General features: G+C 71.7%; 54 protein-coding genes (2 of these 54 running past the window's edge). 20 read left to right on the top strand and 34 right to left on the bottom strand.

Annotated features, from left to right (window positions below; all coding sequences use genetic code 11):
- Together H283_RS0114510 and H283_RS0114505 are read left to right on the top strand one after the other, a co-directional pair.
- Positions 1-696: the 3' portion of an MFS transporter gene (locus tag H283_RS0114510; RefSeq protein WP_020144251.1), read on the top strand. It extends 681 nt beyond the left edge of the window; the window shows 696 of its 1377 coding nt (coding positions 682-1377); its start codon lies off the left edge, out of view; its stop codon occupies positions 694-696.
- Between the two features lie 119 nt (positions 697-815).
- Entirely contained in the window at positions 816-1178 is a 363-nt protein-coding gene (locus H283_RS0114505) for an RNA polymerase-binding protein RbpA (RefSeq protein ID WP_028785601.1), read from the top strand.
- Between the two features lie 135 nt (positions 1179-1313).
- On the opposite strand, the gene H283_RS0114500 is transcribed toward H283_RS0114505, so the two are convergent.
- Genes H283_RS0114500 through H283_RS0114470 form a run of 7 tightly spaced genes read right to left on the bottom strand, consistent with a single transcriptional unit; the run spans position 1314 to position 8287 of the window.
- Positions 1314-1877, bottom strand: a complete 564-nt coding sequence (locus tag H283_RS0114500; protein ID WP_081633876.1) for an FxsA family protein — start codon at positions 1875-1877, stop codon at positions 1314-1316.
- The gene (locus tag H283_RS0114495; protein ID WP_020144248.1) at positions 1874-2665 is read right to left on the bottom strand and encodes a polyprenol monophosphomannose synthase; all 792 of its coding nucleotides are present in this window, start codon (positions 2663-2665) and stop codon (positions 1874-1876) included. The genes H283_RS0114500 and H283_RS0114495 overlap by 4 nt, the downstream gene beginning before the upstream one ends.
- The gene (gene lnt / locus H283_RS25255; RefSeq protein WP_156023200.1) at positions 2646-4232 is read right to left on the bottom strand and encodes an apolipoprotein N-acyltransferase; all 1587 of its coding nucleotides are present in this window, start codon (positions 4230-4232) and stop codon (positions 2646-2648) included. Before lnt ends, H283_RS0114495 begins: the two co-directional genes overlap by 20 nt.
- 56 nt (positions 4233-4288) lie before the next feature.
- The gene (locus tag H283_RS0114485; RefSeq protein ID WP_020144246.1) at positions 4289-4762 is read right to left on the bottom strand and encodes a hotdog domain-containing protein; all 474 of its coding nucleotides are present in this window, start codon (positions 4760-4762) and stop codon (positions 4289-4291) included.
- Positions 4759-5553 (bottom strand): OAM dimerization domain-containing protein, encoded by a 795-nt coding sequence (locus tag H283_RS0114480; protein WP_051103663.1) that lies wholly within the window; start codon positions 5551-5553, stop codon positions 4759-4761. The genes H283_RS0114485 and H283_RS0114480 overlap by 4 nt, the downstream gene beginning before the upstream one ends.
- Positions 5550-7163, bottom strand: coding sequence for a lysine 5,6-aminomutase subunit alpha (locus H283_RS0114475; RefSeq protein WP_020144244.1), 1614 nt, complete (start codon positions 7161-7163; stop codon positions 5550-5552). Before H283_RS0114475 ends, H283_RS0114480 begins: the two co-directional genes overlap by 4 nt.
- Complete coding sequence (locus tag H283_RS0114470; protein WP_231372288.1) at positions 7160-8287, bottom strand: L-erythro-3,5-diaminohexanoate dehydrogenase; 1128 nt, start codon at positions 8285-8287, stop codon at positions 7160-7162. The genes H283_RS0114475 and H283_RS0114470 overlap by 4 nt, the downstream gene beginning before the upstream one ends.
- Positions 8288-8423: 136 nt before the next feature.
- Between H283_RS0114470 and H283_RS0114465 the strand changes: the two genes are divergently transcribed.
- The 5 genes from H283_RS0114465 (at position 8424) to H283_RS25250 (ending at position 13203) form a co-directional block, all read left to right on the top strand.
- Positions 8424-9869, top strand: coding sequence for a KamA family radical SAM protein (locus H283_RS0114465; protein WP_020144242.1), 1446 nt, complete (start codon positions 8424-8426; stop codon positions 9867-9869).
- Between the two features lie 184 nt (positions 9870-10053).
- On the top strand, positions 10054-10791 hold the full coding sequence (locus tag H283_RS0114460; RefSeq protein ID WP_020144241.1) for a VOC family protein: 738 nt from the start codon (positions 10054-10056) through the stop codon (positions 10789-10791).
- Entirely contained in the window at positions 10788-11408 is a 621-nt protein-coding gene (locus H283_RS0114455; RefSeq protein WP_020144240.1) for a TetR/AcrR family transcriptional regulator, read from the top strand. Before H283_RS0114460 ends, H283_RS0114455 begins: the two co-directional genes overlap by 4 nt.
- Positions 11408-11905 carry a Cys-tRNA(Pro) deacylase gene (gene ybaK, locus H283_RS0114450; RefSeq protein ID WP_020144239.1) on the top strand — a complete coding sequence of 166 codons (498 nt, stop codon included), beginning with the start codon at positions 11408-11410 and terminating at the stop codon, positions 11903-11905. The genes H283_RS0114455 and ybaK overlap by 1 nt, the downstream gene beginning before the upstream one ends.
- Entirely contained in the window at positions 11902-13203 is a 1302-nt protein-coding gene (locus H283_RS25250) for a multidrug effflux MFS transporter (protein ID WP_020144238.1), read from the top strand. Before ybaK ends, H283_RS25250 begins: the two co-directional genes overlap by 4 nt.
- Before the next feature lie 54 nt (positions 13204-13257).
- Here the strand turns inward: H283_RS25250 and H283_RS0114440 are convergent, their stop codons facing one another.
- Complete coding sequence (locus tag H283_RS0114440; protein ID WP_020144237.1) at positions 13258-13716, bottom strand: Lrp/AsnC family transcriptional regulator; 459 nt, start codon at positions 13714-13716, stop codon at positions 13258-13260.
- 102 nt (positions 13717-13818) lie between these two features.
- Complete coding sequence (locus H283_RS0114435) at positions 13819-15660, bottom strand: hypothetical protein (protein ID WP_020144236.1); 1842 nt, start codon at positions 15658-15660, stop codon at positions 13819-13821.
- A 118-nt stretch (positions 15661-15778) separates the two neighbouring features.
- Here H283_RS0114435 and H283_RS0114430 point away from each other — a divergent pair, with 118 nt between their 5' ends.
- On the top strand, positions 15779-16720 hold the full coding sequence (locus H283_RS0114430; protein WP_043649471.1) for a 5'-3' exonuclease: 942 nt from the start codon (positions 15779-15781) through the stop codon (positions 16718-16720).
- A gap of 130 nt (positions 16721-16850) precedes the next feature.
- Positions 16851-17075: a hypothetical protein gene (locus H283_RS0114425; RefSeq protein WP_020144234.1), complete on the top strand. Its 225-nt coding sequence runs from the start codon at positions 16851-16853 to the stop codon at positions 17073-17075.
- A gap of 234 nt (positions 17076-17309) precedes the next feature.
- Here the strand turns inward: H283_RS0114425 and H283_RS0114420 are convergent, their stop codons facing one another.
- The 7 genes from H283_RS0114420 to H283_RS25240 form a co-directional block, all read right to left on the bottom strand.
- Positions 17310-17510 (bottom strand): cold-shock protein, encoded by a 201-nt coding sequence (locus tag H283_RS0114420; RefSeq protein ID WP_020144233.1) that lies wholly within the window; start codon positions 17508-17510, stop codon positions 17310-17312.
- A gap of 230 nt (positions 17511-17740) precedes the next feature.
- Complete coding sequence (locus H283_RS0114415) at positions 17741-20620, bottom strand: RNA helicase (protein ID WP_020144232.1); 2880 nt, start codon at positions 20618-20620, stop codon at positions 17741-17743.
- The gene (locus H283_RS0114410) at positions 20617-21522 is read right to left on the bottom strand and encodes a diacylglycerol kinase (protein WP_020144231.1); all 906 of its coding nucleotides are present in this window, start codon (positions 21520-21522) and stop codon (positions 20617-20619) included. The genes H283_RS0114415 and H283_RS0114410 overlap by 4 nt, the downstream gene beginning before the upstream one ends.
- Positions 21523-21531: 9 nt before the next feature.
- On the bottom strand, positions 21532-22338 hold the full coding sequence (gene tatC, locus H283_RS0114405) for a twin-arginine translocase subunit TatC (RefSeq protein WP_231372287.1): 807 nt from the start codon (positions 22336-22338) through the stop codon (positions 21532-21534).
- A gap of 39 nt (positions 22339-22377) precedes the next feature.
- Positions 22378-22743, bottom strand: coding sequence for a Sec-independent protein translocase subunit TatA (gene tatA / locus H283_RS26740; protein ID WP_020144229.1), 366 nt, complete (start codon positions 22741-22743; stop codon positions 22378-22380).
- Positions 22744-22948: 205 nt separating this feature from the next.
- Positions 22949-23941 carry a YafY family protein gene (locus H283_RS0114395; RefSeq protein ID WP_020144228.1) on the bottom strand — a complete coding sequence of 331 codons (993 nt, stop codon included), beginning with the start codon at positions 23939-23941 and terminating at the stop codon, positions 22949-22951.
- Positions 23938-24969, bottom strand: a complete 1032-nt coding sequence (locus H283_RS25240) for a YafY family protein (RefSeq protein WP_020144227.1) — start codon at positions 24967-24969, stop codon at positions 23938-23940. The genes H283_RS0114395 and H283_RS25240 overlap by 4 nt, the downstream gene beginning before the upstream one ends.
- A gap of 77 nt (positions 24970-25046) precedes the next feature.
- On the opposite strand from H283_RS25240, the gene H283_RS0114385 reads away from it, so the two are divergent.
- Positions 25047-26159, top strand: a complete 1113-nt coding sequence (locus tag H283_RS0114385; RefSeq protein WP_020144226.1) for a DUF3866 family protein — start codon at positions 25047-25049, stop codon at positions 26157-26159.
- Between the two features lie 88 nt (positions 26160-26247).
- Here H283_RS0114385 and H283_RS0114380 read toward each other — a convergent pair whose 3' ends face one another.
- The 3 genes from H283_RS0114380 to pafA all read right to left on the bottom strand — a co-directional run bounded on the left by H283_RS0114380 (position 26248) and on the right by pafA (position 29211).
- A complete protein-coding gene (locus H283_RS0114380; protein ID WP_020144225.1) occupies positions 26248-26634 on the bottom strand; it encodes an FKBP-type peptidyl-prolyl cis-trans isomerase in 387 nt (128 codons plus the stop codon).
- Between the two features lie 55 nt (positions 26635-26689).
- A complete protein-coding gene (locus tag H283_RS0114375; RefSeq protein ID WP_020144224.1) occupies positions 26690-27685 on the bottom strand; it encodes an FKBP-type peptidyl-prolyl cis-trans isomerase in 996 nt (331 codons plus the stop codon).
- A 134-nt stretch (positions 27686-27819) separates the two neighbouring features.
- Positions 27820-29211 carry a Pup--protein ligase gene (pafA, locus tag H283_RS0114370; protein ID WP_020144223.1) on the bottom strand — a complete coding sequence of 464 codons (1392 nt, stop codon included), beginning with the start codon at positions 29209-29211 and terminating at the stop codon, positions 27820-27822.
- Between the two features lie 295 nt (positions 29212-29506).
- On the opposite strand from pafA, the gene H283_RS0114365 reads away from it, so the two are divergent.
- Entirely contained in the window at positions 29507-30733 is a 1227-nt protein-coding gene (locus tag H283_RS0114365) for a hypothetical protein (RefSeq protein WP_020144222.1), read from the top strand.
- A gap of 111 nt (positions 30734-30844) precedes the next feature.
- Here the strand turns inward: H283_RS0114365 and prcA are convergent, their stop codons facing one another.
- From prcA to H283_RS0114340, 5 genes are all read right to left on the bottom strand, one after another.
- Complete coding sequence (prcA, locus tag H283_RS0114360; RefSeq protein ID WP_020144221.1) at positions 30845-31693, bottom strand: proteasome subunit alpha; 849 nt, start codon at positions 31691-31693, stop codon at positions 30845-30847.
- Positions 31690-32523: a proteasome subunit beta gene (prcB, locus tag H283_RS0114355; RefSeq protein ID WP_020144220.1), complete on the bottom strand. Its 834-nt coding sequence runs from the start codon at positions 32521-32523 to the stop codon at positions 31690-31692. Before prcB ends, prcA begins: the two co-directional genes overlap by 4 nt.
- Complete coding sequence (locus H283_RS0114350; protein ID WP_020144219.1) at positions 32520-32726, bottom strand: ubiquitin-like protein Pup; 207 nt, start codon at positions 32724-32726, stop codon at positions 32520-32522. The genes prcB and H283_RS0114350 overlap by 4 nt, the downstream gene beginning before the upstream one ends.
- 225 nt (positions 32727-32951) lie before the next feature.
- Positions 32952-34472, bottom strand: a complete 1521-nt coding sequence (gene dop / locus H283_RS0114345) for a depupylase/deamidase Dop (protein ID WP_020144218.1) — start codon at positions 34470-34472, stop codon at positions 32952-32954.
- A gap of 89 nt (positions 34473-34561) precedes the next feature.
- Positions 34562-37150, bottom strand: a complete 2589-nt coding sequence (locus H283_RS0114340; RefSeq protein ID WP_020144217.1) for a lysylphosphatidylglycerol synthase transmembrane domain-containing protein — start codon at positions 37148-37150, stop codon at positions 34562-34564.
- Between the two features lie 105 nt (positions 37151-37255).
- Here H283_RS0114340 and H283_RS25235 point away from each other — a divergent pair, with 105 nt between their 5' ends.
- Genes H283_RS25235 through H283_RS0114325 form a run of 3 tightly spaced genes read left to right on the top strand, consistent with a single transcriptional unit; the run spans position 37256 to position 39679 of the window.
- Positions 37256-38254: an alpha/beta hydrolase gene (locus H283_RS25235; RefSeq protein ID WP_020144216.1), complete on the top strand. Its 999-nt coding sequence runs from the start codon at positions 37256-37258 to the stop codon at positions 38252-38254.
- Positions 38255-38294: 40 nt separating this feature from the next.
- Entirely contained in the window at positions 38295-39284 is a 990-nt protein-coding gene (locus tag H283_RS0114330) for a ribose-phosphate pyrophosphokinase (protein WP_020144215.1), read from the top strand.
- Complete coding sequence (locus tag H283_RS0114325; protein WP_020144214.1) at positions 39281-39679, top strand: DUF3054 domain-containing protein; 399 nt, start codon at positions 39281-39283, stop codon at positions 39677-39679. The genes H283_RS0114330 and H283_RS0114325 overlap by 4 nt, the downstream gene beginning before the upstream one ends.
- Before the next feature lie 69 nt (positions 39680-39748).
- Here the strand turns inward: H283_RS0114325 and arc are convergent, their stop codons facing one another.
- The 4 genes from arc to H283_RS0114305 form a co-directional block, all read right to left on the bottom strand.
- Complete coding sequence (gene arc, locus H283_RS0114320; RefSeq protein ID WP_020144213.1) at positions 39749-41512, bottom strand: proteasome ATPase; 1764 nt, start codon at positions 41510-41512, stop codon at positions 39749-39751.
- A 56-nt stretch (positions 41513-41568) separates the two neighbouring features.
- Positions 41569-42729 (bottom strand): tRNA (adenine-N1)-methyltransferase, encoded by a 1161-nt coding sequence (locus H283_RS0114315; protein WP_020144212.1) that lies wholly within the window; start codon positions 42727-42729, stop codon positions 41569-41571.
- An 11-nt stretch (positions 42730-42740) separates the two neighbouring features.
- Positions 42741-43226: a single-stranded DNA-binding protein gene (locus tag H283_RS25230; RefSeq protein ID WP_081633875.1), complete on the bottom strand. Its 486-nt coding sequence runs from the start codon at positions 43224-43226 to the stop codon at positions 42741-42743.
- Between the two features lie 234 nt (positions 43227-43460).
- Complete coding sequence (locus H283_RS0114305; RefSeq protein WP_020144210.1) at positions 43461-44606, bottom strand: site-2 protease family protein; 1146 nt, start codon at positions 44604-44606, stop codon at positions 43461-43463.
- A gap of 105 nt (positions 44607-44711) precedes the next feature.
- Here H283_RS0114305 and H283_RS0114300 point away from each other — a divergent pair, with 105 nt between their 5' ends.
- Complete coding sequence (locus tag H283_RS0114300; RefSeq protein WP_043649466.1) at positions 44712-45551, top strand: PD-(D/E)XK nuclease family protein; 840 nt, start codon at positions 44712-44714, stop codon at positions 45549-45551.
- An 85-nt stretch (positions 45552-45636) separates the two neighbouring features.
- Here the strand turns inward: H283_RS0114300 and H283_RS0114295 are convergent, their stop codons facing one another.
- The gene (locus tag H283_RS0114295) at positions 45637-47019 is read right to left on the bottom strand and encodes an aspartate aminotransferase family protein (protein WP_020144208.1); all 1383 of its coding nucleotides are present in this window, start codon (positions 47017-47019) and stop codon (positions 45637-45639) included.
- Between the two features lie 16 nt (positions 47020-47035).
- On the bottom strand, positions 47036-48538 hold the full coding sequence (locus H283_RS0114290) for a CoA-acylating methylmalonate-semialdehyde dehydrogenase (RefSeq protein ID WP_020144207.1): 1503 nt from the start codon (positions 48536-48538) through the stop codon (positions 47036-47038).
- Between the two features lie 60 nt (positions 48539-48598).
- Between H283_RS0114290 and H283_RS0114285 the strand changes: the two genes are divergently transcribed.
- The 3 genes from H283_RS0114285 (at position 48599) to H283_RS0114275 (ending at position 51634) form a co-directional block, all read left to right on the top strand.
- Complete coding sequence (locus tag H283_RS0114285; RefSeq protein WP_020144206.1) at positions 48599-49951, top strand: PLP-dependent aminotransferase family protein; 1353 nt, start codon at positions 48599-48601, stop codon at positions 49949-49951.
- A gap of 130 nt (positions 49952-50081) precedes the next feature.
- Positions 50082-50405: a YciI family protein gene (locus tag H283_RS0114280; protein ID WP_020144205.1), complete on the top strand. Its 324-nt coding sequence runs from the start codon at positions 50082-50084 to the stop codon at positions 50403-50405.
- Positions 50402-51634: an RNA polymerase sigma factor gene (locus tag H283_RS0114275; protein ID WP_020144204.1), complete on the top strand. Its 1233-nt coding sequence runs from the start codon at positions 50402-50404 to the stop codon at positions 51632-51634. The genes H283_RS0114280 and H283_RS0114275 overlap by 4 nt, the downstream gene beginning before the upstream one ends.
- Here the strand turns inward: H283_RS0114275 and H283_RS0114270 are convergent.
- Together H283_RS0114270 and H283_RS0114265 are read right to left on the bottom strand one after the other, a co-directional pair.
- Positions 51631-52101, bottom strand: coding sequence for a YdeI/OmpD-associated family protein (locus H283_RS0114270; RefSeq protein WP_020144203.1), 471 nt, complete (start codon positions 52099-52101; stop codon positions 51631-51633). The two genes, H283_RS0114275 and H283_RS0114270, sit on opposite strands and share 4 nt — an antisense overlap.
- Before the next feature lie 4 nt (positions 52102-52105).
- Positions 52106-52483, bottom strand: coding sequence for a DUF5997 family protein (locus tag H283_RS0114265; RefSeq protein ID WP_020144202.1), 378 nt, complete (start codon positions 52481-52483; stop codon positions 52106-52108).
- Between the two features lie 167 nt (positions 52484-52650).
- Between H283_RS0114265 and H283_RS0114260 the strand changes: the two genes are divergently transcribed.
- Complete coding sequence (locus H283_RS0114260; RefSeq protein ID WP_020144201.1) at positions 52651-53454, top strand: LysR substrate-binding domain-containing protein; 804 nt, start codon at positions 52651-52653, stop codon at positions 53452-53454.
- A complete protein-coding gene (locus H283_RS25225; protein ID WP_020144200.1) occupies positions 53451-53753 on the top strand; it encodes a hypothetical protein in 303 nt (100 codons plus the stop codon). The genes H283_RS0114260 and H283_RS25225 overlap by 4 nt, the downstream gene beginning before the upstream one ends.
- Here H283_RS25225 and H283_RS0114250 read toward each other — a convergent pair.
- Together H283_RS0114250 and metH are read right to left on the bottom strand one after the other, a co-directional pair.
- Positions 53716-54423, bottom strand: a complete 708-nt coding sequence (locus tag H283_RS0114250; RefSeq protein WP_020144199.1) for an HAD family phosphatase — start codon at positions 54421-54423, stop codon at positions 53716-53718. The genes H283_RS25225 and H283_RS0114250 overlap by 38 nt on opposite strands.
- A 4-nt stretch (positions 54424-54427) precedes the next feature.
- Positions 54428-55705, bottom strand: the end of a protein-coding gene (gene metH, locus H283_RS0114245) for a methionine synthase (RefSeq protein WP_304412605.1). 2439 nt of this gene lie beyond the right edge of the window; only the last 1278 of its 3717 coding nucleotides appear in the window; its start codon lies off the right edge, out of view — the gene reads right to left on this strand; its stop codon occupies positions 54428-54430.

The following is a 55705-nucleotide window of genomic DNA, read 5'->3' as shown; positions in this document are numbered from 1 at the left end:
CGCCACCTGACCGGCACGGTCGAGACCCCCGTCGAGCGCTCGGCCGGCGTCGTGCGCGGCAGCATCGCCCAGCTGCGCAGCACGTTCCGCGACCTCGCGAACTACCCGCAGACGAAGCTGTTCCTCGTCGCCTACCTCTTCTTCAACGACGGCATCCAGACGGTCATCGGCAGCTCGAGCGTCTACGGGTCGAAGGAGCTCGGCTTCTCCGAGACGACCGTGCTCGGCGTGTTCCTCTTCGTGCAGTTCGTCGCCTTCCTGGGAGCGCGGCTCTTCGGCCGGGTGGCCGCCTCGATCGGGGCCTGGCGCACGATCCTCTACGGCATCGGACTCTGGACGGTCGTCGTCGTCTTCGCCTTCGTCCTGCCGTCGAAGTCGCTCGTCATCTTCCTCGCGCTCGCCCTGCTCATCGGCCTCGTGCTCGGCGGCACCCAGGCCCTGTCGCGCTCGCTCTACAGCCAGCTGATCCCCCGCGGCCGCGAGGCGGAGTACTTCAGCCTCTACCAGGCCATGGAGCGCGGCACCAGCTGGTTCGGGACGCTCATCTTCGGTCTCGTCTACCAGTTCACCCTCAGCTACCGCTGGGCGATCATCGCCCTCATCGTCTTCTTCGCCATCGGCGGCGTGCTCCTGTCGAAGGTGCGGATGCGAGAGGGCATCGAGCAGGCCGGCAACCCGGTTCCCGCCGTGATCTGAGAAACGCTTACAATTCGCCGCCCACCGGGGAACAAGTCAACCGTTCCGCTCGTTCAAGCGTCTGTGAGGGTAAGACACCAGCGAGGTGTCACAAGGGCATACGTCTTGGAGGGGTCCACATGGCCGATCGAGCACTACGCGGTTCCAACCTCGGCGCGAGGAGCATGGAGTCCGACGAGAACGTCGTACCGAGTGAGCGTCAGCTCACCGTCTACGTCTGCGCCGACGGGCACCGCACCGAGCTCCCCTTCTCGATCGAGGCCGACGTGCCTCCCACCTGGGAGTGCCGCTGCGGACTCGACGCGAAGCTCCAGGGCGGCGGACCCGAGCCGGAGGCCAAGCCGGTCAAGCACCAGCGCACGCACTGGGACATGCTCCTCGAGCGTCGTTCCATCCCCGAGCTCGAGGAGCTCCTCGAGGAGCGCCTGACGCTCCTGCGTGAGTCGCGTGGCGAGAAGCCACGCCGCCGCAAGACCGCCTGACCTCCTCAGAGCGCACCACCGAGGAGCCCGCCCCGTTCGTGGAGGCGGGCTCTTCGCATGTCCGGTTCGCGATGGTCACGGCAGCCCGGCGCGGGCCGGGATCACCTCGAACGAGATGAGGCGATGAGAGCGGGATCAGTCCTGGTCGTCGATGATCTCGCCCTCGACGACCTCGTCGCTCGTCGACGAGCGCTGCGGGCCCTGGGGTGTCTGCTCCTGCTCCCAGGCTGACGTCGCGGGCTGTCCGGACACCGTGGGCCCGGCGAACCGCTCGGTCTGGGCGAGCAGGCGGCGCGAGATGACGGCGGCGAGCATGCTGCGCGCGACGGGCCGCGTGAACGGGAGCACGAGGACGAGACCGAGCACGTCGGTGACGAACCCCGGCAGGACGAGCAGGCTGCCGCCGACGAGCACGACGACACCGTCGGCGATCTCGCGGGCGGGCATCCGCCCGCTGCGCACGGCCTGCTCGAGGGCGCGCCAGGCCCGGCCGCCCTCGCGGCGGATGAGCCATGCCCCGAGGAGCGAGGTCCCGACGAGCAGCAGGAAGGTCGGCCAGCCGCCGATGGCCTGACCGACGGCGACGATGACGAGGATCTCGATGATCGGCAGGAGCAGGAGCGCGACGACCGCCAGACGGGTCAGGCGCACCCGTCTGACGCGTGACGGACCGCGAGCCGGGCCGGCGGGGCCGCTCATGACCGGTCCCCGACCGGCTCGCTCCCACGCACCCGGCCGGCGACGGAGCGCAGCTGGCCCACGCGGTGCTCCACGCCCCACCTCGTGACACTGGTCAGCGCCTCGCGCACGATGTCCTGGCCCATCTTCGACACGCCGACCTCCCGCTCGACGAACGTGATCGGCACCTCGACGACCGTGAGCCCCGCGCGCACGGCACGCAGCGTCAGGTCGATCTGGAAGCAGTAGCCCTGCGACTCGACGCCCTGGAGCCCCATGGCCCGCAGCGCGCTCGCGCGGTAGACGCGGTAGCCCGCCGTCGCGTCGTTGACCGACATTCCGAGCAGCACCTTGGTGTAGAGGTTGGCACCGACCGAGAGCACCTTGCGGCGGACCGGCCAGTTGCGCACCTCGCCGCCCTTGACCCACCGGGCACCGATGACGAGGTCTGCCTCACCGAGTGCGGCCAGCAGCGACGGCAGCTGCTCCGGGAGGTGCGAGCCGTCGGCGTCCATCTCGACGACGGCGTCGTAGCCGCGCTCGAGGGCGATGGCGAAGCCGGCGAGGTAGGCCTTGCCGAGGCCCTCCTTGGCGGAGCGGTGCACGACGTGCACCTGCGGGTCCGCGGACGCGAGGTCGTCGGCGACCTGGCCGGTGCCGTCGGGAGAACCGTCGTCGAGCACGAAGACATCGGCGGCGGGCACGTTCGCGCGCACTCGCGCGACGATGCCGGGCAGGTTGTCCCGCTCGTTGTACGTCGGGATGAGCACGGCCACTCGGGTCACCGGCTCACGCTGCGTCGTCGTCATCCTCTTCCTTCGTTGTCTCCGGCGCTGCCGGGCGGCCGCTGCGAAGACCCAGGGCGAGCATCGTCAGCAGTGCGGCGGCGGCGACCCACTCGGGGGCCTCACCCACCCGGGTCGCCAGCGTCGTGGCGTCCCGCAAGGGTAGTGGTCCTCTGACCACCGCCTGTGTGAACAACGACGTCACCTGGTGAGCGGTTCCGTCGGGCGTGATGAGGGCGCTCTGGCCGACCGTCGACACGTGCACGACGGAGCGCCCGAACTCCATGGCCCGCAACCGGCTGATCGCCAGCTGCTGGGGCGACTCGGCGGTGTAGCCGAAGGTCGCGTTGTTCGTCTGGACCACGAGGACGTTGGCACCGGTCTGCACGGCGTCTCGCATGATGTCGTCGTAGGCCACCTCGAAGCAGATCGCGAGGCCGGCCCGGATCTGCTGGCCCGAGGCCGTCGTGACGCGGAAGACGCCGGGCGAGGGGCCCTGGACGAAGTCACGCGTGACGAGGTCGACCTCCTTGCTGAAGGTCCGCCAGAAGGACCGGTTCGGGATGTACTCGGCGAACGGCACCGGGTGGCGCTTGACGTAGCGGTCGGTGTTGCCCTTGCCGGGCTCGAAGAGCAGGGCCACGTTGGAGACGAACCCGACAGGTTCCTCGAGCAGGCCCCCGACGATGAGAGGTCGCTTCAGCGCGTCGACGGTCTCCAGGATGAGGTCCTTGGCGTCGGCGTTGCGCAGCGGGTCGATGTCCGAGGCGTTCTCGGGCCAGACGACGAGGTCCGGGGCCGGCGCGCGCCCGGCGTCGACGTCGTCCTGGGCCTTGAGCGTCGCCGCGACGTGGTTGTCGAGGACCTGGCGGCGCTCGGCGTTGAAGTCGAGACCGGGCCGCGCCACATTGCCCTGGACGCCGAGGAACTGGGCGCTCGGGCCGTCGGTCGGCAACGGGACCGCGAGACCCACGAGGCCGAGCACGAGCGCTCCCGCGGCGGGCAGCGCGAGGCCACGGGGCGGCATACGCAAGCGCGGCGTGGCGGTGGCGCCGCTCCCCCGGCGCTCGGCCACGGCCGACAGGGCATGCTGGGCGGCGAGCGCGAGCAGGCCACCGCTGAGAGCGATGACGAAGCCGACGAACGGCGCGCCACCGAGTGCCACGAGCCGACCGAACGGCGAGTCGGCCTGGCCGAAGGCGAGCTTGAGCCAGGGGAAGCCACCGTAGGGGGCGCGGGCGCGGAAGCCCTCGGCGACGACCCACACGAGGGCGAACGCCCACGGGCGGACGCTCCCGCGCCGGCTCAGCCAGCCGTAGAGCCCGCCCGCCACCCCGACGAACAGGGCCTGCAGGGTCGCGAGCGCGATCCACGGCAGCGAGCCCACGTAGATACCCGACCAGCTGAGCGTCGGCACGAAGAAGACGAGACCGCCGGCGAGTCCGAGCAGGAAGCCGCGTCGCCCCCCGGCGCCGGCCCAGGACCACGCCCACAGCGCGAGGGCCACCGGTGCGGCCACCCAGACGTCGAAGGTCGGGAACGCGAGGCAGAGCAGTCCACCGCCGAGCAGGGACACGAGGAGACGCCGCACGGGGTTCACCGTATGCCGTGCGGCCGGGACGTCAGCGAGCAGGGCGCTCAGGGCGCTCAGGGCACGACGACGACGCCACGGGCGGTCGTGGCGACGATCGGCGGGTCGAGCATCTCGGCCGCGGACTCCCCACGCTCCTGGTTGCCCCGTCCGACGACGCGCACCTCGAAGTCCATCTCCCTCGAGCGGGTGCCGACCCGGACGATCTCGGCCGAGATCTCGATGACGTCACCGGCCGTGATCCGCGAGCGGAACTGGACGTCGCTGTAGGACGCGAAGAGCCCCTCGTCGCCGTCGGTGACGATGCACATCTCGGTGGCGACGTCGCCGAAGGCGGCCATCGAGTAGGCCCCGTCGACGAGGTTGCCGGCGTAGTGGGCGTGACCGTAGGGCACGTAGCGGCGGTGCGTGATGCGCAGCCCGACCTTGGCCCGGGTCAGCTTCGCCGGGGTGGCCGAGGCCGTCGCCGGCGTCGTGGGCGCGGTGGCCGAGAGGGGCTCGGGCACCGTGGGTTCGGTGGTCTCGCTCATGGCTTCTTCCCCTTCCGGAGGCCGATCTCATGGACCAGGTAGCTGGCGACCTCGCCGGGGGTCGTGCCCCGGCCGAAGATCCGGTCGACGCCGAGGGCCTTCTCGGACCCGTCCTCGAAGCGCGGGCCGCCGGCGATGAGGATCGGCACCTGCCCGGCCGGGTAGGCCTCGCGGAAGGCCGCGGACATCTGGGTGGTGTTGTGGATGTGGGCGTCCTTCTGGGTGACGACCTGGCTGACGAGCACGGCGTCGGCCTTCTCGGCGCGGGCCCGGGCGACGAGCTCGGGCACGAGCACCTGGGCGCCGAGGTTGACGACCTTGATCTCGCGGTAGTACTCGAGGCCCTTCTCGCCGGCGAAGCCCTTGATGTTGAGGATCGCGTCGATGCCGACGGTGTGGGCGTCGGTGCCGATGCAGGCACCGACGACGACGAGCTTGCGGCGGAGCTGCTTCTTGATCGTCAGGTTGGCGTCCTTGGCGGACAGCAGGGGGTACTCGCGCTCGACGACGTGGACGTCGTCGAGGTTGACGAGGTGCGTCGAGCTGCCGTAGACGACGAAGAACGTGAAGTCGGGACCCATGGCCTTCGCGTGCACGAGCAGGGCTGGGTCCAGGCCCATCTTCCGGGCGAGCTGGAGCGCGGCGCCCTCGGCCTTCTTGTCGTGGGGCAGCGGCAGGGTGAACGACATCTGCACCATGCCGTCGCCGGTCGTGTCGCCGTAGGGCCGGATGATGCTGCCCGACGCGGCCGAGGAGGGGGTTGCCTGGCCAGGCTGCTTCGCTGCGCTCATCGGCCGGCCATCTTCGCCGGCGGGGTCCACGCGTCGAGGGCGGTGGTCGCCGGGTTGTCGTAGTCGTCGGCGCGCTCGCTGACGCCGTCGAGGCCCTTGCCTCCCGTCGCCGGCCGCTTCATGAGGCCGAAGGTGCCGTCGGCGATGGCCGCGAGGAGCGGCGCGTCGCCGGCGGCGTCGGTGTCGCTGACGATGCGGTCGAGCAGGTCGACCGCTTCGGAGAGCACCTGGCGAGCGCGGGTCTGGATGTAGCCGTCGCGCGGTGGGTGGAAGTCCTCGGTCAGCCCGCTCGCCGCGTTCATGACGTAGCGGACGTTCTGCAGCGCGAGGTCGCGGTCGGAGAGGAACGGCGTCACGACGGCCTCGGTCATCATGCCGACGAGCAGGATGCCCTGACCGGTCATGGCGCCCACGAGGTTGAAGAACCCGTCGAGCAGGTAGCCGCGGAAGACGTCGCCCGTCATGTGCTTCGTCGGCGGCATCCACTTCAGCGGCGCGTCCGGGAAGAGCTGGCGGGCGAGCATCGCGTGGGCGAGCTCCATCCGGAAGCTGTCGGGGATGTCGGGGTTGATCTCGAAGGCGTGTCCGAGCCCGAGCTGCCAGTCCTCGAGGCCCGCCTCCTTGGCGAAGCGCTCGTTGAGCAGCTGGCTCACGGTGACGGTGTGGGCGGCCTCGACGGCGTCGGCGGTCGTGAGGTAGTTGTCCTCACCGGTGTTGATGATGATGCCGGCCCGGGCGTGCACCTGGCGCGAGAAGCGCTGGTCGACGAAGGTGCGGATCGGGTTGATGTCGCGGAAGAGGATGCCGTACATCGAGTCGTTGAGCATCATGTCGAGGCGTTCCATGCCGGCGAGGGCCGCGATCTCGGGCATGCACAGTCCCGAGGCGTAGTTCGTCAGCCGGACGTAGCGACCGAGCTCCTTGCTCACGTCGTCGAGCGCGGCACGCATGAGGCGGAAGTTCTCCTGCGTCGCGTACGTCCCGGCGAAGCCTTCGCGGGTCGCCCCCTCGGGGACGTAGTCGAGCAGGGACTGACCCGTGGAGCGGATCACGGCGATGATGTCGGCGCCCTCACGCGCGGCCGCCTGGGCCTGCGGGATGTCCTCGTAGATGTCGCCGGTCGCGACGATGAGGTAGATCCACGGCTTGGTCTTCGGGTCGCCGTGGCGCTTGATGAGGCGGTCACGGGTGGCGCGCGACCGGTCGATGGTGCGCAGTCCCGCGCCCACCCCCTTCGCGGCGGCGCGGCGGGCCGCCGTGGCCTCGCGACCCGTGGGCATCCGGAAGGAGACGTTGCCGCTCGCGGCCTTCTGCGCCAACGTCGTGAGGTCGGGCGCCTCGCCGCGGAGCAGCGCGTCGTAGACCGGCGTCGTGACGCCGTGCTCGAGGCCGACCTCGTCGCGGACCGCGGTGACGAGGTGGTTGACCCACGGCACGCGCTCGTGGTCCGCGCCGGCGAGACCGGCGAGGCGCAGGGTCGCGCGCTCGACCGACACCGTCGTGTGGCTGCGGGCGATCTTCACGACGGGGGCGGCGGCCTTGCGGGCGAGCGCGCGGGCCCGGCGCACGACGGCCGGGTCGAGCTCGAGCATGGCGTCGGGGCGGGTCATGCGTCAGATCCTGCCTTCTCGGTGGCGAGGCGGCCCTCGAAGAGCGCCCGCACGGCCGGGACGTCGCGGACGAGGCGCAGCGCCGTCTCGGCGTGGCCGGGGACGTAGCCGTTGCCGACGAGCATCCGCACGTCGGCGGCGAGGCCCTCGGCGCCGAGCGCGGCCGCGGCGAAGTTCGTGGCCATGCTGAAGAAGATGATGGTGCCGCCCTGCGCGGTCGCGAGGATCGCGGGCTGCTCGCAGCCGGGGACGTCGACGCAGACGACGGTCACGTCGGCCGGTCCCCCGGCAGACTCGACGGCTGCCGCGAGGCCGAGGGGCGACCGCGCGTCGGCCAGGACGACGGCGTCGGCGAGCCCGCTCGACTCGAGAACCGTCCGCTCGCGCTCCACCGGGACGACGCCGATGGTCCGGCCGGCGCCCGCGGCGCGAGCGGCTGCCAGGGACAGCGAGCCGGACTTGCCGGCCCCGCCGAGGACCGCCACGGTCGGCGCGACGCCGCGGGCGGCGTACTCCCCCACGACGCGCTCGACGAGCGCCGGCGCGCCGCACACGTCCATGACCATGAGCGCCAGGTGCGGGTCGAGGTCGGTGGGGAGGGTGGCCGCGATGCTGCGGCCGAAGAGGATCGCGTGGCCGTCGGCCGGCACCTGCTCGGAGAGACCGTCCCAGCGGGACAGTCCGTCGGTGATGGCCAGGGGGGTCAGGGACAGCGACACGAGGGTCGCGACGCGGTCGCCGACCGCGAGACCGAGCGTGCTGTCCGGCCCGACCTCCTCGACCGTGCCGATGAGCATGCCGCCCGAGCCGGTCACGGGGTTCTGCATCTTGCCGCGCGTCGCGACGATGTCGAGGACCTCGGCACGCACGGCTCCCCCGTCGACGGCGCCGTCGGTGCTGTGCTTCTCCGCGAGCTGCCGGTAGGACGCCGCGTCGAGGTTGAGCGTCTCGACCGCGATGCGGACCTCGTCGGGCCACAGCTGCGGGCTCGCGTCGAGTCGCCGGGCCGCCTGCGGGAGGGTGATGGCGTCGCCGGTGGGCTCGAGCACGCGGTGCAGGCCGACGGGCGACGACACGCGGGCGGCCCCCGTGCGATCCGGGGCGGCCGACGTCGGGTCTGACACGTTCACAAATCCTTCTGTATGTACGGACGGAAACCGAAGATCTTGCGTCAGCATAGGGGCACACCGGCGGTATCTTCACAATTTCGTGAGCCGGACGTGTTTGAGCGAGACCGCCCCTGGCGTTACTGTTCTCCGCATGAGCAAGGTTGAGCAGCCCTACGCGTACCGCCGACGCGAGCTCGTCGAGCCCGACTGGACGCGTTTCCCGGGCTGGGCGAGCATCACCCAGGCCGACTGGGACAGCGCACAGTGGCAGCGGGTCAACTGTGTCAGGAACATCAAGCAGTTGCGAGCCCTCATGGGCGACCTGCTCGACGACCGCTTCTACGACGACCTCGCCAAGGACCAGAGCGAGCGGGCGACGATGTCGATGCTCGTCCCGCCGCAGATGCTCAACACGATGGTCCCGTCGACCGACTCGCCGATGCCGTCGGCCGGGCACGACTTCACCGAGGCCTTCTACGCCGACCCGATCCGCAACTACATGCTGCCGGTCTTCTCCGACCGTCGCACCGACTGGCCGTCGCACCCGCACGCGTCGCGCGACTCGCTGCACGAGCACGACATGTGGGTCGCCGAGGGACTGACGCACCGCTACCCCACCAAGGTGCTCGCGGAGCTGCTGCCCACCTGCCCGCAGTACTGCGGCCACTGCACGCGCATGGACCTCGTCGGCAACTCGACGCCGCAGGTCGCCAAGCTGAAGTTCGACCTCAAGCCGGTCGACCGCTACGCCGCGATGCTCGACTACCTGCGCACCTCCCCGGTCGTGCGCGACGTCGTCGTCTCGGGTGGCGACGTCGCCAACATGCCGTGGAAGAACCTCGAGGCGTTCATCGACCAGCTCCTCGACATCGAGAACATCCGCGACATCCGCCTCGCGACCAAGGCGCTCATGGGTCTGCCCCAGCACTGGTTCGCCGAGGACGTCGTCGAGGGCGTGGCCCGCGTCTCGGCCAAGGCCCGCTCGCGCGGTGTCTCGCTCGCGATCCACACGCACGTCAACAACGCCCAGTCGCTGACGCCGTCCGTCGCCCGCGCGTCCAAGGCCATGCTCGACGCCGGCGTCCGCGACGTCCGCAACCAGGGTGTCCTCATGCGCGGCGTCAACGACACGACCGAGCAGCTGCTCGACCTCTGCTTCGGCCTCGCCGACGGCGCCCAGATCACGCCGTACTACTTCTACATGTGCGACATGATCCCGTTCGCCGAGCACTGGCGGCTCTCGCTCGCCGAGGCCCAGCACCTCCAGCACTCGATGATGGGCTACCTCCCCGGCTTCTCGACGCCGCGCATCGTCTGCGACGTGCCGTTCGTCGGCAAGCGCTGGGTCCACCAGGTCGAGGAGTACGACACCGAGCGCGGCATCTCCTACTGGCGCAAGAACTACCGCACCTCCATCGAGGGCGACGACACCGAGGCGCTCTCGCGCGAGTACGTCTACTACGACCCGATCTACACGCTGCCCGAGGCCGGGCAGCAGTGGTGGCACCAGTCGGTGGACCACGAGTCGGTCCTGGCCGAGGCGACCGAGCAGGCCGCCACGAGCCGCGCCGCCGCCGAGTCGCAGCTGCTCGTCTGACACAGAAGACAGCACGACAAGCACGACAAGCACGTATGCCGCGTGGCCCGGGACCGTCGAGGTCCCGGGCCACGCCGGCGTCCGGACCCGGTCGCCGGGCGTCTATCCCGTTGTGGCCCGACCCTGCGCCACCTAGCGTGGCTCGGGACCGTGCTTCCGTGCACCAGACCCGAGACGAGGCCCGATGACCTGCCGCCTGCTCGAGCTCTGCATTGACGCGAACGACCCGGCGCGCCTCGCGGACTTCTGGGCCGGGCTGCTGGACCGCGAGACCGACGCCGACGGCGTCGTCCTGCCGCCGGGTGAGGAACCCGAGTTCGCGATCCGGTTCCTGCCGGCGACGGTGCGCAGCACCGGCCCGAACCAGATCCACCTGCACCTGACGAGCGCCACGCCGGACGAGCAGCAGTCGACCGTCGACCGGGCGCTCCGGCTCGGTGCCCGACACCTCGACGTCGGACAGCGGCCGGAGGAGGCTCACGTCGTGCTCGCGGACCCGGAGGGCAACGAATTGTGCGTCATCGAGGCGGGCAACGCCTTCCTCGCCGACACGGCGTTCCTCGGGGAGCTCGCCTGCGACGGGACCCGCGAGGTCGGTCTCTTCTGGAGCGAGGCCCTGGACTGGCCGCTCGTCTGGGACCACGACGGGGAGACGGCCATCCAGTCACCCCGCGGCGGCGCGAAGATCGCCTGGGGAGGCCCACCCCTGCGTCCGAGGTCGGGGCGCAACGTCATGCACCTCCACGTGAGCCCGACGACACCGGACGACCTCGACGCCGAGGTCGCACGCCTCCTCTCGCTCGGAGCCACGCGGCTCGACACCGGCCACGTGGACGGCTGCGGGGTCCCGCTCGCCGACCCCGACGGCAACGAGTTCTGCGTCCAGGACCTCCGCGAGGGCACCCGTAGACTGCGGCGGTGACTTCCCGCTCCCCCGGCACCCGCGTCCGCATGCCTCGCGCCGAGCGGGAGGCGCAGATGCTGGCCGTGGCCGAGCAGGTCTTCTCGGCCCGCGGCATCCAGGCCGCCACGATGGACGAGATCGCCGAGCTCGTCGGCGTCACCAAGCCCCTCATCTACGACTACTTCGGGTCGAAGGAGGGCCTGCTGGCGGCGACGATCGAGCGGGCCCGCGGGCAGCTGCTCGCCGCGCTCATCGACTCGTGGGTGGCCCAGCCGGCCGCACCCGCCCGCGACCGGGTGCGCGGCGTCGTCCACGCGTTCTTCTCGTTCATCGACGAGCACGACCAGGCGTTCGCGCTGCTGCGCACCGAGGGAGCCCTCATCGGCGAGGCCTCGGCGTCCGTCGAACGCATCCGCCAGCAGACCGCCAAGGCGTTCGCCGAGGGCCTGCGGACCCTGCCGGCGTTCGAGGCCCTCGAGCCGCGCCGGGTCACGGTCATGGCCGAGATCCTCATCGGCGGGTGCGAGCGTCTCGCCGTCTGGCGCAGCACGCACCCGGGCACGACGGCCGACGAGGCCACCGACCTCGTCGTCACGACGATCTGGGACGGGCTCGCGTTCGTCGGCGACGCCTGATGGCGAGGCAACGCCAGGCCGACGGTCCGTCGACACCAGCCACCGTCGCCCTCGACCGCGCGGGGGTCTCGTACTCCCGCCACCCCTACGAGCACGACCCTGCGGCGACGAGCTACGGCCTCGAGGCCGCGGCCGCGCTCGGTGTCGAGCCCTCCCGCGTCTTCAAGACCCTGCTCGTCGACACCGGCACGACGCTGGCGGTGGGCGTCGTGCCCGTCGACGGCCAGCTCGACCTCAAGGCCGTCGCCGCGGCGCTCGGCGTCAAGAGCGTCACCATGGCCGACCCCGCAGCGGCCGAGCGCAGCACCGGCTACGTCGTCGGCGGCATCTCCCCGGTCGGACAGAGGCGCGCGCTGCCCACGGTCCTCGACGAGACGGCATACGGCTTCGGGACGGTCTACGTGTCCGGCGGCCGACGCGGCTTCGACATCGGTCTGGCGCCCGAGGACCTCGCGTCGGTCACCCGAGCCCGCCGTGCCCGGATCGGTCGCGCATGACCCTGACCCACGACGCGTCCCGCGACGCGCCGGCGCGAGCGCGCGTGCCCCAGCTGCAGCTCGTCCTCGTCCTCGCGGCGCTGACGATGGTCGGACCGTTCACCATCGACGCGATCTTCCCGGCGTTCGAGGTGATGACCCGCGACCTCGGTGTCGACAAGGTCGCGATGCAGCAGACCGTCAGCGTCTACCTCGTCGCCTTCGCGGTCGCCAGCCTCTTCCACGGGTCGCTGTCCGATGCCCTCGGCCGTCGCCCCGTCATCCTCGCGGGCTGCGCCCTCTACGCCGTCACCAGCGCGCTGTGCGCGCTGGCGCCGAGCATGCCGCTCCTGCTGTGCGCCCGCGGCGCCCAGGGCCTCGTCGCCGGGGCCGGGATGATCGTCGGGCGCACGGTGGTGCGCGACCTCTTCGACGGGGCGCACGCGCAGCGGTTCATGAGCCACATCTCGATGATCTTCGCCATCGCCCCGGCGCTCGCGCCGATCGTCGGCGGCGCCATCCTCGGCTGGGGGTCGTGGCGCACGATCTTCTGGGTGCTCGCGGCCTACGGGGTGCTCCTCGTGGTGCTGACGCTGACGTCGCTGCCCGAGACGCACCCGACCGCCGAGCGCGTGCCGTTCCGGCCTCGGCCGCTGCTCGCGTCGTTCACCTCCGTGGCGGGGGACGGCGCGGTGCTGCGCCTCAGCGCCGCGATCGCCCTCAACTTCGGCGCCCTCTTCCTCTACATCTCCTCGGCGCCCGCGATCGTCGTCGACCACCTCGGGCTCGGCGAGCGCGACTTCGGCGTGCTCTTCGTCCCGCTCGTCGTCACGATGATGATCGGCTCGTACCTCACCGGACGTCTCGCCGGCCGCGTGCGACAGGGGGCCTTCGTCCTCGCCGGCTTCCTCGTGGCCCTCGCCGGCGGCGTGTTCGCGGTCGCCTACCAGGCGTTCGTCGACGAGCCCACGCTGCCGTGGACCGTCGTGCCCGTGGCGGCCGCCTCGCTCGGGGTGTCCCTCGTCTTCCCGATCCTGACGATCGCGCTGCTCGACCTGCGACCGCGCGAACGTGGCGCCGTCTCCTCGTTCCAGTCCTTCCTCAGCACGTGCGTCAACGCGCTCGTGGCCGGGATGGTCTCACCGCTCGTGAGCGGCTCGCTGACGACCCTCGCCGTCGTGGCTGGGTGCCTGACGCTCTCCGCGCTCGTGCTCTGGGCGTGGCACCGACGGCGTATGCGTGCCCGCGCCGGCGCTGCCCACGCACCGGACGACGTCGTCGTCCCGTCACCCGCTCCGGAGCCGATCGAGCAGCTCTGAGCGGTCCGCCCGACTCGTCGACCGCGGGCCGCACTCCTGGTGTCGAGGCTGTCGTCAGGGGGTCTCGCGCGGCATGGCCGACGCGCTGCGGGCTTCCCACGGCGTCGACAGCACGACGGTCGTGCGGGTCGCGACGTTGGCGGCCGATCGGATGCGCGCGAGGAGGTCCTCGAGGTTGCCCGGGGTGGCGACCCGCACCTTGAGGATGTAGCTCTCGACCCCGGCGACCGAGTGGCAGTCCTCGATCTCGGTGATGTGCCGCAGCCGCTCGGGCACGTCGTCGGGCGCGCTCGGGTCGAAGGGCGTGACCGAGATGAGCGCCGTGAGCGGCAGTCCGAGCGACTCCGGGGACACCTGGGCCGTGTAGCCCGTCACGACGCCACGCTCCTCGAGCCGCCGGACGCGCTGGTGCACCGCGGACGTCGACAGGCCCGTGGCCTTGCCGAGGTCCGTGTAGCTCATCCGTCCGTCCGCGAGCAGCAGGCCGACGAGGCGACGGTCGAGTTCTTCCATGGCCGAAGGGTAGACCAGGGGTCACCGGACGGGTGGTCCATTCCTCATGCCGGTACGCCCACCCCGGGACGGGGCGGGCGCACCGGCGACCCGAGGGGAGGCTCAGGGGAACGTCGTGACGGTGCTCGGCACCCCGACGGTGGCCGCGCTGACCGGAGCACCGGTGTCGTTGACGACGTGGTCGAGCGTCCCCGCGCCCAGCTGGACGGTGAGCAGGGAGTGCAGACGGACACCCGGAGTGACGGGCACCTCGAAGCCCCGCGTCGCGTGGATCGTCGGGTCGACGTTCGTGAAGATGTAGCTGCCGCCGCCCCAGAGCTCGTGGGTGCGCACCGAGTCGGCGACCTTGTAGCCGGCCCACCCGAGGACGCCGTCGTGCTGCCAGGCCGCCTGGTTCGGTGCGTCGTAGGGCAGCTCGTTCTGGTAGAACACCGTGCGCCCGCGCTCGCCGTTCCACACGGTGTTGTAGGCCCGGAAGTGCTCGGAGAAGAGGCCGGTGGCGGTCACGTCGTCGCCGTTGACGACGACTCCGTTCTCCGCCGGGTTGACGGTCCACCCGACGCCCCGCCCGTGGTCGGCGCGCCAGGCCCAGATGTCGTCGAGCAGGGCGTGGTCGCTGTTGACCTCGAGGCCCACGGTGGCGCGGCCCGCGAACGGGCCACCGACGCGGAGGAAGACGTCGAGCAGGGTCGTGGGGTTGCCGGCGTCCGACCGGGTCGCCGGGCGCCCGGTGCCGACCCGGACGAGCGCCGGCGAGTTCACCGGGCCGGCGTCGACCATGAGGCCGGCGACGACGACACCGGGCACGTCACCGATGACGAGCGGGACCGCTCCCCCGCGGGCCGTGAGGCTGGCGAGTCCCATCGCCAGGACGACGGTGTCGGCGCGGCGCACCGTGATGCTGCGGTCGACGTCGTAGACACCGGGTGTGAGCAGGAGGTGCTTGCCTCGGGCCAGCTGGCTGTTGATCGTCGTGACGGAGTCGGACGGCCGGGCGACGTAGAAGTCGGAGAGCGGGACCGAGCGCCCCGGCGTCTGGCCGTTCGCCCACGACACTCCGGACGACTCGGTCGTGGCCGAGGGGACGCGCACCTGCCACCTGCCCGCGTCGTCGACGTAGAGGAAGGGACGCTCGCGGCTCACCGGAGTCGTGTCGAGCGTCGTGTAGGTCGGGTCGGGGAACGACGTCGCCGGTGCACCCTGGACCCCGGAGAAGACCTGGTTCCAGACGCCGTTGGACCAGCCGCCGATCTGGCTGTTGCGCACGAGGTACTGCTGCTGCGAGCCGTTGATGACGAAGCCGGTGCGTGAGTCGGCGATGAAGCCGCCGCTGGCGTACTGCGGTCCCGCCGTGCAGTAGTCCATGAGCGTCAGGTTGCCGCCGACGATGTTGACCCGACGCATCGGGGATGCCTGCGACGCGGCCCAGAAGTTGCCCGAGGACCGGCAGTCGGACAGGCCCGTGACGTTGATCGTGACGTTGGACAGCGACCGCCAGAAGTTGTCGAGGGCGATGCAGTTGTCGGGCGCGAGGCAGCGGTTGTAGACGTCGACGTGGCCGTTGATGACGACATCGGTCGGCAGGGCGCCGAGGCCCGCAACCTCGGTGTAGTAGCCGACGCGCACGATGAGCGGGTCGGCGGCCGAGCCGTACGTCCCGGGCTTGAAGAGCAACGTGTAGCGCGAGGCGCCCATCTCGTTGTCGACCTGCTCGGCGTAGACGGCGTCGACGCTCGCGCGGATGGCGGCCACCGACATGCTCGGGTCGTAGACCCGCACGTTCGGGCCGAGATCCGGGGCGGGTGGCGGCGGTGGTGCCGCCGACGCGCTGCCGGGACCCACGAGGGCGACCGCGGCGGCGATCGCGACGACGACGGCCGAGGCGCGACGCGCCCAGCCTCCGCGGGCGGGAGTGGACAGGGGGCCAGCACTGCGAGACGTCATCGTCGTCGACTCTCCACGATGGGCTGCGCTCCGGGTGGTCGCGCTCTCACGCCATCATCGTGGCCCCGGGGGGCCTCGGCAAGGTGCGCTCCCGTCGTGGCCCGGTACCCTCTCGCGTATGCCGTCCCGAGCCCCCAGGATGCTCCTGCTCGACTCCGCCTCGCTCTACTTCCGCGCCTTCTTCGGCGTGCCCGAGGTGATCGGGCCGAGCGGCGTGCCGACCAACGCGGTCCGCGGGCTGCTCGACATGATCGCCTCGCTCGTCGAGCGGGGTCGCCCGACGCACCTCGTCGCCTGCTGGGACAACGACTGGCGCCCGGCGTTCCGGGTCGAGGCCATCCCGTCCTACAAGGCCCACCGCGTCGCCGAGCCCGGGCCCGACGAGCTCGCCGGCGAGACCGTGCCGGAGGCCCTCGGCGTCCAGGTACCGATCATCGTCGACGCGCTGACGGCACTCGGCATCGCCCGGGTCGGCGTCGACGGCTACGAGGCCGACGACGTCATCGGCACGCTGGCCACCGAGTTCAGCGGCCGGATGCCGGTCGACATCGTCACCGGCGACCGCGACCTCTTCCAGCTCGTCGACGACGCGAACCAGGTACGCGTCGTCTACACGGCCCGTGGCGGCGTGCGCTCCCCCGACCTCGTCGACGAGGCGTTCCTGGCGGAGAAGTACGGCGTCTCCAGCGGGCCCGCCTACGGCGACATGGCAGTCCTGCGGGGCGACACGAGCGACGGCCTGCCCGGCGTGGCCGGGATCGGCGAGAAGACCGCGGCGAAGCTCATCACCACCTACGGCACGCTCGAGGCGATCCGGGCCGCCATCGACGCCGGCGACCCCGCCATCAAGGGCGCCCAGCGCGCACGGCTCGAGGCCGCGAGCGACTACCTCGACGCCGCGCCACGCGTCGTGGCGGTGGCCAAGGACGCCGCGGTGCCCGACATCGACCTCGCCGCCCCGTCGGCCGTCGCCGACCCCGCCCTGATGTCACGCCTGGCCGTCGAGCACGGCCTCACGTCGTCCTTCGACCGGGTCATCTCCGCCCTCGGGATCGACTGACCCACGAGCCCTCGAAAGGCCGTCCGAGACGTCACGGTACGGTCACCTTTCGACCGACGTGACGCGTCCGTGAGCGTCCGACGGCCACCCGCGGGTCACCACGGGGCCCCGCAAAGGCGCATACTGAAGGGTGCCCACCCATGGAACGCCCGACCGCCGTCGCCACCTCTCCAGCAGCCCGTTCAGGCCGGCCCCCGCGCCGGACATCGAGGAGTTCTCGGTCGGAGACCGGGTCTCCCACCTGCGCCACGGGCTCGGCGTCGTCGTCTCGTGCAGCCCCGCCACCCTGACCCTCCGCTTCGAGTCCGGCGTGGTCCGCGTCAACACCCCGTTCGAGCGCGTGACCCGGCTCTGAGCCACCGGCCCCGGGCCCACCTGAGCAGTCCCTGAGCGCGACGCTCGTCCCCACGTCCGGCCTACGCTTCACCGGCAGGCACTCGGGCACGACACGGGCGGTCCAGGTGCCTCGAGGTCCTCAGCAGCGCCCAGCAGGTGTGGCACGACTCACCGCTGGCATGACGAAAGGCCGGTCCCCGAGGGGACCGGCCTTCGTCGTGCGGACTGTGGGTCCGACGAGATCAGCGAGCGATCAGAGAGCGCGGACGCGCATCGCCTGCGGGCCCTTGGGGCCCTGCTCGACGTCGAACTCGACGGCCTGGTTCTCCTCGAGGCTGCGGTAGCCGTTGCCCGTGATCTCCGAGTAGTGGACGAAGACGTCGGGACCCTCGGTCGGGGCGATGAAGCCGAAGCCCTTCTCCGAGTTGAACCACTTGACGGTTCCCTGTGCCATGTTTTTCTCCTTTGGGTGGAAGTGAGCCGTTGCTTGTCAGCGACCCCCGGTCGGCAGAGACGCGACCACTTTCCAGAAACCCTGAAGAAACAGTTGCGCTCGCAATGGCGTTCCTTGCGAGCGTGTGAAGACACGAGCACCAAAAACGTCGACCGGTGCCCCAACCATAGCCGACCGGGTGCTCGCGACGACAATCGTCCGGCGGCGCTGGAGGCGAGGGCCCCAGCCCGTCAGTCGAGCCGGTCGGCCGCCACGACCCCGCGCAGGACGCCGTCACTGGCCCGACGGGCCGTCGTCGCCAGGTCCGGGTCCGCCGCGTCGGTCAGCTGACCCAGCAGGTCGATGACCTGCTTGCACCGACGCACGAAGTCACCGGCAGCGAGGTCGGTCCCCCGGAGCACGTCCTCGAGGCGCTGCCCGCTCGCCCACCGGTGCATGGCCCACGCGAGGCCACCGTCCGGCATACCCGTGCGTGGGAGCGTCAGGGCGCCCTCGGCGTCCTCGAGGTCGGACCAGATCCGGATCATCCGGTCGTACGCCTCGCGCACGTCGTCGTTGGGCCACCGCGGCGTGAGTCCGGTCTCCTCCCGGCGCGGCTCGTGCACGAGCGTCGACACGATGGCGGCGAGCGACGGCGGGTCGAGCCGGCGCCAGACCCCTTCGCGCAGCGACTCGGCGGCGAGCAGGTCCTTCTCGGTGTAGAGCTGGCGAAGGCGGTCGCCGTCAGGCGTGACCGTCTGACCGCCGACCCCGAGGTAGCCCATCTCGACGAGCAGCTCGCAGATGCGGTCGAACGTCTTGGCGACGGAGTTCGTGCGGCCGTCGATCTTGCGCTGGATGCCGTCGGTCTCGCGCCGGAGGCGCCACCAGCGCTCAGCCCAACGGGCGTGGTTCTCGCGGTCGGGGCAGCGGTGGCAGGGGTGCGCCTTCATCCGCCGACGCAGCTCGTCGACGCGGTCGTCCGTCGGGTCGCCGTCGGCCTGACGGTGACGCGGCGGCGGGTCGTGCGGCATCGTCGCGCGCAGGGTCGCCGCCAGGTCACGACGAGCCTTGGGGTTGCGGGCGTTGAACTGCTTGGGCACGCGCATCGAGCCGAGTGGCTCCAGGGGTGTCGGGACGTCGTGCAGCGTCAGCCGGCGCAGCTGGTGGTCCTCGGTGACGACGGCGGGCGACGCCGACTCCCCCTTGCCGCCGCGGTTGGGCATGACGACGACGGCCAGGCCGCTGTGACGTCCGGCGGGGATGCGCACGATGTCGCCGATCTTCAGCGACTCCAAGGAGATCGCCGCTGCCGTGCGCATCGACGCCGACCGGGCCTTGGCCCCCTCCTTCTCGACGTCGCGGATCTCGTTGCGGATCGCGGCGTACTCGGAGAAGTCGCCGAGGTGGCAGGTCATCTGCTCGGCGTAGCCGGCGAGGGCCTCCTCGTTGCGGCGCACCGTGCGGACGAAGCCCACGACGGCCCGGTCTGCCTGGAACTGGGCGAACGACGTCTCGAGGATCTCGCGGGCGCTCTCGCGGCCGAACTGGCGCACGAGGTTGACGGCCATGTTGTAGGTCGGCCGGAAGCTCGAGCGCAGCGGGTACGTGCGCGTCGACGCGAGGCCCGCGACCCCGGCGGGGTCGAGACCACGGTTCCAGAGGACGACGGCATGACCTTCGATGTCGATGCCGCGGCGACCGGCACGTCCGGTGAGCTGGGTGTACTCGGCGGGCGAGATGTCGACGTGGTTCTCGCCGTTGAACTTCACGAGCTTCTCGAGCACGACGGTCCGCGCTGGCATGTTGATGCCCAGCGCCAGGGTCTCCGTCGCGAAGACGGCCCTGACCCGGCCGGCCGTGAACAGCTCCTCGACGATCTCGCGGAACGTCGGCAGCATGCCGGCGTGGTGGGCGGCGAACCCACGCGAGAGGCCGTCGACGAAGTCCCAGTAGCCGAGCACCGACAGGTCCTCCTCGGCGAGGCCCTGGATGCGCTCCTCGACGAGGCGACGGTTCGCCTCACCCTCCGACTCGGGGATGAGGCGCATGCCGCTCGACAGCAGCTGCCCGACGGCGCCGTCGCAACCTGCGCGGCTGAAGATGAAGGTGATCGCCGGCAGCAGGCCCTCGCGCTCGAGGCGCTCGATGACCTCCGCGCGGGTCGCCCCGCCACCGGGACGACCACCACGGGCGAAGCCGCGTCCGCCGTCGCCGCCGCCGGGCCCGCGTCCGGCCGGCGCGTCGGCGCCACGACGGCCCCGCCCGGCCCAGTCGTCCCGTCCGCCGCGTCCGCCGCCCCCGGACCCGCCGCGCGCGCCCTTGCCGCGCGGACGGCCCTTGTCGCGGCCTCCGCGCGAGCTGACCCAGTGCGAGTCCCACGCACCCCGACCCTCGGTGCCGCGGATGGCGTGGACGAGGTCGGGGTTGACGCTCACCGAGTAGCGCCCCGGTGCGGCCACGAAGTGCTCGTCGTCCTCGCGGCCGTCGCGCTCCTCGACGAAGAGGTCGAAGAGCGTCTGGCCGACCATCATGTGCTGCCACAGCGGCACCGGACGGTGCTCCGAGACGATGACCTCGGTGTCGCCGCGCACCTCCCCGAGCCACGCGCCGAACTCCTCGGCGTTGCTCACCGTCGCCGACAGTGACACGACGCTGACGTCCGGGGGCAGGTGGATGATGACCTCCTCCCACACCGCCCCGCGGAAACGGTCGGCGAGGTAGTGGACCTCGTCCATGACGACCCAGCCGAGCCCGCGCAGGGTCGTCGACCCCGCGTACATCATGTTGCGCAGGACCTCGGTCGTCATGACGACGATCGGGGCCTCGCCGTTGATGGAGGCGTCACCGGTCAGCAGGCCGACCCGGTCGGCGCCGTGGACGCGCACGAGGTCGGTGTACTTCTGGTTGGACAGGGCCTTGATCGGGGTCGTGTAGAACGCCTTGCGCCCCGTCGCGAGGGCCAGGTGCACCGCGAACTCGCCGACGATCGTCTTGCCGGCTCCCGTGGGTGCCGCCACGAGGACGCCGCGGCCCTCCTCGACCGCCCGACAGGCCTCGGTCTGGAAGTCGTCGAGCGGGAAGTCGAGACGGGCGGCGAACTCCGCGAGCTTCGGCCACGTGGCGATCACGCAGGCACCTCCATCGGGGTCACGACGTGCAGGGCACCGGGCACGACCTCGGCGTCGATCGGTAGGTCGGCGAACGTCTCGCCATCGGCCTGTGAGTGGATACCGCTCGCCTCCAAGCGAACTCGCCGGGCGCGATGGATCTCGACGGCCGGGTGGGTGGTGTGCGTTCCGGAGTAGACCTTGGGGAAGACCCGGAGGAACGACGGGATCGACAGCGCGTGGACGATCATGACGTCGAAGAGACCGTCGGTGACGTCGGCGTCGGGACACACGCGCATGCCCCCGCCGAAGGAGGTCGTGTTGGCGACGGCGACGAGCATCGCCCGCGTCTCGAGCCGGCGCCCGTCGAGCTCGACGGCATACGGGATGGGACGGAAGACGGGGAGCTCACGCAGCACTGCCAGGTTGTAGCGCATCTGCCCCCGCGGCCACGTCATGCGCTGGGCGCGAGCGTTGACGACGGCGTCGAAACCGGCGCCGAGGACCCCGCCGAACCACTTCTCGCCGGCCACGCCGTGGCTGACCCGACCGAGGTCGATGTCGCGCGTGCGTCCTTCGGCGAGCAGTGCGACGGCAGCCCGGGCGTCACGCACCGGCAGGCCGAGGTTGCGGGCGAAGTCGTTGCCCGTCCCGGCCGCCACGACGGCGAGACGCGACGGTGTGCCCGCACAGAGGTTGACCCCGAGGTGGACCATGCCATCACCCCCGACGACGACCACCGTGTCGACGCCGTCGGCGACGGCCTCGCGGGCCCGCATGCGGGCCTGCTGGTAGTCGCTGCCCGACACGTCGACGACGTCATGACCTGCCGCGTGGAGCAGCCTGCGCGTCTCCTCGCCCATCGCTCGGCCGACGCCCTTTCCCGACGTGGGGTTGACGATCAGGGCGACACGCTGGGACACACCCGAACGCTACAGGGCAGAGGCCTGGTCGTCGGGGACGTCCAGCCAGTCGGGCTTGTGCTCCGCCTTGCGCCGGTCGAGCAGGAAGGCGATGCCGACCGAGGCGAAGTAGAGCAGCACCATGGGACTGGCGAGGAAGAGCATGGTGTACGCGTCGGGCGTCGGGGTCATGATCGCCGCGAAGACGAGGATGATCATGACGGCCGGCCGCCAACCCTTGAGCATCGCCTGCGCCGGCAGGATGCCGACGAGGTTGAGCGCCACGAGGAACACCGGGAGCAGGAACGCGCAGCCGAAGGCGACGATGAACTTGAGGACGAAGTTGAGGTACTGCGACCCGTCCTGGAGGTTGTAGGCGCCCTCCGGCGTGAAGCCGAGCAGGACCGCGACGGCCTTGGGCACCATGATGAACGCGAAGAAGCACCCGGCGAGGAAGAGCGGCACCGCGGCGACGACGAAGAGCCGCGCGATGAGCTTCTCCTTCTTCGTCAGTCCCGGGACGATGAAGCCCCAGATCTGGAAGAGCCACACCGGCGACGCGAGGATGAGCCCGACGAAGAGCGACGTCGTCAGCTGGAGCGCGAACGCGTCCGTCATGCCGGCGAAGTTGATGTTGACGACGCCCTCGCGACCGGCCTGCAGCTCACGCAGCGGCTTGGTCAGCGCGTTGATGACCTGGTTGTAGTAGATCCAGCCGACGACGCCGCCGATGATGATGGCGATGGCGCTGATGGTGATGCGGTTGCGCAGCTCACGGAGGTGATCGCCGAGCGACATCCGCCCCTCGGGGTCGCGCTGGCGTCGCAGTGACGGCATTCAGGGAGCTCCGTGTGATGGGTTCGGGATCCGACCCACTCAGAACGTCGTGTCGCGGCGGACGTCGTCGGTGCCCGACGTCGGCGTCGTCGTGGGGCTCGGGGCCGCGGCACGGAGGCGGTCGGCCTCGGCGCGGGCCTCGGCGGCGCGACGCTCGGCATCGGCGAGACGGGCCTCGGCGGCACGGCGCTCTGCCTCGGCGTCCACGACGTCACCCGGCACGGTCGTCTGCGACGCGTCGCTCGGGACGGGCTTGCCGTCCTTCTTCAGCTCGTCGACCTCGGACTTGAAGACCCGGGCGGAGCGGCCGAGGCTGCGGGCCATGTCGGGGAGCTTCTTCCAGCCGAACAGGGCGATGAGCACGACCGCGATGATGATGAGTTCGGGGGCACCCAGGTTGGGCATGGTTACGTCTCCTCGTCGAAAGCCGGTCCGGATCCGAACCGTCATGGTGCAGCCTCGGTGCTGCAGGTGTCCAGCATACGTGCGCCCGGTGAACCTGGACCGTGCGGCGCCAGTGAGAACGGCCAACTGACCGCCATGTGGGCACCTGTGGTCACCTGGTGGACACCTCTTGCACAGCCCCGACGCCGTCGGCGCGTCGAAGTGGTCAGCCGTTCGGGCCGTAGGCGGCCAGCGCGGACCGGGCCTCGACGGCCACGGCGTCGACGAGCTCGGGCGGCTCGAGCACCCGGGCCTCACCCGCGAGACGCAGCACGAGCCGTCGCACGAGCGCGGGGTCGGCCACCTTGAGCGTGACCCGGAGCGACCCGTCGGGGCCGCGCTCCACGCCTTCGTTCGGGTAGTAGTCGGCGATCCACGCCGCCCACCGGCTGGCCTCGATGACGACGGTGACGTCGTTCTCGCCCGGGACGAAGACGTCGTCGAGGTCGCGCGGACGGGCGTCCGCGGGCGGCGTGCCGTCGACGTCGAGCACCGCGGCGTCCTCGATGCGGTCGAGCCGGAAGAGCCGGACGTCCTCGGCGCGGTGGCAGTAGCCCTCGACGTACCACTGGGCGTCGAGGTTGAGGATCCGCATGATGTCGACGTCACGCTCGGTCGACTCGTCACGCGTCGCGACGTAGTAGCGCAGGTGGACCCGACGACCGCGGGCGAAGGCGTCCTTGAGGGTCGCCATGGCCGGGTGCTGGCTCCCGTCGTCGAGGTCGAGGTCGATCCGGCCGGTGGGCTCGCCGACGGTCGTCGCGGCCGCGGCGCGGATCTTCTCGAGGGTGCGCTCGGCGACGTCGGAGCCGACGAGCGTCGATCCCAGGGCCTGCAGGCCGGCGGTCAGGGTGACGGCCTCGTCACGCGTCAGGCGCATCGGAGCGGCGATGTCGTCGGCGTTGTCGAGGTAGATGTGGCCGCTGTCCCACTGCGCGTCGATGAGCTCGGCATGGCCGTAGCCGGGGGTCCCGCACACGAAGAGCAGCTCAAGGTCCTCGACGACCTGGTGCTCGTCGACCCCGAACTCCTGCGCCGCCTCGGCGATCGAGACGCCCCGGTGCTGGAGCAGCCACGGCACCATGTCGAGCAGCCGTCCCAGGCGCTGCGTGGCCGTCTCGGGCACCCGGCGTGCCGGCGTGCGTCGGGTGGCGCTCATGCGTGCTCCTCCGTCCGCACCTGCACGTCATCGGACTGCCCCGCCAGCCCTGCCGGCCCCGCCTGCGCGTCCAGCACGGCCCGCAGCGCGGACCTCACCCCGGCGACGAGCTCGGGTGGCGAGACGGCGACGGCGTGCGTGCCGAGGGCGACGACGTCGCGCTCGGTCGTGCCGCGGCGGTAGGGCACCTCGATCTCGGCCCACCGCTCGTCGACCTCGGTCGTGCGCTGGGCGTGCCGGCGCAGGGTGTGGCCCCTCCCGTGCCGCACCCGCACGACAGCGGTGCCCTCGGGCTCGGGCAGCTGCGCCTCGAGGGCCACCTCGGGCACGTGGTCGGACGGGACGGCATACGAACCTGCCCGTCCCTTGCGACGCACGGTGCCCTCGAAGCGGCTCAGGCGGAAGGCGCGCTCGTCGCCGCGGTCGACGTCGAAGCCGGTGAGGTACCAGCGTCCGTGCCAGTTCTTCAGCGCCCACGGCTGCACGTGGCGGGTCGTGAGCTCGCCGTCGTTCTTGCGGTAGTCGAAGGTGATGGGCTGCAGGGCCGACACCGCGGCGTGGACGGCCTCGAAGGCCGGCTCCTTGGTGCGGATGCGCGGCTCGGCACCCGCGGCCACGGACTCGTCGATCTCGACGCCCGAGAGGCGCAGCTTGCGCAGGCCTGCGGACGCGGCGCCGGAGATGCTCGCGGTGGACCACGCGCGCGCGGCCAGCGCCAGGGCGGCGACCTCGTCGGCCTCGAAGCTGATCGCCGGCAGCGTGGTCTCGCTCGCGTCGATGCGGTAGCCGACCTCGTCGTCGAAGAGGACGTCGAGGACCGTCGTCGTGATGGGGATGCCCATCTCGCGCAGCTCGTCCTTGTCCCGCTCGAACATCCGGTCGAAGGCCTCGTCGGAGGTCGCGGCGGCGTAGGCCGGCAGCGACTCGCGGATCTTCTGCTTCGAGACCGGTCGCCGCGCGGACTTCAGCGCGAGGATGAGGTTGAGCAGCCGTTCGGTCTTGTCGGCCGAGGCAGACGCAGGGCTCATCGAGACCTTCCTGAAGGGGCGCGGCGCGTGGGGGCAGTCCGACGCTACCCGAACATGCGATCGAATAGGGTCACCCCATGATCCAGTGGCGCCGGGGTGTCGTGGTCGAGGTGCGCTCCCGCTGGGCGCGCGCGGTCGAGTATGCCGTCCGGCTTCCGTCTGGTGACGTCGTCCGGGCGCTCGGCTACGTCGACGTCGTCGGCGACCTCACCCCCGGGACCGCCGTGCTGCTCAACACGACCGCCCTCGAGCGAGGGCTGGGTACCGGCGGCCTGGCCATCGTCGTCGCCGCGCCCGACGCGCTCCCCCGTCCCGTCGACGACGTCACGGCCGTGCCGGGCCACGTCGTCAAGGCGCGCTACACGCCCTCCCAGACGATGGTCCTCGGCGTCGACGAGCAGGACAGCGAGCACCACGCGGTGCTCGCCGATGCCGACGACGTCGCCGGCCTTCCCGTCGTCGTGGCCGACCTCCACTCGGCCCTTCCCGCGGTGCTCGCCGGGATGCGGGACGCCGCCCCCTCCCTGCGGATCGCCTACGTCATGACCGACGGCGGCGCGTTGCCCATCGACTTCTCCCGGACGGTGGCCGGCCTGCGCGAGGCCGGCTGGCTCGAGGCTGCGATCACGGTCGGGCAGGCCTTCGGCGGCGACCTCGAGGCGGTCAACGTCCACACCGGCCTGCTGGCCGCGCACCACGTCGTCGGGGCCGACGTCGTCGTCGTCTCGCAGGGGCCCGGCAACCTCGGCACCGGCACGCGGTGGGGCTTCTCCGGCACCTCGGCGGGCGAGGCCGTCAACGCTGCGGGGACCCTCGGCGGCCGCCCCGTCTGCTCCCTGCGGATCTCGGAGGCCGACCCACGCGAGCGGCACCGCGGGGTCTCCCACCACAGCCTCACGGCATACGGCCGCGTGGCGCTCGTGCCCGGCGACGTGCCGGTGCCGCTGCTTGCCGGCGAGGTGGGCGTGCGGGTGCTCGAGCAGGCTCAGGCCCTGTGCGCCGCGAGTCGGGGACGGCTGACGCTCCGTGAGGTGGCGACCGACGGGCTCGACGCGGCGCTGCGCGACACGCCGGTGCCCCTGCGCACGATGGGGCGCGGGTACGACGACGACCGCGCCGGATTCCTCGGCGCGGCCGTCGCGGGGCGGTATGCCGCCCGATTGGTTCGGGGCGCGTCACACCTGGACTGACGAGCGACGGGAGCGCAGCGAGCGAGTCGAGGAGCGACGGCGGGAGGTCAGGTGGCTCGCCGAACCCGGCGAGCCACCTGGGCCGCGACTATCTGACGTCGTCGAGGTCGACGACGAAGATCAGCGTCTCACCGGGCTTGATGGCAGCGCCCGCGCCACGCTCGCCGTAGGCGAGGTGGGCCGGGATCGTCAGCTTGCGCCGACCGCCGACCTTCATGCCCTCGATGCCCTTGTCCCAGCCGGGGATGACCATGCCGACGCCGAGACGGAAGTCGAGGGCGCTGCCGCGGTTCCACGACGAGTCGAACTCCTCGCCCGTCGAGTGCGCGACGCCGACGTAGTGGGCGCTGACCGTGTCACCGGCCTTCGCCTCGCGGCCGTCACCCTCGATGAGGTCCTCGACGACGAGGTCGGCGGGCGCGTCGCCCTCCGGGAAGTCGATCTCGGGCTTCGTGCGGTTCGGGTCGAGTGCCATGCTGCGTGTTCCCTTTCGTTCGTGAACTCGGTCGGTGGTGCGGTGGGTGCCTCGGTCAGTACGCGTCGAGGATGTCGACGACGAAGACGAGCGTGTCGGTGCCGGAGATCTTGGGCGCGCTGCCGGCCTTGCCGTAGCCGTCTGCCGGGGGGATGACGAGCAGCACGCGGCTACCCACCTTCTTGCCCACGAGCGTCTTGTCCCAACCGGGGATGACGCCGCCGACGCCGATCGGGAAGTCCGCTGCCGCGCCACGCTGCCACGAGGAGTCGAAGACGCTGCCGTCCTTCCAGAGGACGCCGTGGTACTGGGCGCTGATGGTCTGGCCCTTCTGGACCGTCGCGCCGGTGCCCTGGATGAGCGTGGCCTGCTGCGTCGTCGTCGGGGCGGCCGTCTTGGGCACCGTGACGGTCGGCTCCTTGGTCGGGCCGTTCTTGAACTCGACGGTGGGCAGGCCCGCCGGTGCGGCCGTCTGGGTCCCGTCGACCTGCGTCAGGGGCGTGTGGACGTCCTCGATGTCGGCGACGACGACGATGGTGTCGGTGCCCTTGACGCCGAGCTGGTCGTTGCCGGCGGTGCCGAAGCCCTTCTCGGGCGGGATCGTGAAGGCGATCCGGCCGCCCTTGGTGGCGCCGACGAGGCCCTCGGTGAAGCCCGCGACGATGTCGGTGCGGCCGAGGCGGTAGGCCTCCGCGGAGCGACCGGCGGCGTAACCGTCGTCGATGAGCTTGCCGCTCGTGCCGTTGTAGATCTGGGCGCGCAGGCGCACGGTGTCGGCCTTGGTCGCGGCCTTGCCGGTGCCCGGCGTCAGGACCTTGTGCTCGACGGCCTTCGAGCTGATCGGCGTCGCACCGAGGGTGACCTTGGGTGCCGTCTTGAGGTCGACGGCGCCGGTCGCGGTGACGCCCTTGAGGGCGGCCGAGGCCGCGACGGTCGTCGTGGCGGAGCCGGAGGAGCCGGACGAGCCGGACCCGCACGCGGCGAGGGTGGTCAGGCCGAGGGCAGCGATCAGGGCAACGGCCGTGCGAGCGGCCGGACGGTTGGGACGCACAGGGGAAGACTTTCGGTCGGGGCGGGCGGGCGTGGAGGTCCCGCAGGGCAAATCCCAGCCACTGTAACGCTCACCCTTGTGCGCGCTTCACAGCGCACTGACAGGTCCGCACAGGTCCGGCCGGCACCTCCGGGTCAGAGCGGGCGCTGGATCGTGGGCGACCGGTCGATGGTCTCCATGAGGCGCTCGACCCGCTCGTCCACCGAGCGGAACGGGTCCTTGCACAGCACGGTGCGCTGCGCCTGGTCGTTGAGCTTGAGGTGCACCCAGTCGACCGTGAAGTCCCGGCCGTGGGCCTGCGCGGCGCGGATGAAGTCGCCGCGCAGCTTGGCCCGGGTCGTCTGCGGCGGGCGCACCTTGGCCTCGAAGACCTCGACGTCGGAGGAGACGCGGGCCGTCCGCCCGTGGCGCTGGAGCAGGTAGAAGAGGCCGCGCCGCCGGTTGATGTCGTGGTAGGCGAGGTCGATCTGCTGGATCCGGGCGTCGGTGAGCGCGAGCCCGTGCTTCGCGCGGTAGCGCTCGATGAGGCGGTACTTGATGACCCAGTCGATCTCGGTCTCGATCGCGTCGAGGTCACCCGACCCGATCGCGTCGAGGGCCCGGCCCCACAGGTCGATGACCTGCTTCGTGTCGGGGCTGTCCATCCCCTCGCGGTCGACGAACTCGATGGCCTTGTCGAGGTACTCGCGCTGCATGTCGAGGGCCGACAGCTCGCGGCCGTTGGCGAGCCGGACGGTGGCCCGTCCCGTCGGGTCGTGGCTCATCGTGCGGATCGCTCGGATGGGGTTCTCCATGGAGAGGTCGCGCATGACCACGCCCGACTCGATCATCCGCAGGACGAGGTCGGCGCTGCCCACCTTGAGCAGGTTGGTCGTCTCGGACATGTTGGAGTCGCCGACGATGACGTGCAGGCGGCGGTACTTCTCGGCGTCGGCGTGCGGCTCGTCGCGGGTGTTGATGATGGGCCGGCTGCGGGTCGTCGCCGACGACACGCCCTCCCAGATGTGGTCGGCGCGCTGGCTCACGGCGAAGCTCGCGCCGTGGGCGGTGGCCACGACCTTGCCCGCCCCGCAGATGATCTGGCGACTGATGAGGAACGGGATGAACATGTCGGAGACGCGCTGGAAGTCCCCGGAGCGCCCGTAGAGGTAGTTCTCGTGGCAGCCGTAGGAGTTGCCGGCGGAGTCGGTGTTGTTCTTGAAGACGAAGATCTCGCCCTCGACGCCGTCGTCTCGCAGCCTGCCCTGGGCGTCCTCGACGAGGCCCTCGAGGATGCGCTCCCCCGCCTTGTCCTGGATGACGAGCTCGCGCACGGAGTCGCACTCGGCCGTGGCGTACTCCGGGTGGGACCCCACGTCGAGGTAGAGCCGGGCGCCGTTGCCGAGGAAGACGTTGCTCGACCGGCCCCAGGCGACGACACGGCGGAAGAGGTAGCGGGCGACCTCGTCCGGAGTCAGGCGCCGTTGGCCCTGCGTCGTGCAGGTGACGCCGTACTCGTTCTCGATCCCGAAGATCCGCCGCTCCATGAACCAACTCTAGGCGGCGGGTCCCGTGGCCGTCGGGCACGACCACGCATCGGCGCGGCTGGCCGCGCGCGCCCGGGTGCGAACAGACGTGCGGGCGCTCGTGCTCGGGACCCCGGCCGACCCTCCAGGACTCCTCCCGGGGGTCGCGCGTCCGCTCCGTGTCTCGGTGTCGCGACGATCGTCCGGCACGGTGTCCCACAGGCCGACGTCTGTGATAGTCAGTCTCGTGTGGCTGTCACAATGGCCGCTGTCCCCTCTTGCCGTACCCCTCCACGATCCCCTGCATTGGACGGAAATGATCGACAGACCGCACTTCAAGTTCTCCCGCCGCGGCTACGAGCCCGAAGAGGTTGACTCCTTCATCGAGTCGCAGAACCGCACCCTGCAGGCGGCCAAGAAGGATGCCGCCGAGCGGAGCGTCGAACTGACCAAGCTCAACGCGGCCCTCACCGACCTGCGGGGACAGCTGGGGCAGCAGTCGCGGGTCATGGCCGACCTCAAGAAGAACAGCTCGCCCGCCCCCGCCCAGACGTTCGCCGACCTCGGTGAGCGCATCGCCCAGATCCTGTCGCTCGCCGACCAGGAGGCCGGTGAGATGCGCACGCGCGCCAACGGCGAGGCCGACGAGATCCGCGAGCGTGCCAACCGTGCCGCCGCCGAGCTCAAGGCCACGACCGCGACGTACGCCGAGCAGGCCCGCGCCCGCGCCGACGAGGAAGCCGTCCGCATCATCGCGCAGGCCAACCGCGAGGCCCAGGCCATCGTGGCCGAGGCCCAGAGCGTCACCGCAGCCCAGCGCCAGGAGGCCGCGGCGGAGTACGAGTCGCACCGCCTCAAGGCCTCCACCGCCTCCGCCGAGCTCGAGGTCAAGCTCGCCGCGCGCCGCGAGTCGGCCGACGCCGAGTTCGAGGCTCGTCGCCAGCAGCAGGAGGCCGCGCTCAACGAGAGCGAGTCGCGCCTGCGTCAGCTGACCGAGCGCGCCGAGCACGACGCGCACGAGATGCGCGCCAAGGCCGAGCGCCTGCTCGAGAACGCCCAGGCCCAGTCCGACCAGATCGTGTCCGAGGCGCGCGACCACGCCTCGCGCCTGCGCGAGGAGTCCGACCGCGAGCTCGCCGCGGCCACGGCCCAGCGCGACAGCATCACCGCGCAGCTCGGCAACGTCCGTCAGATGCTCGCCACCCTCGGTGGCGGCGCTCTCATGGACACGCTCGGTGCCCCTGACAAGCCGGCGCAGCCGCCCCAGGTGGCCGACGTCCAGCAGCCCGTCCCGGCCGTCCAGGAGGCATCTGCCGCCGACGACGAGAGCGCTGAGCAGGCCTCACCCGAGACCGTCTCGCCCGATGCCGAGCAGGCCCAGCAGGCCGACGAGGACGTTCAGCCGGCGGCCGAGGCAGACGTCGAGCAGGACGACGAGGAGCAGGACGACACCGAGGGCGAGAGCCCGTCGTACGGCTCGGACCAGTCGTCCTACTACCAGCGCAGCGCCTCGAGCGACCGGGTCGGCGCCAACCGCCGCTGACGCACCGTCGTCGCCCCGGATCCGGGGTCACGGCACCGCGCGACACGAAGGCCGCCCACCATCTCGGTGGGCGGCCTTCGTCGTGTGCACCGCGGCGCGGTGCCCTGGTCGTCAGGCGGGTGGTGTCGCAGCTCCGGGACCGTCCACGGATCCGCCCGCGCTCGCCGGACCGCCTTCTCCTGCAGCGGGCTCCGCGTCATCTGCGCCGGCGGCCGCCTCGGTGGGTGCGGGTGCCTCGGTGGGTGCGGGTGCCTCAGTGGGCGCGGGCGTCTCCCCCAGCAGCCGCGTCAGCAACGGGCCGACGATGCGTCGGAACGAGCGCCGGGGACGGTCGCGGTCGAGCACCGCCACCTCGAGCTGGCCCTCGTCGAGGGCACGGCGCTCGCCGTTCTCGCCGGCGCCGAGCACGTCGACGGCCAGTCGCAGGACCTCGGCCAGGGTCATGCCCGGCCGCCAGCCGGTGCCGAGACGCTCCTCGGCGGCGTCGCTGGCGCCACCCATGGCCACGAAGCCCTGCTCGTCGGCGACCGACCCGTCGTAGGTGAGCCGGAAGATCTGGTCGGTGTCGCTGTCGACCCCGACCTCGGCCACGACGATCTCGATCTCGAACGGCTTTGACTCCTGGGTGAACACTGCGCCGAGCGTCTGGGCGTACGTGTTGGCGAGGGCCCGCGCCGTGACGTCGGTGCGGTCGTAGGAGTAGCCGCGCAGGTCGGCATACCGGATGCCGGCGACCCGCAGGCTCTCGAACTCGTTGTAGCGACCGACCGCCGCGAAGGCGATGCGGTCGTAGATCTCGGACACCTTGTGCAGGGCCCGCGACGGGTTCTCGGCGACGAAGGCGATGCCGCGGTCGTAGCCGACCACGATGACCGAGCGTCCACGCGCGATCCCCTTGCGCGCGAAGTCGGCCCGGTCCTTCATGACCTGCTCGGGCGGGACGTAGAACGGCATGCTCATCGGGCACCTCCCGGGTTGCCGCGACGGGCGGCCACGACACGCTGCACGTGCTCCTCGAGGACGTCGGCTGCCACGAATCGGGCGCCGGAGTGGTCGACCACGGCGACGGTCGGCCAGATCTGGCGGCCGAGGTCGGGGCCACCGGTGGCGGAGTCGTCGTCGGCGGCGTCGTAGAGCGCCTCGATGGCCACCGACACGGCCTGCTGCTCCTCGAGGCCCGGTCGCCACAGCTTCTTGAGGGCGCCGCGGGCGAAGACGGAGCCCGACCCGGTCGAGTGGTGACCGCCCTCGATGTAGCAGCCGCCCGTGACGTCGTAGGAGTAGATCCGCCCGGTGGCCGACTCGAGGTCGAAGCCGGCATACGTCGGGACGACGGTGAGGCCCTGCATGGCGAGGGAGAGGTTGCCCCGGATCATCGAGGCGAGGCGGTTGGCCTTGCCCTCGAGCGACATGATGGCGCCCTCGATCTTCTCGTAGTGCTCGAGCTCGACCTGGTAGAGCCGGACGAGCTCGATCGCGATCCCGGCCGTGCCGGCGATCCCGACGACGCTGTAGTCGTCGGCGGCGAAGACCTTCTCCATGTCCCGGTTGGCGATGACGTTGCCCATGGTGGCGCGACGGTCGCCGGCCATGACGACGCCTCCGTCGAAGAGCAGGGAGACGATGGTCGTGCCGTGCGGCGCCTCGATGCTCGCCCCTGACGGCAGGCGCCGACCCGACGGGAGCAGCTCAGGACGGTAGGCGGAGACGAACTCGCTGAACGACGAGGAGCCCGCGCTGAGGAAGGCGTCGTCGAGCCGGCGAGGCCGCCCCGTGGACCACTGGGTCACTGGCCGCCCTTCTGCACGAAACCGCGGACGAACTCCTCGGCGTTCGACTCCAGGACACCGTCGATCTCGTCGAGGACGCTGTCGATGTCGTCGGAGAGGCCCTCCTTGACGGCAGCGCCGGCGGGCGCCGTCGGCGGTGCCTCCGGTGTCTCCGACGGCTCCTCGTCACGACGCTGCGGCTTGACGTGCTCCTGACCCGGCATGGCTACCTCCCAGACGTGGACGACCTCGTCCCCCGACCCTAACCCGTGTGCACCCCGCGGTCCGAGCACCCACCGCCGACGGTGGACGCGCCTCTCCCCCGGCGCTGCTCACGACGGCACCGGGAACCGACGGCCCGCGCCGCGTTGCGTCCACCGACGCGGTCGGCAGCCACGCTGCGGGGCGGCCCGAGGACACACCGGGGCACACCGGGCGCCCTGGGCTCCCTACTCGGGCGTGGCCAGGCCGCGGAGCAGCTCTCCCACGTCGGCGCTCTGCTCGAGCAGCGTGCCGACCTGCGCCCGGGTGCCGCGCTCCGGCTCGAGGATGGGGACCCGCTGCAGACTGGCGCGACCGGGCACGTCGAAGACGACCGAGTCCCAGCTGGCCGAGAAGACCTGGCCGGTGAAGCGACGGACGCACTCGCCGCGGAACCACGCGCGCGTGTCCTCCGGTGGGGTCGTCTGGGCCGCCTTGACCTCCTCGGGCGTCACGAGGTCACGGAGCAGCCCGCGGTCGCGCAGGCGGTGGACGAGCCCCTTCTCGGGGCGCACGTCGGCCCACTGGATGTCGATGGCCGCGAGGCGGTGGTCGTCCCACGCGAGGCCGTCACGAGCCCGGTAGCCCTCGAGGAGCTGCAGCTTGGCGACCCAGTCGAGCAGGGGTGCACAGGACATGACGTCGCGCCCGAGACCGGTGAGGACCTCCTCCCACAGGCCCATGACCTCGGCGGTCGCCTCGGCCTCCGGGTCGTCGCCGCGCCGGTCGAGCCAGGCGCGGGCGGCCTCGAGGTACATCCACTGGACGTCGAGCGCCGTCATCCTGCGTCCGTCGACGAGCTCGAGGGCGGCGGTGAGCGTCGGGTCGTGCGAGACGCTCTGGAGGGCGGCGACCGGTCGGCGCACCGACCAGTCCTCGGTGAGATGGCCGTCCTCGATCATCCCGAGCACGAGCGAGGTCGTGCCGGTCTTGAGCAGGGTCGCGACGTCGAGGTGGTTCGCGTCGCCGATGATGACGTGCAGGCGCCGGTAGCGGTCGGCCACGGCGTGGGGCTCGTCGCGGGTGTTGATGATCGGGCGCTTGAGGGTCGTCTCGAGGCCGACCTCGGTCTCGAAGAAGTCTGCGCGCTGGGAGATCTGGTAGCCCGCTCCCCTGCTGTCGACGCCGATCCCGACACGCCCCGCACCGCAGACGACCTGACGCGTCACGAAGAACGGGATGAGGTGTCGCACGATCTCGGGGAAGGGGGTGCGCCGCGGCATGAGGTAGTTCTCGTGCGTGCCGTAGGACTGGCCCTTGCCGTCGGCGTTGTTCTTGTAGAGGTTGACCGGTGGCTGCCCGGGACGGGCGGCGAGCAGGCGCACCGACTCGAGCGCGATCGCGTCGCCCGCCCGGTCCCAGGTCACGGCGCCGCGGGGCAGGGTGACCTCGGGCGAGCTGTACTCGGGGTGGGCGTGGTCGACGTAGTAGCGGGCGCCGTTGGTCAGCACGACGTTGGCGAGCGTCGGGTCCTCGATGTCGGTCAGCTGGCTCGGGTCGGCGGTCTGCCGGTCGAGCTGCCACCCGCGTGCGTCGCGCAGCGGGTCCTCGAAGGCGTAGTCCCAGCTCGACTGGTTGGACCGGATCCCCTGCGCGGCGGCGTACACGCTGATGACCTGGCCCGACAGGAACATCGGGTTGGCCATCGGGTCGCCGGGCACGGAGATGCCGTACTCGGTCTCGAGCCCCATGATCCGCCGCACCGTCATGGCCCGACGATAACCGTCCCGTCCGCGCGAGCCACGTCCGGTCTCGTCCGGTCTCGTCCCGACCGAGCGCGTATGCCGTCCGGCCGGGGCTAGATGGCCCCGACCTTCTGCAGCCGGTTGAGCGAGAACCACCCGAACGGGATCGGCAGCCAGTAGGTGGCGAGCCGGTAGAGCAGGACGGACGAGACGGCGGTGCCGCTGTCGACGCCGATGGAGATGAGCCCGAAGGACATCGCGGCCTCGATGCCGCCCAGGCCACCGGGCGTCGGGACGGCCGAGCCGACGATGGCGCCCGCGAAGTAGACGACGGCGATCGCTGCGACGGGTGCGTCGGCACCGAAGGCCCTCGTGGCGCACACGAGCGCGGCGACGAACGACATGTCGAGCAGGAGCGCACCGCCGAGCAGCTGGGTGAGCTTGGCCGGGTGCTGGAGGACGGCGAGGACCTGCGGGACGGCCGACTTGACCTGCGGGAGCACGCGGTCGGTGAGCAGCGCCCGGACCTTCGGCAGCGCGAGCAGCCCGAGGGCGAGGATGACGACGACGAGGATCGCCGCGACGAGCACCGGGGACGGGCTGAACGAGACCGCCGGGCCGGTGCCGGCCAGGACGCCAGAGATGACGAGCAGGACGAAGTACGAGCAGAACTGGGCCACCTGCGCGACGCCGACGCTGGCGCCGGCGATCGTCGGCGACAGGCCGGAGGTCTGCAGGTAGCGAGTGTTCAGCGCGATGTTGCCGACGGCGGCCGGGGCCACGAGGCCGCTGAACGCCACGGCGAGCTGCGTCATGTAGGTCCGGATGAACCTCAGGTGGATCTGGACCGCGCCGGCCAGCGCGATGGAGGCACCGGCGAAGGTGGCCGCCGCGAAGAGGAGCAGGAGGGCGGCCCAGCGCCAGTCGGCCGTGCTGACGACCTGGCCGATGTCGACCTGGGCCAGCTGCGTCAGGAGCAGGTAGCCGGCGATGCCTCCACCGAGCAGGGTGACGACGCCGCGCGCCGAGATGCGACGCAGCTGGACGGGCTCGACGGCCTCGGCCTTGGGGCGGAGGGCGACGAGCCGCTCGCGCAGCTCGCCCATGACCGACTTGGACTCCTTGAGCGCCACACGCGCGTCGGGACTCAGCGCGACCGGCTGGAGCACGGGAACGGCGCGCAGGACGGCGTCCTCGCCGAGGGCTGCGACGGCCGAGTCGACGGTCCGCTCGGGGCCGACGGCCAGCGCCACGGTCGTGAGCAGCTGGGCGAGGTCGATGCGCAGGCTGATGTCGTCGGCCGCGACGTCCCCGCTGCCGAGCCGGGACAGGGCGACGCGCCCGTGGTCGTCGACGAGGATCGTCGACGGTCCGAGCTGCCGGTGCACGATGCGACGTCGGTGCAAGGTGGCGGCCAGCCGCCAGATCGCCGCGAGCCGGGCGTCGTCGAGGTCACCGTCGACCTCGGTGAGCGGGGTGCCCTGCGGCTCGTCGTAGGCGATGACCGCAGAGAAGGGACCGACCTCGGTCACGGCGACCGGCCGAGGAGCGCGGACGCCCGCGTCGTGCAGGGCCAGCCCCATCAGGGTCCGGTGCTCGATCTCGGAGCGCAAGGTCAGCGCGGGCGGTCTGGTGAAGCCGCTCCGCAGCCTCAGCACGCGCAGCAGGCGCCGACCGGAGGCGAGCCCGAAGGTGTCGCGGTCGATGACGTGGACGTCCAGCGTCCCGTCGTGGGTGGTGCCGATGTAGCGGCGGTCCCCGGCGTCGTTGGCGTCGATGAGCTCGAGGCGCGTCAGGGGCACACCGCCCGAGACGAGCACCGCGGCCACCTCGACCCCGGGTGGGCGGGTGGAGGTCACGCCGAAGGCGAGGCGGAAGGCGAGGCCGACGATCCATCCGAGCAGGAGCGAGCTGACGAGGGCCGCGAGGGTCATGGCTCCCGAGAGCAGGGTCGTCACGAGGGTCGCGATGACGACGATCGTCGCGATCGGCGAGATCCACTTGCGGCCGGAGATGTCGGCGACGGTCAGCAGCGCGACCATCGAGACGATGACGATGTCGAGCGGACCGGTGCGGCCCGTCGGGGTGGGCCGGGTCAGCACGTCGGTGACGAAACCGCCGTTGCCCGAGTGGACGAGCACGGCGAGCACGATGACGAGGACGCCGCCGACGACGGCGGCACCGAGCGCCTGGATGAGCTGCATGGGGCGGCGGCGCACGAGCAGGTCCGCGCCCACGCCGATCGGCAGGAGCAGGACGCCGATGCCGCTCATCCACCCGAGCAGCGTGAGCAGCAGCCGGGGAAGCCCGCTCGTCGCATCGGTCAGGTCCTGCTCGACCGCACCACGGGTGCCCGAGGCGACGTCGGCCACGACGAGACCGAGCACGAGGAAGACGACCGCCGCAGCCAGGCGGACGCCGTCGACGGGACGACGCACGCGTTCCGGGATGGGCGGCTCGATGACCTCCACGCCGGGCGGGCCGCCGTCACCGGTGGTGGTTCGGGCTCCGGCATCGGCTCCGGCCTCGGTGTCCGGAATCTCCGTCGTCGCATCGGAGCGCTGCTCACGCTCCTCGGTCTGGTCCTGCTCGTGCTCCGCCGTCCGGCGCATGGTCTCCCCCGTGGTGTCGTCCGCTGCCTCGGCGGGTCGGGAGACGGCCCCGTCCGTGGGGGGCTGCGTCCTCTCCGAGTCGCCGGGCATGGGCCAATCCTGCCTGAGGCACGGCCGGAATGGCCGCAGCGTCGCCGGGCGGGCGTCAGCGCGCCCGGTGCGACGACGATCAGGAACCGGTGCGAGACTGACGCCGTGACGGTCACCGACTCGTGGGACATGCCTCTGCGCACCAAGCTGCTCGCCCGCGTGCTGAGCCGCACGCGCGACGGGTCCCGGATGCTCTCCGACGACGAGATCGCCCGCAGCAGAGCGTGGTTCGCGCCTGCGCGGCTGCCCTTCACGTGGGTCACGGGTCCCGTACCCGCCGGGGTCGAGATCGCGGGGACGAGCTTCGCCGCACGGGACGGCCACTCCGTCGACGTGCGCACCTACCGTCCGAGGGACGCCGCAGGCGAGGCCCTACCCGCCATGCTGTGGTTCCACGGAGGCGGCTGGGTGCTCGGCAACACGCGGGGATACGACCCGATCTGCGCCTGGATCGCCGACCGCGCCCGAGTGACCGTGCTCAACGTCGACTACCGCCTCGCCCCGGAGCACCGGGCACCCCAGGCCGCCCACGACTGCATCGACGCGGCCCGCTGGGCCGCCTCCGACGCCGCGGGTGACGGCATCCGGCACACCGGTCTCGGCCTCGCGGGCGACTCGGCCGGCGGCAACCTCGCGGCCGTGGCCGCCCAGGTGCTGCGTTCCGAGGGTGGTGCCGACGTGGCCTACGAGGCCCTCGTCTACCCGGCCGTCGACGCGACGATGAGCTCGCCGTCGGTGGCCCAGCACTCGGCCGCGCCGATCCTCACCCGCAGCGACATGGACGCGTTCCTCGCGCACTACCTCGGCGACGGTGACGACGCCCTCGACCCGCTCGACCCGCTCGTGTCACCGCTGCACGCCGACGACCTCACAGGGCTGCCTGCGACCCTCGTCCAGACGGCCGACCTCGACCCGCTCCGCGACGAGGGGACGGCGTACGCCGAGGCCCTCCGCGCCGCCGGGGTCGAGGTGCAGCACACCAACTACGCTCGCGTCCCGCACGGCTTCATGAGCTTTCCCGGGGCCACCCGGGTCGGCGGCGCCGCTCGCGCGGAGCTCGCCCTGTGGGTCGCCCGGCACGCGCGACCGGGAACGGTCGGATAGTCTGCGAACGCACGCGAGTCTCGTGAGGGATGGTCTCGAAGTGAACGATGTCGTCGTGTTCAGCGGCTCGGCGCACCCCGCCCTGGCCGACCGGATCTGCTCCCATCTCGGGGTGACCCGGTCCCCCGTCGACATCAAACGGTTCAGCAACGACTGCCTGCAGGCGCAGCTGCTCGCCAACTGCCGCCAGCGCGACGTCTACATCGTCCAGCCGCTCGTGCCGCCGACGCAGGAGCACCTCATGGAGCTGCTCCTCATGATCGACGCGGCGCGCGGCGCCTCGGCGGCCCAGATCACGGCGGTCATGCCGCACTACGCCTACGCCCGCTCCGACAAGAAGGACGCCTCGCGCATCTCCCTCGGCGGACGGCTCGTGGCCGACATGATCTCGACGGCCGGCTGCCACCGGGTCCTGACCATGGCCCTCCACGCGCCCCAGGTGCACGGCTTCTTCTCGACGCCCGTCGACCACCTGACGGCGATCGGGGTCCTCGCCGACCACTTCCGCGACAACGACCTCGAGGGCTCGATCGTCGTCAGCCCCGATCTCGGCAACGCCAAGGTCGCGACCCAGTTCGCCCGCCTGCTCGGGCTGCCCGTCGCTGCCGGCTCGAAGCAGCGGGTGGCCGACGACCGCGTCGTCATCGACTCGATCGTCGGCGACGTCTCGGGTCGCCGGGCGATCATCCTCGACGACGAGATCGCGACCGGTGGCTCGATGCTCGAGCTGATGGACCGCCTCAAGGACGCCGGCGCGACCGAGGCCGCCATCGTCTGCACCCACGGCCTCTTTGCCGGCAAGGCCGTCGAGCGGCTGCGTGACCACCCCTTCGTCACCGAGGTCGTCACGACCGACACCGTCCCTGCTCCGGACGGCTGGCCCGAGCTCAAGGTGCGGTCGGTGTCGGCACTCTTCGCCGAGGCGATCAGCCGGATCCACCACGGCCGCTCGGTGAGCTCGCTCTTCGAGGGCGTGGACCCCACCCACGCGCCGCCGCAGGCCAGGCTCCCCTTCGACACGCCCTCATGAGCCGACCCGTCTGGTGGCGACGCCCCGCGATCGCCTTGCTCCTCGACGTCGTGCTCGTCCTCGTCTTCGCCGCGGTCGGTCGGGCGAGCCACGACGAGTCGAGCCCGGCGCTCGGTGTCCTGTCGACGGCCTGGCCCTTCCTCGTCGGGACCGGCCTCGGCTGGCTCGTCGTGCGGGTCGTGCGCCGGTCATGGCCGCTCGACGTCGCCCCCGGCGTGACCGTCTGGTTCGCGACCGTCCTCGTCGGCATGCTGCTGCGGCGCGCGGTCGGGTCGGGCACGGCCCTCAGCTTCGTCGTGGTCGCGTCGGTCGTGCTGGCGCTCTTCCTGCTCGGCTGGCGGGCCCTCGGGGCGTATGCCGTCCGTCGCGTCGAGCGCATCGCACCGACACCCTGACGGCAGACGCACGGCGCCCACCCGACCCCGTGGGTTCGAGTGGGCGCCTGCCGTCCCGGTGCGATCCGTTCAGAGGTACTGGCCGGTGTTGGCGGTGGCGATGGACCGGCCGGGCTCGGTGCCGTCCTTGCCCTTGAGCAGCGTGCGGATGTAGACGATCCGCTCGCCCTTCTTGCCGCTGATCCGTGCCCAGTCGTCGGGGTTGGTCGTGTTGGGCAGGTCCTCGTTCTCCTTGAACTCGTCGACACAGCTGTTGAGCAGGTGCTCGACGCGGATGCCCTTCTGGCCGGTCGTCAGGAAGTCCTTGATCGCGAGCTTCTTGGCCCGGTCGACGATGTTCTGGATCATCGCGCCCGAGTTGAAGTCCTTGAAGTAGAGGATCTCCTTGTCGCCGCCCTGGTACGTCACCTCGAGGAAGCGGTTCTCCTCCATCTCGGAGTACATCCGCTCGACGGCCGCCGTGATCATCGCCTCCACGGTCGCGTCTCGGTCACCGCCGTTGACGGCCAGGTCGTGCTCGTGCAGCGGCAGCGTGTCGACGAGGTACTTGCTGAAGATGTCGCGCGCGCTCTCGGCGTCGGGCCGCTCGATCTTGATCTTGGCGTCGAGACGGCCGGGTCGCAGGATGGCCGGGTCGATCATGTCCTCGCGGTTGGAGGCCCCGATGACGATGACGTTGTCGAGGCGCTCGACGCCGTCGATCTCGGCGAGCAGCTGCGGCACGATCGTCGTCTCGACGTCGCTGGACACGCCGGAGCCGCGGGTGCGGAAGAGCGAGTCCATCTCGTCGAAGAAGACGACGACGGGCGTGCCGTCGGAGGCCTTCTCGCGGGCGCGCTGGAAGATGAGCCTGATGTGGCGCTCGGTCTCGCCGACGTACTTGTTGAGCAGCTCGGGGCCCTTGATGTTGAGGAAGTAGCTCTTCTCCGTCTGCTTGCCGGTGCGTGCGGCGACCTGGCGGGCGAGGGACGCGGCGACCGCCTTGGCGATGAGCGTCTTGCCACAGCCGGGCGGTCCGTAGAGCAGCACGCCCTTCGGCGGCTTGAGCGCGTGCTCCTTGTAGAGCTCGGGATGCAGGAACGGCAGCTCGACGGCGTCGCGGATCTGCTCGATCTGGCCGGCGAGGCCACCGATGTCCTCGTACTCGACGTCGGGCACCTCCTCGAGGACGAGCTCCTCGACCTCGAGCTTGGGCACGACCTCGTGGACGAAGTTGGACCTCGGGTCGAGGGTGAGGGAGTCGCCGACGCGGAAGTGCTCGCCGAGCAGGGGCGTCGCGATGCGGCACACGCGCTCCTCGTCGCCGTGCGTGACGACCACGACACGGTCGTCGTCGAGGCGCTCCTTGACCGTGACGACCTCGCCGACGCGCTCGTAGCCGTGGACGGAGACCACGTTGAGGGCCTCGTTGAGCATGACCTCACGGCCGAGGCCGAGCTCCTGCTGGTCGACGGACGGGCTGATCGCGACACGCATCTTGCGACCGCCGGTGATGATGTCGATCGAGCCGTCCTCCGGAGGGTCGATGACGAGACCGTAGGTGCTCGGCGGCTGGGCGAGGCGGTCGACCTCCTTCTTCAGCGTGACGATCTGCTCGCGGGCGTCCTTGAGCGTGCGCACGAGGCGCTCGTTCTGGGACGACAGCGTCGACAGGCTCGTCTGGACGTGGGCGAGCCGCGCCTCGAGCTCACGGGTGCGCTGCGGAGAGTGTCGTGCCACCTCACGCAGCGAATCGACCTCGGCACGCAGGGCTGCGAGCTCGCGGTCCCCCGCTCCGGGGACTCCGGCGCCGGCGGCACCGTGGGGGTCTGGGTTGCGGACGTCATCAGACATCTCGGCCTCCTCAATCCGTCACTCGCACATAGTGACGATTCGACCCTAACCCCGTCTCAGCCGTTGTCGTCGGACGTTTCAGCCAGTGATCGGCGGACGCGTCGGATCGTCTTGTCGCTCTTGACCCGCTCACCGAGCGCCTCGGGCGTCCAGGCGTCCGCCGGGATGTCCGTCGACGCCGTGGAGCCGGCGACGGGCGTGGCAGCACCCGACGGCCCGTCCGGGCTGTCGAGTGACGCCGTGCCGGCGTCACCCGCGTCACCGTAGGCGCCCTTGGCCGGGCGACGCTTGCGCTCGGGCGGGACGACGCCGGGAGCGAGGCGACGGGTCGTGATGAGGAAGCCGGTGTGCCCGTGCATCCGGTGCTGGGGACGCACGGCGAGCCCCTCGAGGTGCCAGCCGCGCACGAGCGACTCCCACGCGGAGGGCTCGGTGAAGCCGCCGTGGGCGCGGATGCCCTCGGCCACCCGGCTCAGCTGGGTCGTCGTGGCGACGTAGCAGATGAGCACGCCACCGGGGATGAGCGCGTCGGAGACGGCGTCGAGGCACTCCCAGGGCGCGAGCATGTCGAGCACGACCCGGTCGACGGTCCCCGCCTCGGCGACGGACGGGAGCGTCTCGACGAGGTCTCCGACCGTGACGGTCCAGGCCGGGTGGTCGCCCCCGAAGAAGGCCCGCCCGTTGCCGCGGGCGATCTCGGCGAAGTCCTCGCGACGCTCGAACGACAGCAGGCGGCCCCGCTCACCGATGGCACGCAGGAGCGACATCGACAGCGCCCCGCTGCCGACGCCCGCCTCGACGACCGTCGCCCCCGGGAAGATGTCGGCCATCTGGACGATCTGGCCCGAGTCCTTCGGGTAGACGACCGCCGCGCCGCGCGGCATCGACATGACGTAGTCGCTGAGCAGCGGCCGCAGCGCGAGGTACTCGACACCGGCGGTGTTCGTCACGACGGAGCCGTCGTGGGAGCCGATGAGGTCGTCGTGGCGCAGGAATCCGCGGTGGGTGTGGAACTCGCGCCCGGGCTCGAGCGTGATCGTGTGCAGACGGCCCTTCGGGTCGGTCAGCTGGATGCGCTCCCCCACCTCGAAGACGCCGCGACGGTCGTGCGCGCCGGGGACGTGCGACCGCTCCGGACCCGGGCTCGTGTCGGGCTCGCCGTCGGGCGTGGCGTGCTCGGCGTCGGGCTGCTCGGCGTCGGTCGTGGGAGCGGTCATGGGAGCACAGTCTAGGTGCCGGCACGACCTCCTCCGGACACCCGGCGGAGCATCACCGCCTCGACCTCGTAGCGGCTCTGGCGACCCGTGGGACCGCCGAAGAAGCGCCGACGGAGCGCGCCCTCCACCTCGACGACGTCACCCTCGCGCAGACGGAGCGCGCTCCGGCGGGTCGCCGCGGTCCAGCACACGACGTCGATGGTGTCGACCGTCGCCCGCCGGGGCTCGTCCGCGGCCTGACGGCGCCGCCCGGGCAGCGGCTCGCGAGGCACGACGACGCGCAGTGTCGCGATGCGGTCACCGCTCGGCAGCTCGCGCTCCTCGGCCTCGGCGCCGAGCCGCCCGCTCAGGACGACCTCGTTGCGTCCCGGCACCGACGCGGCACCCTGCGTCGTCTCGCCGGCGGCCGGCTCCTGCGCCCGTCGGCGCGGGCTCCTGGCGGACCGGGACGCGCCCCCGGCAGTGCCCGTCACCGTCTCGCTCCGGCTCGTCCTCATGCTGCCTCCCTCCGGCCCGCCTGTCGGGCCCTGCGCCAACCGTGACGCACCCGTGCCGGGCTCGCTGCCCAGGGCGGCGACCCTGTGGACGACCGACCGAGCCGCCGAGGGGGTGTGGACAGCGACGACCGGGCGCCGGGGCGCTCAGCGGGAGCACGAGCGTCACGGGACGCCCTGCGGGCGCCGCGCTCGCCGGCATACGCCATCGGCACCGGCAGGCGCCGTGGTCGCGGGTCAGCGACGACCCCGCCGCGCCAGCTCGGCGCCGACGACCGCGTTGATCCGCTCCGCGCTCGCCAGCCCACGGATGTCGCGGGTGGCCTCGTCGACGACGACGGCGAGCGACAGCTCGCGCTCGCTCATGACCCGGATGAGGTCGGTGAGCACGGCGTCGCCCGGCAGCGCCACGACCCACGACGCCGGCTGGGCCAGCGTGACCGAGGCGATCGCGGTGCGCGCCCGGCTGTCGACGGGCACCCCGGCCGCAGAGTCCGCGTCGACGACACCGAGGGGCCACCCCGTCGGGTCCGCAGCAGCCACCCAGGCCCCGGCGGCCACCGCGTGCTCGACCTCGGCCACGGTCGCCGTGCCCGCGACGAGGGACAACGGCTCGAGCACGTCGGTCGCGCGCCCGGCGGTGGCCTCGTGGATGTGACCTGCCCGGATGGCCCCCGTCGCACCCTGCCAGAGGAAGAAGGCGATGGCGAACGGCCAGACGAGGTCGAAGATCTCGGGCGAGCGGCCCTCCGCGAGGGGACGCAGGGCGAACCACGCGACGGTCAGCACGGCGACGACGCGTCCGAGCCACCCCGCCGTGACGAGGCCGCGTCCCTTGCTGCCCGTGGCCCGCCACACGAGGGCACTGACGATCTGGCCCCCGTCCAGCGGCAGGCCGGGGAGGAGGTTGAAGACGCCGACGAGGACGTTGGCGAAGGCGACGATGCCGAGCAGCGTCAGCGCGGTCTCGTTCGTCGTCAGGGCCCGCAGGCCCCAGACGACCGCGGCGAGCGCGAGGTTGGACAGCGGCCCGACGACGGCGACGACGGCCGTCGTGCTCGGCGAGGTGCGAGTCGCGTCGTAGACGGTGTGACCGCCCCAGACGTCGGCGACGATGCGGCTGACCGGGTGTCCCCGCCACCGGGCCGCGAAGGCGTGGGCCGCCTCGTGGACGAGCACCGAGACGAGCAGCAGCAGGGCGTAGGCCGCGGCGAGCAGGTAGCCGTAGGACGCACCGCGGTCGGACCTCGACAGGTTGGGCCCGAAGACGACGACGATGAGCACGGCGATGACCGGCCAGGACCGACCGAGGTAGACCGGGATCCCGGCGAGGCTGCCGATCCGCCACCCGTGGGAGGTGTCCGGGCGGGCGGGAGTGCTCATGGGCTCGACCCTATGCCCTGCCCGGCCCGCCTCCCTGTCCCGGTCCCGTGCGTGGGCTGTGGGTGCCGACCGTGCGGTGTCGGCCCCGCGGCATACAGTCGCACCATGGTTGCAGCGCTGTCCCCGAGTCGGGCCTCCGACTTCATGTCGTGCCCGATGCTCTATCGCTTCCGGGTCATCGACAAGCTCCCGTCGGCGCCCACGCAGGCGACGGCCCGGGGCACGCTCGTCCACGCCGTCCTCGAGCGCCTCTTCGACCTCCCCGCGACCGAGCGCACCATCGACGCCGCGGTGGGCCTCGTCCCCCAGGAGTGGGAGCGCCTCGCCGAGGAGGAGCCGGCGATGCTCGACCTGCTCGCCGAGCACGACGGCCGCACCGACGAGTGGTTCGCGGGGGCTGCGACCCTGCTCCAGACGTGGTTCGGTCTCGAGGACCCGACGCGGCTCGAGCCGGCCGAGCGCGAGCTCTACGTCGAGACCGAGGTCGACGGGCTCGTCCTGCGCGGCTACGTCGACCGGCTCGACGTGGCCCCGGGCGGTGCGATGCGCGTCGTCGACTACAAGACGGGCCGGTCGCCCTCGGAGCACTTCGAGGCCAAGGCGCTGTTCCAGATGAAGTTCTACGCGCTCGTGCTCTGGCGCCAGCGCGGCGTCATCCCCAAGCGACTCCAGCTCGTCTACCTCGGCAACGGCGAGATCGTCGCCTACGAGCCCGACGAGCAGGACCTGCTCGGCACCGAGCGCAAGGTCAAGGCGCTCTGGCAGGCCATCGAGCGCGCCGCGTCGACGGGTGACTGGCGCCCGAGCCCGAGCCGGCTGTGCGACTGGTGCGACCACCGCGCGCTGTGCCCGGCGTGGGGTGGCACTCCTCCGCCGTTGCCCGAGGACGCCGCCCAGCGCGCCGTCGACCCCACCGTCACGGGGCTCGTCGAGCTCGACGCCTGACGCCGCTCGACGCCCGAGCACGTGTGCCGCCGGGCGCGCCCAGCGGCATACGCACGCCTTCGGCGCCGGCCGGAGGCCAGGGCGTTCAGACGGTGAACTCGTCGGCGACGGCGAGGGCCTCGTCGAGCACTGCCAGCCCCTCCTCGACCTCGGCCGGGGTCGTCGTGCACGGGGGCACGACGTGGGTGCGGTTGAAGTGGGTGAACGGCCAGAGCCCGCGCTCCTTGCACGCCGCGGCGAAGGCCACCATCGGCGCGGCCGCCTCACCCGCGGCGTTGTAGGGCACGAGCGGCTCCCGCGTCTCGCGGTCGCGCACGAGCTCCACGGCCCAGAAGACGCCGAGACCCCGCACGTCCCCGACGCTGGGGTGCTTCGACGCGATCTCGCGCAGCCGTGGGCCGATGACGTCGGTGCCGAGGCTCCGGGCGTTCTCGATGATGCCCTCCTCCCGGAAGGCGTTGATCGAGGCGACGGCCGAGGCGCACGCGAGCGGGTGACCCGAGTAGGTCAGGCCGCCCGGGAAGGCGCGCTGGTCGAAGGTGGCCCGGATCTCGTCGGAGATGACGACGCCGCCGAGGGGGACGTAGCCGGAGTTGACCCCCTTGGCGAAGGTGATGAGATCCGGCCGGATGCCCCAGTGGTCGACGGCGAACCACTCGCCACACCGCCCGAAGCCGGCCATGACCTCGTCGGCGATGAGGATGATGCCGTGCTCGTCGCAGAGGTCACGGACGCCCTGGAGGTAGCCGTCCGGCGGGACGAGGATGCCGTTGGTGCCGACGACCGTCTCGAGGATGATCGCGGCGATCGTGTGCCCGCCCTCGACCATGATCGTGTCGCGCAGGTGCGACAACGCCCGGTCGCGCTCCTGCTCCTCGCTCTCGGAGTGGAAGGCCGAACGATAGGCGTAGGGCCCCCAGAAGTGGACGATCCCCGACAGGCCGGGCTCCGAGGGCCAGCGCCGCGGGTCGCCGGTCAGGGTGATGGAGCCACCGGTGGCTCCGTGGTAGCTGCGGTACGTCGCGAGCACCTTGTGCCGGCCGGTGTGCAGCCGGGCCATCCGGATCGCGTTCTCGTTGGCCTCGGCCCCGCCGTTGGTGAAGAAGACCGCGGACAGCCCATCGGGCGCGACCTCGGTGATCAGCCGGGCTGCCTCGCTGCGGGCGTCGTTGGCGAAGGACGGCGCGATCGTCGCGAGGCGGGCCGCCTGCTCCTGGATCGCAGCGACGACCTTCGGGTGGTTGTAGCCGATGTTGACGTTGACGAGCTGGCTGCTGAAGTCGAGGTATCGCACGCCGTCGTAGTCCCAGAAGTAGGAGCCCTGGGCTCGGGCGATGGGCAGCGGGTCGATGAGGCCCTGGGCCGACCACGAGTGGAAGACGTGGTCGCGGTCGAGGGTGCGCACCTGCTGCTCCGTCATCGCGTCGAGCTGGTCGGCGATGACGGTGCGCTGGTCGAGGTCGGTCATGGGTGGTCCTTCTCTCTCAGCGGGTGCGCGGGAAGCCGAGGTCGACGGTCGAGGTGGCCGGGTCGGGCCACCGCTGCGTCACGACCTTGCCGCGGGTGTAGAAGTTGATGCCTTCCGGGCCGTACATGTGGGTGTCGCCGAAGAGCGAGTCCTTCCAGCCGCCGAAGGAGTAGTACGCGACCGGGACGGGGATCGGCACGTTGATGCCGACCATGCCGACCTCGACCTCGTTCTGGAAGCGGCGCGCGGCCCCACCGTCACGGGTGAAGATCGCGGTGCCGTTGGCGTACGGATTGCGGTTGATGAGGGCGAGCCCCTCGTCGTAGGTCTCGACACGCACCACCGACAGGACCGGACCGAAGATCTCGTCGCGGTAGACGGTCATGTCCGGCGTCACGTCGTCGAGGAGCGTCATGCCGAGGAAGAAGCCGTCCTCCGGGACGTCCTGGTCGCGTCCGTCGACGACGACCGTGGCGCCGGCCTCGGCGCCGGCCGCCACGTAGTCGGCGACCTTGTCGCGGTGCTCCCGCGTGATGAGCGGTCCCATGTCGGTGCCCTCGGCGGCCCCGGGCCCGACCGTGAGGCGGGGCAGGCGCGACGAGATCGCCGAGACGAGGTCGTCGCCCACGTCGCCGACGGCGACCGCGACGGACAGTGCCATGCACCGCTCGCCCGCGGCTCCGTACGCCGCCGAGACGATGGCGTCGGCGGCCATGTCGATGTCGGCGTCGGGCAGCACGAGCGCGTGGTTCTTCGCGCCGCCCAGGGCCTGGACGCGCTTGCCGTTGGCGGTGCCGCGCTCGTAGATGTACTTCGCGATGGGGGTCGAGCCGACGAAGCTGACGGCCGCGATGTCGTCGTGGTCGAGGAGTGCGTCGACGGCCTCCTTGTCACCGTGCACGACGGTGAAGACGCCGTCGGGCAGCCCGGCCTCCTTCCAGAGCTCGGCGAGGAAGAGCGCGGCCGAGGGGTCCTTCTCGCTGGGTTTGAGCACGAAGCTGTTGCCGCACGCGATGGCGTTGGCGCACATCCACAGCGGCACCATGACGGGGAAGTTGAAGGGCGTGACGCCAGCCACGACACCGAGCGGCTGGCGGATGCTGTAGACGTCGACGCCGCTCGCCGCCTGCTCGGAGAACCCGCCCTTGAGCAGCTGGGGCACACCGGTGGCGAACTCGACGTTCTCGAGGCCGCGGGCGATCTCGCCGACCGCGTCGGAGAGCACCTTGCCGTGCTCGGCGGTGACGACCGCGGCCAGCTCGTCGGTGCGCGTGTGCAGCAGCTCGCGGAAGGCGAAGAGCACGGCGGCCCTGCGCGACAGCGAGCTCGTGCGCCAGTCGCGTCCGGCCGCCACGGCGGTCTTGACCGCGGCGTCGACCTCGGCCGCCGACGCCAGCGCGATCTCACCGGTCTGGCGCCCCGTCGCGGGGTCGTGGACGGGGGCGGTGCGGCCGGAGGTGCCGGGCACGCGGGCGCCGGAGATCCAGTGGTCGATGGACGTCACGGAGGGGGTCTGCATGCATCTCACGTTACGTGCCACCACTACCCCGTACAAAGCATCGATTGCTATGTTACGAACATGCGCGCCGTCATCTCCTCCATCGAGGAGCGCCTCGACGCCCCGACCGCCAAGGGCCTGGCCCAGGCCGTCTCCCGGGCGATCCGGGACGCCACCCTCGTGCCCGGGGACCAGCTGCCACCGATCCGACGGGTCGCGGAGGAGCTGATGATGTCGCCGACCACCGTGAGCGCGGCCTGGCAGCTGCTCGCCCGGTCGGGGACCATCCGCTCGGACGGTCGCCGGGGAACGACCGTGGCGCCGACGGCCCGGGGCGGCGAGCGCTACGCCCGGGCGCTGCGGCACGAGTCCCCGGTGAGCCTCGACCTGTCGACCGGCATCCCCGACAGCGCCCTGCTGCCCCCGCTCGTGCCGGTGCTGTCCGCCCTGACCGACCCGACGACGCCGAGCAGCTACCTCGACGACCCCGTGCTCGACGAGCTCCGGGACGTGCTGACCCGCGACTGGCCGTATGCCGCCGACGACCTCCTCGTCGTCGACGGCGCGATGGACGCGCTCGACCTCGTCACCCGGGCGCTGCTGCGCCCGGGCGACCTCGTGCTCGTCGAGAACCCCGGGTTCCCTCCCCTGCTCGACCTGCTCGAGGACCGGGGCGTCGCGGTCGTCGGGGTGCCGCTCGACGAGACGGGCCTCGACCTGGACGCCGTGGAGGCCCTGTTGCCGCGCCGACCCGCAGCGGTCGTCATCCAGCCTCGAGGACAGAACCCGACCGGGGTGTCCATGTCACCCACCCGGGCCCGACGACTCGCTGCGCTGCTCGAGGGACGCGACTGCATCGTCATCGAGGACGACTCGAGCGGCCCGATCTCGACGTCGGCCGCGACCAGCCTCGGCCGTTGGGTCCCCGACCAGGTGCTGCACATCCGCAGCTTCAGCAAGTCGCACGGACCGGACCTGCGGATCGCCGCCATGAGCGGTCCGGATGCGCTGCTCGCGCCGGTGCGGCACGCACGGGCCATCGGGCAGGGCTGGACGAGCCGACTGCTCCAGCGGGTGCTCGCCGGCCTGCTGCGCGACGAAGGCTGCGCCCGTGGGATCGCGTCGGCCGGCGCGGAGTACGCCCGCCGCCGGGAGCTCGTCGTCGGTCGACTCGCGGAGCACGGCATCGAGGTACCCGGCACCGACGGGCTCAACATCTGGGTGCCCGTGCGCGACGAGGCCGCAGCAGTGCTCCGTCTCGCGAGCCAGGGCATCGGGGTGACGCCGGGGTCACCGTTCTCGGTCGAACACGTCGCCGGTCCCGAGGGGCACATCCGCGTGACGACCGGCCTCGTGCGCGAGAACCACGCCGAGGTCGCCGACCTCATCGCCGAGGCGGCGAGCGCGGGGGCCTGGACGGCCCAGCATCGCTGAGATCGGCACCGGGTCAGACCACCCAGCAGAATCAGTCCCGCCCGCACTGTCCGATCGGGACCGCGGTGTTCGTAGCAGAGGTGAGAGCCAGCCCGCGAGGGGCAGCCCGAGGCACAGGAGATGACCCGACATGCAGTACCTCGTATCCGTGATCGACGACGGCACCGGCCCCGAGACCGCCACCGAGGAGGCCGCAGTGGACGCCTTCAACGACCGCCTCCGGTCCGAGGGCTACTGGGTCTTCGCCGGGGGCCTCGGCTCCCCGGACCCCGCGACGGTCGTCGACAACCGAGGGAGCGAGGCAGTCTTCACCGACGGCCCCTTCGTCGAGTCGAAGGAGTACCTCGCCGGCTTCTGGATCCTCGAGGCACCCGACCTCGACGTGGTGCTCAGGCTCGCCGCCGAGGGGTCCAGGGCGTGCAACCGCAAGATCGAGGTGCGTCCGTTCCTGTGAGCCCACCCGACGTCCGCGACGAGCTCTCCCGGGCCCACCACGACGAGTGGGCCCGGGTCGTCGCCTCCCTGACCCGGAGGTTCGGTGATCTCGGCCTCGCCGAGGACGCCGCTGCCGAGGCGTTCGCGACCGCCGTCGAGCGGTGGCCCGCCGAGGGCATACCCCCGAACCCCGGCGCGTGGCTGACGACGACCGCCAACCGCAAGGCGATCGACCGGTTGCGGCGCGAGAGCAAGCGCGACCACAAGCATCAGGAGGCAGCCATGGTGCACGGGGACCACGAGGCCGAGCCGCTCGGTGTCCTCGACGACGACCGGCTCCGACTCGTCTTCACGTGCTGCCACCCCGCACTCGCGATGGAGGCGCGGGTCGCCCTGACGCTGCGGATGGTCGGTGGCCTGACCGTGTCCGAGATCTCGAGGGCCTTCTTCGTGCAGGAGTCCGCGATGGCTCGGCGCCTCACCCGCGCCAAGACCAAGATCGCGGCCGCGCGCATCCCCTACCGCGTGCCGACTGCGGAGGACCTGCCGGCTCGGGTCTCAGGAGTGCTCGCCGTGCTCTTCCTCGTCTTCAACGAGGGCTACCTCAGCTCCGGTGCGGACACCGATCCGATCCGTCAGGACCTCACCGGCGAGGCGATCCGGCTCGCCCGGATGCTTCGCGACCTCCTGCCGGACGACGGCGAGGTGGCCGGCCTCCTCGCCCTGATGCTGCTCACCGACGCCCGCCGGAGTGCCCGGGTCTCACCGGGCGGCGAGCTGGTCCCCCTCGACGAGCAGGACCGCAGCCTCTGGGACCGGTCTCTGGTCGCCGAGGGCCACCGCCTGGTGCGTGAGCGGCTCGAGACGGGCACCGCCCCGGGTCGCTACCAGGTCATGGCCGCCATCAACGCCGTGCACACCGCTGCCCGCACCATGGACGACACCGACTGGTCACAGGTCGTCGCCCTGTATGACCAGCTGTACCGCCTGGAGCCCTCGCCCGTCGTCGCTCTCAACCGTGCCGTCGCGCTCGCCGAGCTGGACGGCCCGGAGGTGGCGCTGGCGGTCGTCGAACCTCTCGGGGATCCGTTGACGGGCTATCACGCGTACCACGCGGTCCGGGCCGACCTGCTGCGCCGATCAGGTCGCGACGAGGAGGCGCGGAAGGCGTACGCGCGGGCCATCGAGCTGGCGGGCAACACGGCCGAGTCGGCCTACCTCAGGCGTCGTCGCGACGAGCTGGCCTAGGGTCGGCCGGCACCGTCCCGGAGGGACTCGACCACCAGGGACAGTCGGCGCTGACGGGTCTCGTCCGTCCTGGCCGAGGACACGGCGAGCGCATGCGCCTTCTGCTTGCTGGCGGACAGGGCCGTCCAGGCGGCCGTGAGAGCAGGGTCGGCGTCGAGGACCGCACGAAGCGCCGGGGGCACGTCGACCTCGCGCGGTGCGTCGTCGACCGCGAGCCGGACCTCGACCTCGTCGCCGGCGCCACGTCCGGTCGCGGCCCGCGTCTCGGCGTTGAAGGACACGAGGAAACGACCGCCCATGGAGGCGATCGAGGTCCGGTAGGTGTAGGCGCCGTCGACGGTCACGCAGACCGGCACCCGCTTGCCGCGAGCGAAGGCCGCCACGACGTCGTCAGGGACCACGATGCCCACGTTGTTGCCGCCCGTGGCCTCGAGGGTGGTGCGGAAGGTCCGGACCGTCTCGCCCATGGGATCAGGGACGTCCGGTGTCGCGTGCCTTGAGCCGCGCGTCCTCGGCGCGGACCTGCGCGAAGATCTCGCGTTCGGCCACGAGCCAGGCCGGCATCTCGTCGAGCACGGCCTTGATCTCGTCGGTCGTCAGGTGCTCTCCGACTCCTCCGCGGGCGAGGCCGGAGTTGGAGATGCCGAGGCGACGGGCCGTCTCCTGGCGGGTGTGGGGTCCGTTGCGGCGCAGCGTCGCGAGCCACTCCGGCGGCTCGGCCTGCAGCGCGTTGAGCTCGGTGCGGCTGACCACGCCCTCGCGGAACTCGGCGGGGGTCTCGGACAGGAGGACGCCGAGCTTCTTCGCGGCCGTCTGGGGCTTCATGGTCTGCGGCTTCGGCGTGGGCATGGGTCCAGCCTAGGGCGTCGCCCGACCTCGCCTGCCCGCCCGTCGGCCGACCCGCCCCAACTCCTGTGCCCCGCCACGGATGTGGCAGGGCGTCCCTGCGCCTGTCGGGCCACCGGGCGCCGTGGACTAGCCTCGGGAGCGACCAGCCCCGACCGCGAAGGCCCACCATGACGGATCCGTTCCGCGTCGAGTTCGTGCCCGGCGTGACGCCGGACAAGTGGCTGCGCGTGTGGGGCCAGCGCCTGCCGGACTCGCCTCTCGAGGTGGTGCCCGTCGAGGATGCCGATGCCCTCGCCCACCTGCGCGGTGGCGTGTCGTCGATGGTGCTCCTGAGACTGCCGGTCGACCGCGACGGTCTTCACGTCATCCCCCTCTACGAGGAGGTCCCGGTCGTCGTCGTGGCCAAGGATCACCTCTTCGCGGCCTTCGACGAGGTCGACGTCGCCGACCTCGGCGAGGAGGTCCTCATGCAGGACCCGGCGCTCGTGCCAGAGTGGGTGGCGGTCGCGACGCCGGAGTCTCGCGACCGGGCCGAGGCCATGCCACCGATGACGACGAAGCAGGCGGTGTCCGTGGTGGCCACCGGCTCCGGCATCGTCGTGGTACCGATGTCGGTCGCCCGCCTGCACCACCGCAAGGACGTCGTCCACCGGCCGGTGACCGGTGTCCCGGCGTCACGGGTCGGCCTCGCGTGGCGGGTCGATGACGACGACCCGCGCATCGAGGACTTCATCGGCATCGTGCGTGGCCGCACCGAACGCAGCACGCGCGGCGGGTCGTCAGACGTGCCCTCGTCGGCCGGTCCGGACGCGCCGCGCGAGAAGGATCCCAGGGCGAGAGCCGCCTCGTCCTCCACGGGCGCCAAGACCTCGGGAGGTCGATCCCATGGTGCCGGGTCCCGACGGGGTCAGCAGACGGGGCGCAAGGGCGCGGCACGCGGAGGTGGCCCACGGCGCAAGGGGCGTCGGTGAGCGAGGCCCGCGCGACCGTGCGCACTGACCCCGAGCTCGTGGCCCTCGAGATCACCGCGCCGACCGGCATACGCCTGTTCGGACGGCTGCCGCTCGTCTACCAGACCGTCCCGCTCCCGGGCCGGCCGCAGGCCCGGACGACCCTCCGCGGCGACATCGCACTCCCCCGCGCCGAGTCGGCCACCACGCGGGCGCGGTCCGCCGCGCTCGCCTGGGGCGACCTCGTGATGATGCGGCGTCAGCTGCTGACGCTGGCGCGCCTCAGCGAGGCGAGCGCAGGCGCGAAACGATCGTCGTGAGGTCGGCCGCATCGACCCCGGCGAGCGTGTCGAGGTGCACCGCACCGTCGATCGCGGGCACGGGCACGACGTGCGGGATGGCGATCGTCGGTACCCCGGCGGCGGTCGCGGACCGCACCCCGGCCGGCGAGTCCTCGATGGCGATGCAGTCCGCCGGGTCGGCACCGACGAGCCGCGCCGCCGCGAGGTAGGGCTCCGGGTGCGGCTTGCCGTGGCTCACCTCGTCACCGGTCACGAGGTGCTCGAAGGCCCCCTCCGGCAGACGCCGCACGACCGTGTCGGCGAGCGAGCGCCACGACATCGTCACGAGCAGGGACGGCACCCCGAGCTCACCGAGCTCGAGCAGCAGCTCGCGCGCACCGGGACGCCACGGGACGCGGCGCTCGACCTGGGCGATGACCCGCTCGAGCAGGGCGTCGATGATCTCGGGCACCGTCAGCGAGATCCCCGACTGGTCGATGATGAGCTGCGCCGAGACCTCGAGCGCGTTGCCGACGAGCTGGTGGGCGAACTCGTCGTTCCAGACGCCTCCGTGAGCCGCGACGAGCTCGTGCTCGGCCTGGATCCAGTAGGGCTCGGTGTCGACGAGGGTGCCGTCCATGTCCCACAGGACAGCGGCCGGCAGGGCCGGCACCGTGCGGTCGGGGTCGGCCGTGTGCGAGAGGGTCACCGGGTCAGTCCTCCGGGTCGTAGGCGAGGTTCGCGGACAGCCAGCGCTCGGCCTCGGCCAGCGTCCAGCCCTTGCGGTCGGCGTAGTCCTGCACCTGGTCGCGGCCGAGCCGGCCGACGACGAAGTACTGCGACTGCGGGTGCGAGAAGTACCAGCCCGACACTGACGCACCGGGTGCCATCGCCATGCTCTCCGTCAGCGTCATGCCGGTGTTCGACTCCACGTCGAGCAGGCGCCAGAGCGTCTCCTTCTCGGTGTGCTCGGGGCACGCGGGGTAGCCCGGGGCCGGGCGGATGCCGGCGTACTGCTCCTTGATGAGCGCGACGTTGTCGAGGTGCTCGTCGGGCGCGTAGCCCCAGAACTCCCTGCGGACCCGCTCGTGCATGCGCTCGGCGAAGGCCTCGGCGAGCCGGTCGGCGAGGGACTCGAGCAGGATCGCGTTGTAGTCGTCGAGGTCGGCCCGGAACTCCGCCACCCGCTCGGCGCCGCCGAGACCGGCCGTGACCGCGAAGCCACCGATCCAGTCCTGCGTCCCCTTCGGCGCGACGTAGTCGGCGAGCGAGCGGTTGGGCACCCCCGCGCGGTGGTCGCCCTGCTGGCGCAGGTGGTGCAGCACGGCGAGACGCTCGGTGCGGGCGTCGTCGAGGTAGACCTCGACGTCGTCGCCCACGGAGTTGGCCGGGAAGAAGCCGATGACACCGTTGGCGGTCAGCCACCGCTCCTCGACGACCTGGTCGAGCATGGCCTGCGCGTCGTCGTAGAGCTTGCGCGCGGCCTGGCCGCTGGCCGGGTTGTTGAGGATGTCGGGGAAGCTGCCCTTCATCTCCCACGCGTTGAAGAACGGTTGCCAGTCGATGTAGCGGCGCAGCTCTCCGAGAGGGTAGCTGCGGAACACCTTGACGTGCTGCGAGATCCGGTGCGAGCGGGTGATCGAGGAGACGTCGTGGTCCTGCTGGAGCAGCAGGTGCGGGTGAGGCGGCCGGTAGCCGGACCAGTCGACCGGCGTGCGGCGCGCCCGGGCGTCCTCGAGCGCGAGCAGCGGTCGGTCCGCCTTGCCCGCGTGACGTGCGCGCAGGGAGTCGTAGTCCTCCTTGACCTTGGCCATGAGGGTGGGCCGCAGCTCGTCGCTGAGCAGGGCCGCGGCGGTCGGCACGGAACGCGAGGCGTCCTTGACCCAGACGACCGGACCGTCGTACTTCTGGTCGACCTTGACCGCCGTGTGGGCGCGCGAGGTCGTCGCGCCACCGATGAGGAGCGGGATGGTCAGACCCTGACGCTGCAT

The sequence above is a fragment of the Terracoccus sp. 273MFTsu3.1 genome (genome assembly GCF_000383675.1).
Lineage (GTDB): Bacteria > Actinomycetota > Actinomycetes > Actinomycetales > Dermatophilaceae > Terrabacter.
This window is presented reverse-complemented; position numbering and strand designations above follow the sequence as displayed.

Excerpts from the sequence above, each read along its gene's own strand:
- H283_RS0114505 (WP_028785601.1), top strand. The coding sequence starts at position 816 with ATGGCCGATCGAGCACTACGCGGTTCCAACCTCGGCGCGAGGAGCATG.
- H283_RS0114500 (WP_081633876.1), bottom strand. The coding sequence starts at position 1,877 with ATGAGCGGCCCCGCCGGCCCGGCTCGCGGTCCGTCACGCGTCAGACGG.
- H283_RS0114495 (WP_020144248.1), bottom strand. The coding sequence starts at position 2,665 with ATGACGACGACGCAGCGTGAGCCGGTGACCCGAGTGGCCGTGCTCATC.
- H283_RS0114485 (WP_020144246.1), bottom strand. The coding sequence starts at position 4,762 with ATGAGCGAGACCACCGAACCCACGGTGCCCGAGCCCCTCTCGGCCACC.
- H283_RS0114480 (WP_051103663.1), bottom strand. The coding sequence starts at position 5,553 with ATGAGCGCAGCGAAGCAGCCTGGCCAGGCAACCCCCTCCTCGGCCGCG.
- H283_RS0114475 (WP_020144244.1), bottom strand. The coding sequence starts at position 7,163 with ATGACCCGCCCCGACGCCATGCTCGAGCTCGACCCGGCCGTCGTGCGC.
- H283_RS0114465 (WP_020144242.1), top strand. The coding sequence starts at position 8,424 with ATGAGCAAGGTTGAGCAGCCCTACGCGTACCGCCGACGCGAGCTCGTC.
- H283_RS0114460 (WP_020144241.1), top strand. The coding sequence starts at position 10,054 with ATGACCTGCCGCCTGCTCGAGCTCTGCATTGACGCGAACGACCCGGCG.
- ybaK (WP_020144239.1), top strand. The coding sequence starts at position 11,408 with ATGGCGAGGCAACGCCAGGCCGACGGTCCGTCGACACCAGCCACCGTC.
- H283_RS25250 (WP_020144238.1), top strand. The coding sequence starts at position 11,902 with ATGACCCTGACCCACGACGCGTCCCGCGACGCGCCGGCGCGAGCGCGC.
- H283_RS0114440 (WP_020144237.1), bottom strand. The coding sequence starts at position 13,716 with ATGGAAGAACTCGACCGTCGCCTCGTCGGCCTGCTGCTCGCGGACGGA.
- H283_RS0114435 (WP_020144236.1), bottom strand. The coding sequence starts at position 15,660 with ATGACGTCTCGCAGTGCTGGCCCCCTGTCCACTCCCGCCCGCGGAGGC.
- H283_RS0114430 (WP_043649471.1), top strand. The coding sequence starts at position 15,779 with ATGCCGTCCCGAGCCCCCAGGATGCTCCTGCTCGACTCCGCCTCGCTC.
- H283_RS0114420 (WP_020144233.1), bottom strand. The coding sequence starts at position 17,510 with ATGGCACAGGGAACCGTCAAGTGGTTCAACTCGGAGAAGGGCTTCGGC.
- tatC (WP_231372287.1), bottom strand. The coding sequence starts at position 22,338 with ATGCCGTCACTGCGACGCCAGCGCGACCCCGAGGGGCGGATGTCGCTC.
- tatA (WP_020144229.1), bottom strand. The coding sequence starts at position 22,743 with ATGCCCAACCTGGGTGCCCCCGAACTCATCATCATCGCGGTCGTGCTC.
- H283_RS0114395 (WP_020144228.1), bottom strand. The coding sequence starts at position 23,941 with ATGAGCGCCACCCGACGCACGCCGGCACGCCGGGTGCCCGAGACGGCC.
- H283_RS25240 (WP_020144227.1), bottom strand. The coding sequence starts at position 24,969 with ATGAGCCCTGCGTCTGCCTCGGCCGACAAGACCGAACGGCTGCTCAAC.
- H283_RS0114385 (WP_020144226.1), top strand. The coding sequence starts at position 25,047 with ATGATCCAGTGGCGCCGGGGTGTCGTGGTCGAGGTGCGCTCCCGCTGG.
- H283_RS0114380 (WP_020144225.1), bottom strand. The coding sequence starts at position 26,634 with ATGGCACTCGACCCGAACCGCACGAAGCCCGAGATCGACTTCCCGGAG.
- pafA (WP_020144223.1), bottom strand. The coding sequence starts at position 29,211 with ATGGAGCGGCGGATCTTCGGGATCGAGAACGAGTACGGCGTCACCTGC.
- H283_RS0114365 (WP_020144222.1), top strand. The coding sequence starts at position 29,507 with ATGATCGACAGACCGCACTTCAAGTTCTCCCGCCGCGGCTACGAGCCC.
- prcA (WP_020144221.1), bottom strand. The coding sequence starts at position 31,693 with ATGAGCATGCCGTTCTACGTCCCGCCCGAGCAGGTCATGAAGGACCGG.
- H283_RS0114350 (WP_020144219.1), bottom strand. The coding sequence starts at position 32,726 with ATGCCGGGTCAGGAGCACGTCAAGCCGCAGCGTCGTGACGAGGAGCCG.
- dop (WP_020144218.1), bottom strand. The coding sequence starts at position 34,472 with ATGACGGTGCGGCGGATCATGGGGCTCGAGACCGAGTACGGCATCTCC.
- H283_RS0114340 (WP_020144217.1), bottom strand. The coding sequence starts at position 37,150 with ATGCCCGGCGACTCGGAGAGGACGCAGCCCCCCACGGACGGGGCCGTC.
- H283_RS0114325 (WP_020144214.1), top strand. The coding sequence starts at position 39,281 with ATGAGCCGACCCGTCTGGTGGCGACGCCCCGCGATCGCCTTGCTCCTC.
- arc (WP_020144213.1), bottom strand. The coding sequence starts at position 41,512 with ATGTCTGATGACGTCCGCAACCCAGACCCCCACGGTGCCGCCGGCGCC.
- H283_RS0114315 (WP_020144212.1), bottom strand. The coding sequence starts at position 42,729 with ATGACCGCTCCCACGACCGACGCCGAGCAGCCCGACGCCGAGCACGCC.
- H283_RS25230 (WP_081633875.1), bottom strand. The coding sequence starts at position 43,226 with ATGAGGACGAGCCGGAGCGAGACGGTGACGGGCACTGCCGGGGGCGCG.
- H283_RS0114305 (WP_020144210.1), bottom strand. The coding sequence starts at position 44,606 with ATGAGCACTCCCGCCCGCCCGGACACCTCCCACGGGTGGCGGATCGGC.
- H283_RS0114300 (WP_043649466.1), top strand. The coding sequence starts at position 44,712 with ATGGTTGCAGCGCTGTCCCCGAGTCGGGCCTCCGACTTCATGTCGTGC.
- H283_RS0114295 (WP_020144208.1), bottom strand. The coding sequence starts at position 47,019 with ATGACCGACCTCGACCAGCGCACCGTCATCGCCGACCAGCTCGACGCG.
- H283_RS0114290 (WP_020144207.1), bottom strand. The coding sequence starts at position 48,538 with ATGCAGACCCCCTCCGTGACGTCCATCGACCACTGGATCTCCGGCGCC.
- H283_RS0114285 (WP_020144206.1), top strand. The coding sequence starts at position 48,599 with ATGCGCGCCGTCATCTCCTCCATCGAGGAGCGCCTCGACGCCCCGACC.
- H283_RS0114280 (WP_020144205.1), top strand. The coding sequence starts at position 50,082 with ATGCAGTACCTCGTATCCGTGATCGACGACGGCACCGGCCCCGAGACC.
- H283_RS0114270 (WP_020144203.1), bottom strand. The coding sequence starts at position 52,101 with ATGGGCGAGACGGTCCGGACCTTCCGCACCACCCTCGAGGCCACGGGC.
- H283_RS0114265 (WP_020144202.1), bottom strand. The coding sequence starts at position 52,483 with ATGCCCACGCCGAAGCCGCAGACCATGAAGCCCCAGACGGCCGCGAAG.
- H283_RS0114260 (WP_020144201.1), top strand. The coding sequence starts at position 52,651 with ATGACGGATCCGTTCCGCGTCGAGTTCGTGCCCGGCGTGACGCCGGAC.